Source organism: Hydrogenophaga taeniospiralis, assembly GCF_020510445.1.
GTDB lineage: Bacteria > Pseudomonadota > Gammaproteobacteria > Burkholderiales > Burkholderiaceae_C > Hydrogenophaga.
On record NZ_JAHBAG010000001.1, the window covers coordinates 3,182,751 to 3,240,421 of the forward strand.

Annotated in this window: 49 protein-coding genes (2 of these 49 cut by a window edge); 33 read left to right on the plus strand and 16 right to left on the minus strand. The window is 65.6% G+C overall.

Annotated elements, in window-relative coordinates:
* From bamA to KIH07_RS15310, 13 genes are all read left to right on the plus strand, one after another.
* On the plus strand, positions 1–2,209 hold the 3' portion of the coding sequence (gene bamA, locus KIH07_RS15250; protein ID WP_226492778.1) for an outer membrane protein assembly factor BamA. 92 nt of this gene lie to the left of the window's left edge; only the last 2,209 of its 2,301 coding nucleotides appear in the window; its start codon lies beyond the left edge, outside the window; the stop codon is at positions 2,207–2,209.
* A complete protein-coding gene (locus KIH07_RS15255) occupies positions 2,209–2,727 on the plus strand; it encodes an OmpH family outer membrane protein (RefSeq protein ID WP_413465747.1) in 519 nt (172 codons plus the stop codon). Before bamA ends, KIH07_RS15255 begins: the two co-directional genes overlap by 1 nt.
* 15 nt (positions 2,728–2,742) lie before the next feature.
* Positions 2,743–3,795, plus strand: coding sequence for a UDP-3-O-(3-hydroxymyristoyl)glucosamine N-acyltransferase (gene lpxD / locus KIH07_RS15260; protein ID WP_226492779.1), 1,053 nt, complete (start codon positions 2,743–2,745; stop codon positions 3,793–3,795).
* Positions 3,792–4,232, plus strand: a complete 441-nt coding sequence (gene fabZ / locus KIH07_RS15265) for a 3-hydroxyacyl-ACP dehydratase FabZ (RefSeq protein WP_068166067.1) — start codon at positions 3,792–3,794, stop codon at positions 4,230–4,232. The genes lpxD and fabZ overlap by 4 nt, the downstream gene beginning before the upstream one ends.
* 18 nt (positions 4,233–4,250) lie before the next feature.
* Positions 4,251–5,045 (plus strand): acyl-ACP--UDP-N-acetylglucosamine O-acyltransferase, encoded by a 795-nt coding sequence (gene lpxA, locus KIH07_RS15270; RefSeq protein ID WP_226492780.1) that lies wholly within the window; start codon positions 4,251–4,253, stop codon positions 5,043–5,045.
* Positions 5,046–5,076: 31 nt separating this feature from the next.
* Positions 5,077–6,219 carry a lipid-A-disaccharide synthase gene (gene lpxB / locus KIH07_RS15275; RefSeq protein WP_226492781.1) on the plus strand — a complete coding sequence of 381 codons (1,143 nt, stop codon included), beginning with the start codon at positions 5,077–5,079 and terminating at the stop codon, positions 6,217–6,219.
* Positions 6,191–6,853: a ribonuclease HII gene (gene rnhB, locus KIH07_RS15280; RefSeq protein WP_226492782.1), complete on the plus strand. Its 663-nt coding sequence runs from the start codon at positions 6,191–6,193 to the stop codon at positions 6,851–6,853. The genes lpxB and rnhB overlap by 29 nt, the downstream gene beginning before the upstream one ends.
* A complete protein-coding gene (locus KIH07_RS15285) occupies positions 6,850–7,617 on the plus strand; it encodes a TrmH family RNA methyltransferase (protein ID WP_226492783.1) in 768 nt (255 codons plus the stop codon). The genes rnhB and KIH07_RS15285 overlap by 4 nt, the downstream gene beginning before the upstream one ends.
* 250 nt (positions 7,618–7,867) lie before the next feature.
* Positions 7,868–9,028 carry a glutamine-hydrolyzing carbamoyl-phosphate synthase small subunit gene (gene carA, locus KIH07_RS15290; RefSeq protein WP_226492784.1) on the plus strand — a complete coding sequence of 387 codons (1,161 nt, stop codon included), beginning with the start codon at positions 7,868–7,870 and terminating at the stop codon, positions 9,026–9,028.
* Positions 9,029–9,058: 30 nt separating this feature from the next.
* Positions 9,059–9,421 carry a hypothetical protein gene (locus KIH07_RS15295; protein WP_226492785.1) on the plus strand — a complete coding sequence of 121 codons (363 nt, stop codon included), beginning with the start codon at positions 9,059–9,061 and terminating at the stop codon, positions 9,419–9,421.
* Positions 9,422–9,451: 30 nt separating this feature from the next.
* Positions 9,452–12,703, plus strand: coding sequence for a carbamoyl-phosphate synthase large subunit (gene carB, locus KIH07_RS15300; protein WP_226492786.1), 3,252 nt, complete (start codon positions 9,452–9,454; stop codon positions 12,701–12,703).
* Positions 12,704–12,768: 65 nt separating this feature from the next.
* Positions 12,769–13,743, plus strand: a complete 975-nt coding sequence (locus KIH07_RS15305) for a helix-turn-helix domain-containing protein (protein WP_226492787.1) — start codon at positions 12,769–12,771, stop codon at positions 13,741–13,743.
* Between the two features lie 126 nt (positions 13,744–13,869).
* Positions 13,870–14,598: an alpha/beta fold hydrolase gene (locus KIH07_RS15310; protein WP_226492788.1), complete on the plus strand. Its 729-nt coding sequence runs from the start codon at positions 13,870–13,872 to the stop codon at positions 14,596–14,598.
* A gap of 2 nt (positions 14,599–14,600) precedes the next feature.
* On the opposite strand, the gene KIH07_RS15315 is transcribed toward KIH07_RS15310, so the two are convergent.
* The gene (locus KIH07_RS15315; protein ID WP_226492789.1) at positions 14,601–15,308 is read right to left on the minus strand and encodes a carbonic anhydrase family protein; all 708 of its coding nucleotides are present in this window, start codon (positions 15,306–15,308) and stop codon (positions 14,601–14,603) included.
* Positions 15,309–15,502: 194 nt separating this feature from the next.
* On the opposite strand from KIH07_RS15315, the gene greA reads away from it, so the two are divergent.
* The gene (gene greA / locus KIH07_RS15320) at positions 15,503–15,979 is read left to right on the plus strand and encodes a transcription elongation factor GreA (protein WP_226492790.1); all 477 of its coding nucleotides are present in this window, start codon (positions 15,503–15,505) and stop codon (positions 15,977–15,979) included.
* Between the two features lie 10 nt (positions 15,980–15,989).
* Positions 15,990–16,448: a DUF4149 domain-containing protein gene (locus KIH07_RS15325; protein ID WP_226492791.1), complete on the plus strand. Its 459-nt coding sequence runs from the start codon at positions 15,990–15,992 to the stop codon at positions 16,446–16,448.
* Between the two features lie 104 nt (positions 16,449–16,552).
* Here KIH07_RS15325 and folD read toward each other — a convergent pair whose 3' ends face one another.
* The 3 genes from folD to KIH07_RS15340 form a co-directional block, all read right to left on the minus strand.
* Positions 16,553–17,401: a bifunctional methylenetetrahydrofolate dehydrogenase/methenyltetrahydrofolate cyclohydrolase FolD gene (gene folD, locus KIH07_RS15330; protein ID WP_226492792.1), complete on the minus strand. Its 849-nt coding sequence runs from the start codon at positions 17,399–17,401 to the stop codon at positions 16,553–16,555.
* Between the two features lie 74 nt (positions 17,402–17,475).
* Positions 17,476–18,102, minus strand: a complete 627-nt coding sequence (locus tag KIH07_RS15335) for a response regulator transcription factor (RefSeq protein WP_226492793.1) — start codon at positions 18,100–18,102, stop codon at positions 17,476–17,478.
* The gene (locus tag KIH07_RS15340; RefSeq protein WP_226492794.1) at positions 18,099–20,657 is read right to left on the minus strand and encodes a PAS domain-containing sensor histidine kinase; all 2,559 of its coding nucleotides are present in this window, start codon (positions 20,655–20,657) and stop codon (positions 18,099–18,101) included. The genes KIH07_RS15335 and KIH07_RS15340 overlap by 4 nt, the downstream gene beginning before the upstream one ends.
* Positions 20,658–20,875: 218 nt before the next feature.
* On the opposite strand from KIH07_RS15340, the gene aceE reads away from it, so the two are divergent.
* From aceE to lpdA, 3 genes are all read left to right on the plus strand, one after another.
* Entirely contained in the window at positions 20,876–23,590 is a 2,715-nt protein-coding gene (gene aceE, locus KIH07_RS15345) for a pyruvate dehydrogenase (acetyl-transferring), homodimeric type (protein ID WP_226492795.1), read from the plus strand.
* A 98-nt stretch (positions 23,591–23,688) separates the two neighbouring features.
* Positions 23,689–25,356, plus strand: coding sequence for a dihydrolipoyllysine-residue acetyltransferase (gene aceF, locus KIH07_RS15350; RefSeq protein WP_226492796.1), 1,668 nt, complete (start codon positions 23,689–23,691; stop codon positions 25,354–25,356).
* A 60-nt stretch (positions 25,357–25,416) separates the two neighbouring features.
* Entirely contained in the window at positions 25,417–27,249 is a 1,833-nt protein-coding gene (lpdA, locus tag KIH07_RS15355) for a dihydrolipoyl dehydrogenase (RefSeq protein WP_226492797.1), read from the plus strand.
* An 86-nt stretch (positions 27,250–27,335) separates the two neighbouring features.
* Here lpdA and KIH07_RS15360 read toward each other — a convergent pair whose 3' ends face one another.
* On the minus strand, positions 27,336–27,986 hold the full coding sequence (locus KIH07_RS15360; RefSeq protein ID WP_226492798.1) for a pyridoxamine 5'-phosphate oxidase family protein: 651 nt from the start codon (positions 27,984–27,986) through the stop codon (positions 27,336–27,338).
* Positions 27,987–28,087: 101 nt separating this feature from the next.
* Here KIH07_RS15360 and KIH07_RS15365 point away from each other — a divergent pair, with 101 nt between their 5' ends.
* Positions 28,088–29,548 carry a PLP-dependent aminotransferase family protein gene (locus tag KIH07_RS15365; protein WP_226492799.1) on the plus strand — a complete coding sequence of 487 codons (1,461 nt, stop codon included), beginning with the start codon at positions 28,088–28,090 and terminating at the stop codon, positions 29,546–29,548.
* A gap of 30 nt (positions 29,549–29,578) precedes the next feature.
* Here KIH07_RS15365 and KIH07_RS15370 read toward each other — a convergent pair whose 3' ends face one another.
* The 6 genes from KIH07_RS15370 to KIH07_RS15395 all read right to left on the minus strand — a co-directional run bounded on the left by KIH07_RS15370 (position 29,579) and on the right by KIH07_RS15395 (position 36,307).
* Positions 29,579–30,589, minus strand: coding sequence for a zinc-binding alcohol dehydrogenase family protein (locus tag KIH07_RS15370; protein ID WP_226492800.1), 1,011 nt, complete (start codon positions 30,587–30,589; stop codon positions 29,579–29,581).
* A gap of 95 nt (positions 30,590–30,684) precedes the next feature.
* A complete protein-coding gene (locus KIH07_RS15375) occupies positions 30,685–31,629 on the minus strand; it encodes an ABC transporter substrate-binding protein (protein WP_226492801.1) in 945 nt (314 codons plus the stop codon).
* 48 nt (positions 31,630–31,677) lie between these two features.
* Entirely contained in the window at positions 31,678–32,661 is a 984-nt protein-coding gene (locus tag KIH07_RS15380; RefSeq protein WP_226492802.1) for an ABC transporter permease, read from the minus strand.
* Positions 32,662–32,680: 19 nt separating this feature from the next.
* Positions 32,681–34,243 (minus strand): sugar ABC transporter ATP-binding protein, encoded by a 1,563-nt coding sequence (locus KIH07_RS15385; RefSeq protein ID WP_413465748.1) that lies wholly within the window; start codon positions 34,241–34,243, stop codon positions 32,681–32,683.
* Positions 34,244–34,476: 233 nt separating this feature from the next.
* Positions 34,477–35,187, minus strand: a complete 711-nt coding sequence (locus KIH07_RS15390; RefSeq protein WP_226492803.1) for a FadR/GntR family transcriptional regulator — start codon at positions 35,185–35,187, stop codon at positions 34,477–34,479.
* 151 nt (positions 35,188–35,338) lie between these two features.
* Positions 35,339–36,307, minus strand: a complete 969-nt coding sequence (locus KIH07_RS15395; RefSeq protein WP_226492804.1) for a LysR family transcriptional regulator — start codon at positions 36,305–36,307, stop codon at positions 35,339–35,341.
* Between the two features lie 154 nt (positions 36,308–36,461).
* Between KIH07_RS15395 and KIH07_RS15400 the strand changes: the two genes are divergently transcribed.
* The 6 genes from KIH07_RS15400 to KIH07_RS15425 all read left to right on the plus strand — a co-directional run bounded on the left by KIH07_RS15400 (position 36,462) and on the right by KIH07_RS15425 (position 44,336).
* Positions 36,462–37,475, plus strand: a complete 1,014-nt coding sequence (locus tag KIH07_RS15400; protein WP_226492805.1) for a TRAP transporter substrate-binding protein — start codon at positions 36,462–36,464, stop codon at positions 37,473–37,475.
* Between the two features lie 89 nt (positions 37,476–37,564).
* Positions 37,565–39,346 (plus strand): IlvD/Edd family dehydratase, encoded by a 1,782-nt coding sequence (locus KIH07_RS15405; protein ID WP_226492806.1) that lies wholly within the window; start codon positions 37,565–37,567, stop codon positions 39,344–39,346.
* A 67-nt stretch (positions 39,347–39,413) separates the two neighbouring features.
* Positions 39,414–40,640 (plus strand): fumarylacetoacetate hydrolase family protein, encoded by a 1,227-nt coding sequence (locus tag KIH07_RS15410; protein ID WP_226492807.1) that lies wholly within the window; start codon positions 39,414–39,416, stop codon positions 40,638–40,640.
* A 22-nt stretch (positions 40,641–40,662) separates the two neighbouring features.
* Positions 40,663–41,232: a TRAP transporter small permease gene (locus KIH07_RS15415; protein WP_226492808.1), complete on the plus strand. Its 570-nt coding sequence runs from the start codon at positions 40,663–40,665 to the stop codon at positions 41,230–41,232.
* Positions 41,229–42,509, plus strand: a complete 1,281-nt coding sequence (locus KIH07_RS15420; protein WP_226492809.1) for a TRAP transporter large permease subunit — start codon at positions 41,229–41,231, stop codon at positions 42,507–42,509. The genes KIH07_RS15415 and KIH07_RS15420 overlap by 4 nt, the downstream gene beginning before the upstream one ends.
* A gap of 450 nt (positions 42,510–42,959) precedes the next feature.
* Positions 42,960–44,336, plus strand: a complete 1,377-nt coding sequence (locus tag KIH07_RS15425) for a glycoside hydrolase family 43 protein (protein ID WP_226492810.1) — start codon at positions 42,960–42,962, stop codon at positions 44,334–44,336.
* Between the two features lie 105 nt (positions 44,337–44,441).
* On the opposite strand, the gene KIH07_RS15430 is transcribed toward KIH07_RS15425, so the two are convergent.
* On the minus strand, positions 44,442–45,482 hold the full coding sequence (locus KIH07_RS15430) for a zinc-dependent alcohol dehydrogenase family protein (protein WP_226492811.1): 1,041 nt from the start codon (positions 45,480–45,482) through the stop codon (positions 44,442–44,444).
* Positions 45,483–45,620: 138 nt separating this feature from the next.
* Between KIH07_RS15430 and KIH07_RS15435 the strand changes: the two genes are divergently transcribed.
* Together KIH07_RS15435 and KIH07_RS15440 are read left to right on the plus strand one after the other, a co-directional pair.
* On the plus strand, positions 45,621–46,100 hold the full coding sequence (locus tag KIH07_RS15435) for an Lrp/AsnC family transcriptional regulator (RefSeq protein ID WP_226492812.1): 480 nt from the start codon (positions 45,621–45,623) through the stop codon (positions 46,098–46,100).
* Between the two features lie 132 nt (positions 46,101–46,232).
* The gene (locus KIH07_RS15440; RefSeq protein ID WP_226492813.1) at positions 46,233–46,859 is read left to right on the plus strand and encodes a hypothetical protein; all 627 of its coding nucleotides are present in this window, start codon (positions 46,233–46,235) and stop codon (positions 46,857–46,859) included.
* 20 nt (positions 46,860–46,879) lie between these two features.
* Here KIH07_RS15440 and KIH07_RS25485 read toward each other — a convergent pair whose 3' ends face one another.
* Positions 46,880–47,866, minus strand: a complete 987-nt coding sequence (locus KIH07_RS25485; RefSeq protein ID WP_226492814.1) for a hypothetical protein — start codon at positions 47,864–47,866, stop codon at positions 46,880–46,882.
* Between the two features lie 225 nt (positions 47,867–48,091).
* Positions 48,092–50,041, minus strand: a complete 1,950-nt coding sequence (locus KIH07_RS15450; protein ID WP_226492815.1) for a sigma-54-dependent Fis family transcriptional regulator — start codon at positions 50,039–50,041, stop codon at positions 48,092–48,094.
* Positions 50,042–50,337: 296 nt separating this feature from the next.
* On the opposite strand from KIH07_RS15450, the gene KIH07_RS15455 reads away from it, so the two are divergent.
* Genes KIH07_RS15455 through KIH07_RS15470 form a run of 4 tightly spaced genes read left to right on the plus strand, consistent with a single transcriptional unit; the run spans position 50,338 to position 54,881 of the window.
* The gene (locus KIH07_RS15455; RefSeq protein ID WP_226492816.1) at positions 50,338–51,798 is read left to right on the plus strand and encodes a benzaldehyde dehydrogenase; all 1,461 of its coding nucleotides are present in this window, start codon (positions 50,338–50,340) and stop codon (positions 51,796–51,798) included.
* Positions 51,799–51,826: 28 nt separating this feature from the next.
* On the plus strand, positions 51,827–52,411 hold the full coding sequence (locus KIH07_RS15460) for a twin-arginine translocation signal domain-containing protein (RefSeq protein ID WP_226492817.1): 585 nt from the start codon (positions 51,827–51,829) through the stop codon (positions 52,409–52,411).
* A gap of 21 nt (positions 52,412–52,432) precedes the next feature.
* Complete coding sequence (locus tag KIH07_RS15465) at positions 52,433–53,992, plus strand: FAD-dependent oxidoreductase (RefSeq protein ID WP_226492818.1); 1,560 nt, start codon at positions 52,433–52,435, stop codon at positions 53,990–53,992.
* A gap of 22 nt (positions 53,993–54,014) precedes the next feature.
* A complete protein-coding gene (locus KIH07_RS15470; RefSeq protein WP_226492819.1) occupies positions 54,015–54,881 on the plus strand; it encodes an alpha/beta fold hydrolase in 867 nt (288 codons plus the stop codon).
* A 19-nt stretch (positions 54,882–54,900) separates the two neighbouring features.
* Here KIH07_RS15470 and KIH07_RS15475 read toward each other — a convergent pair whose 3' ends face one another.
* The gene (locus KIH07_RS15475; RefSeq protein WP_226492820.1) at positions 54,901–55,761 is read right to left on the minus strand and encodes a PA4780 family RIO1-like protein kinase; all 861 of its coding nucleotides are present in this window, start codon (positions 55,759–55,761) and stop codon (positions 54,901–54,903) included.
* 242 nt (positions 55,762–56,003) lie between these two features.
* On the opposite strand from KIH07_RS15475, the gene KIH07_RS15480 reads away from it, so the two are divergent.
* Positions 56,004–56,447, plus strand: coding sequence for a hypothetical protein (locus KIH07_RS15480; RefSeq protein ID WP_226492821.1), 444 nt, complete (start codon positions 56,004–56,006; stop codon positions 56,445–56,447).
* On the opposite strand, the gene KIH07_RS15485 is transcribed toward KIH07_RS15480, so the two are convergent.
* Positions 56,444–57,334, minus strand: a complete 891-nt coding sequence (locus KIH07_RS15485) for a LysR family transcriptional regulator (protein WP_226492822.1) — start codon at positions 57,332–57,334, stop codon at positions 56,444–56,446. The two genes, KIH07_RS15480 and KIH07_RS15485, sit on opposite strands and share 4 nt — an antisense overlap.
* Positions 57,335–57,444: 110 nt before the next feature.
* On the opposite strand from KIH07_RS15485, the gene KIH07_RS15490 reads away from it, so the two are divergent.
* Positions 57,445–57,671 carry the beginning of a glutathione S-transferase family protein gene (locus tag KIH07_RS15490; RefSeq protein WP_226492823.1) on the plus strand. It continues 406 nt past the right edge of the window, so 227 of the gene's 633 nt are visible here — the first part of the coding sequence; the start codon lies at positions 57,445–57,447; the stop codon falls past the right edge of the window.

A 57,671-nucleotide genomic window follows, 5' to 3' on the forward strand; every position in this document is an offset into this window, starting at 1 on the left:
CTTCACGGTGCGGGACATCCGGGTGGAAGGGCTCCAGCGTGTGGAGCCCGGCACGGTGTTCGCCTCGCTGCCGTTTCGCATCGGGGATCTCTACAACGACGAAAAAGGCTCGACCGCCATCCGTTCGTTGTTTGGCCTGGGCCTGTTCACCGATGTGCGTCTGCAGATCAACGGTGATGTGCTGGTGGTGATCGTCGAAGAGCGGCCCACCGTGGCCGACGTGAGCTTCTCGGGCATCAAGGAGTTCGATGCCGACGTGTTGAAGAAGTCGTTGCGGGATGTGGGGTTGACCGAGGGTCGACCGTTTGACAAGGCGCTGGCGGACCGCGCCGAGCAGGAGCTCAAGCGCCAGTACATCAACCGCAGCATGTACGCAGCGCAGGTGGTGACGACGGTCACGCCCATCGAGCGCAACCGTGTCAACCTGAACTTCAGCGTGGTCGAAGGCGATGTGGCCAAGATTCGCGAAATCCACATAGTGGGCAACCAGGCGTTTCCCGAATCCACCTTGCGCAACCTGTTTGACCTGGACACGGGTGGCTGGTTGAGCTGGTACACCAAGTCCGATCGCTATTCGCGTGCCAAGCTCAACGCCGACCTCGAGAGTCTGCGTTCGTACTACCTCACACGCGGCTACCTTGAGTTCCGCATCGATTCGACCCAGGTGGCGATCACCCCTGAAAAAGAGGCGATGTCGGTCACGATCAACATCACCGAGGGCAAGCGCTATGTGGTGTCCTCGGTGGCACTGGAAGGCGAGTACCTGGGCAAGGAAGAAGAGTTCAAGACGCTGGTGGCGATGCGTGCTGGCGAGGCCTACAACGCCGAGGACGTGACCCGCACGGTCAAGGCCTTCACCGACTACTTTGGCGCCTTTGGGTATGCCTTTGCCCAGGTCGAGGCCACGCCGGAGATCGACCGCGTCAACAACCGGGTCGCGTTTGTGCTGCGGGCCCAGCCGGCCCGGCGGGTCTATGTGCGTCGCATCAACGTCGAGGGCAACAACCGCACGCGCGATGAAGTCATCCGCCGCGAGTTCCGCCAACTGGAGTCGGCCTGGTACGACAGCGACCGCATCCGCCTGTCGCGCGACCGGGTGGACCGGCTGGGGTTCTTCACCGAAGTGGGGATTGATACCGAGCAGGTGCCGGGTTCTCCGGATCAGGTCGATCTGACCGTCTCTGTGGTCGAGAAACCCACCGGCAACCTGTCCATTGGCGCCGGTTATTCCCAGGCGGACAAGCTGTCCTTCATCGGCAGCATCAAGCAGGAAAACGTGTTTGGCAGCGGCAACTACCTGGGGCTGGACCTCAACACCAGCGAGTTCAACCGGCAGTTCGTGCTGAGCACGACCAATCCGTACTTCACGGCCGACGGCATCTCACGCAGCTTCGACCTGTATTACAAGACCACCCGTCCCTACGACGCGCAAGGCGGCGACTATGAAATCTCCACCCCGGGCGTCGGGGTGCGCTTTGGTGTTCCTTTCACCGAAACCGACACCGTGTTTTTCGGTGTCGGCGCCGAGCGTGTGACCGTGGAGGAGGGTGCCGAGCTGCCCGAGGCTTACCGGGACCAGGGTGGCACCTACCTGCCCGCCACGATTGGCTGGGCGCGGGATGGCCGTGACAGCGCGTTGGTGCCCAGCACCGGGCGGCTCCAGCGTTTCAACACCGAAATGGGGTTGGGCGGCGACAGGCGCTACGTCAAGCTGAGCTACCAGTTCCAGCAGTACATTCCGCTCACCAAACAATACACACTGGCGTTCAACACCGAACTCGGTGTCGGCAAGGGTCTGGGGGGCAAGCCTTACCCGGTGCTGCGCAACTTCTATGGTGGTGGTCTGGGCTCCGTGCGCGGTTTCGAGCAGGGCACATTGGGCCCCACTTCCGCCGTCATCGGTTCGACCACGGGAGAGACGGTCAACATCGGTGGTGCGAAGAACTTCGTGCTCAACGCCGAGTTCATTGCGCCCTTCCCGGGGGCGGGCAACGACCGCACCCTGCGGTGGTTTGGATTCTTCGATCTGGGCAACGTGTACGGTGAAGATCAGAAGGTCACCTTCTCCGATATGCGGGCTTCCGTCGGTGTCGGTGTGAGCTGGATTTCACCCATCGGTCCCCTGCGGTTCGCCTATTCCAACCCGGTTCGCAAGTTCTCAGGCGATAGAATCCAAAGATTCCAGTTTCAGATCGGAACCTCTTTTTGATGACGTCTTCTTTCTTTCGTTTCTTCAGCCGGGCGCTGGTGGTTGCGGTCGCGGGTCTGGTGGTGTCGACCGCCATGGCGCAGGACTTCCGCATCGGATTCGTGAACACCGAGCGCATCTTTCGCGAGGCCAATCAGGCCAAGGCCGCGCAGACCAAGCTTGAGCAGGAGTTTTCGCGGCGCGAGAAGGAACTGCAGAATCAGGCCAGCCAGCTCAAGGCGGCCTCCGAGAAGTTCGAGCGCGAAGCGCCCACGCTGCCCGAAGCCCAGCGTGTGACGCGCCAGCGCCAGCTCGTCAACCAGGATCAGGAGTTCCAGCGCAAGCAGCGCGAATTCCAGGAAGACCTCAACCTGCGCAAGAACGAAGAGCTGCAGCAGGTGCTGGAACGCGCGAACCGCGTCATCAAGCAGGTGGCCGAGGCGGAGAAATACGACCTGGTCATTCAGGAAGCGGTCTACATCAATCCCAAGCACGACATCACCGACAAGGTGCTCAGCGGCTTGAACAGCGCCAAGTAAGCGCAGGGCCCGGGCGTGTCGCGGCCACTGGGCTCCATTGTTGCCGCCTTGGGCGGCACGCTTGTCGGCTCACCCGACACCATGATTACCCGCCTGGCTCCGCTGGCCAGTGCGGCACCGGACGAGCTGGCTTTTGTGGCGCAAGCCCGCTATGCCCATCAGATCCGGACCACCCAGGCGGGTGCGCTGGTTGTCACGCCCGCCTTGCAGGACGCAGCTGCTGAGCGCGGCGCCTGCATCGTCACCGACGACCCTTACCTGTACTTCGCGCGGCTCACCCAATGGTGGCGCTCCGAGCATGAGCCTCTGCCCGAGCCCGCCATCGATCCGTTGTCGAGCATCCACCCCCTGGCCGTGATTGAACCGGATGTGGACATCGCCGCCTTCGCGGTCATTGGTGCAGGTGCCCGGGTCGCGCGTGGCGCGCGCATCGGTGCGCATGTGGTGTTGGGGCGCGACGCCGTGGTGGGGCCCGATACCACGCTGCATGCGCGCGTGACCGTGGGTGAGCGCTGCGTGATCGGTGCGCGCTGCACCGTGCACCCGGGGGTGGTGATCGGTGCCGACGGTTTCGGCTTTGCCCCGCACCAGGGGCAGTGGGTCAAGATCGAGCAATTGGGTGCGGTGCGCATTGGCAACGATGTCGAGATCGGAGCCAACACCTGCATCGACCGGGGTGCGCTTGACGACACCGTGATCGAAGACGGGGTCAAGCTCGACAACCTGATCCAGATTGGCCACAACGTGCACATCGGCGCCCACACCGCCATGGCCGGGTGTGTGGGGGTGGCCGGCAGCGCCACCATTGGTGCCCATTGCACCGTGGGTGGTGGTGCGGTGGTGCTGGGGCATCTGAGCCTGGCCGACGGGGTGAACATATCGGCCGCGACGGTGGTGACGCGTTCCATCCGCGAGCCAGGCCACTACACCGGTGTGTTCCCCATCGACGACAATGCGAGCTGGGAAAAGAATGCCGCTTCTCTCAAACAGCTCAACCGCCTGCGCGAACGGCTCAAAGCCGTCGAGCAGGCCATCGCACAAGCATCGAACAACACACCCAAACCATGATGGACATTCACCAGATTCTCAAGCAACTGCCCCACCGTTACCCGTTCCTGCTGGTGGACCGCGTGCTTGAACTCGACAAGGGAAAGAGCATCAAGGCGCTGAAGAACGTCACCATCAACGAACCCTTCTTCGTCGGCCATTTTCCCCACCGCCCGGTCATGCCGGGCGTGTTGATGCTGGAGGCCATGGCGCAAGCGGCGGCTCTGCTGGCTTTCGATACCGTGGGTGTGACACCCGATGACAAGACGGTGTATTACTTCGCCGGCATCGATGGCGCCCGCTTCAAGCGCCCGGTTGAACCCGGTGACCAACTGGTGATGGACGTGACGCTGGAGCGAATGAAGGCCGGCATCTTCAAATTCAAGGCCGTCACCCGGGTCGGCACCGAGATCGCCTGCGAGGCCGAGCTGATGTGCACCATGCGCACCATCGCCTGATTCGGCAGGAGGCGTCTCGTGTCCCATATCCATCCCACCGCCCTGGTGGACCCCGCCGCCGAGCTGGATGCGTCGGTCACCGTCGGCCCGTACACGGTGATTGGTCCGCACGTGAAAGTAGGCCCGGGCACCACGATCGGCGCGCACTGCGTGATCGAGGGTCACACCACCATCGGGCGCGACAACCGCATCTTCCAGTTCAACTCGCTGGGCGCGATCCCGCAGGACAAGAAGTACGCGGGTGAACCCTGCGAACTGGTCATCGGGGACCGCAACACCATCCGCGAGTTCTGCACCTTCAACATCGGCTCGCCCACAGGCGGGGCAGTGACCCGTATCGGCAACGACAACTGGATCATGGCCTACGTGCACCTGGCGCACGATTGCCTGGTGGGCGACCACACCATCTTCGCCAACAACTCGCAGCTCGCAGGCCATGTGGTGGTGGACGACTGGGTGATCCTCGGTGGGTTCACCGTGGTGCACCAGTTCGTGCGCATCGGCGCGCATGCCATGACGGCCATGTGCTCGCTGTTGTTCGCCGATCTGCCGCCGTTCGTGATGTGCCAGGGGCAACCCGCCGCCGCGCGCTCGATGAACTTCGAAGGCCTGCGCCGCCGGGGGTTTTCACCCGAGCGCATCGCGGCCGTGAAGGCCATGCACAAGGCGCTGTACCGGGACGACTTGAGGCTTGAGCAGTCCATGGAACGCATCGGTGGCCTGACGGACAAGACCCCCGAGGCCGCGCCCGACGTGGCGATGATGCTGGATTTCCTGCGGCAGGCATCGCCCCAGCGCGGCATCGTTCGCTGATGTGTCGCGCGCTGCGCGATGGAGCACTGAAATGACGCCTTCCAAGCGCTTTGCCCTGGTGGCGGGCGAGACGTCTGGCGATCTTCTGGCGGGTCTGCTGCTGGGTGGTGTCCGGCAGCGCTGGCCCGACCTGACGTCCTTCGGCATCGGCGGCCCCCGGATGGCCGAGCACGGCTTCGAGGCCTGGTGGCCGAGCGAGAAGCTGGCGGTGCGTGGCTATATCGAGGTGTTGCCGAAGATTCGGGAAATCCTGTCCATCCGCAAACAGTTGCGGGATCGACTGCTGTCCGGCGAGCGCCCGGACCTGTTCATCGGCGTCGATGCGCCCGATTTCAACTTCGACTTGGAGGTGGCGCTGAAGGCTGGCGGGATCAGGACCGTGCATTTCGTCTGCCCGTCGTTCTGGGCCTGGCGCCCGAAGAAGGTCCTGAAGCTGCGCCGGAGCGCTGACCACGTGCTGTGCCTGTTCCCGTTCGAGCCCGCCTTGCTCGCGCAGCACGGCATCGACTCCACCTACGTCGGCCACCCCTTGGCCCAGGTGATTCCACTGGAGCCGGACCGCCGGGCGGCGCGCAAACGCTTGGGCCTGTGCGACGACGATACGGTAGTGGCGATCCTGCCGGGCAGTCGGCAGTCGGAGGTGCAGTACATTGCGCGCCGCTTCTTTGACGCAGCCGTGCTCATGCAGCGCCAGCGGCCCGGGCTGCGTTTCGTTGTGCCGGCCCTGCCGGCGCTGCGGCCGCGCATCGACGGACTGGTACGCGCCAGCGGGCTGCAGGGCATGACGGTGCTGGACGGTCGTTCGCACGATGCGCTGGCGGCGTGCGACGCGACCTTGATCGCCAGCGGCACGGCCACGCTGGAGGCCGCGTTGTTCAAGCGGCCCATGGTGATCGCGTACAACATGAACTGGCTGTCGTGGCAGATCATGCAGCGCAAGCAATTGCAGCCCTGGGTGGGTCTGCCCAACATCTTGTGTGGCGAGTTTGTCGTGCCCGAACTGCTGCAGGATGCCGCCACGCCCCAGGCCCTGGCGCGCGGTGTGCTGGACTGGCTCGACGCGCCTGAGAGAATCACCACCTTGCAGCAGCGTTTCACCACGCTGCACCACACCCTGAAGCGCGACACCGCCCAACTCGCCACCGATGCGATCGAAAAAGTTCTTCAAAGCTGAGCAGGCCGCGCTGGTCTGGGATGTGCCTGGTCTGGTCGCGGGGGTGGACGAGGCCGGTCGCGGACCGTTGGCCGGGCCGGTGGTGGCCGCGGCCGTGATTCTGGACGACCTCAAACCGATCAAGGGGCTGGCCGATTCCAAACAGCTCACGGCCAAACGGCGCGAAAAGCTGTACGACGAAATTCGCGCCAAGGCCTTGTGTTGCAGCATCGCACATGCGACGGTGGAGGAGATCGATCGCCTCAACATCCTGCAGGCCACGATGCTGGCCATGCAGCGCGCGGTGCAGGGGCTGCGGCTCAAACCGACCAAGGTGCTGGTGGACGGCAACCGCCTGCCGGCGCTGGACGTGCTGGCCGAGGCCATCGTCTCGGGCGATGCGCTCGTGTCGGCTATCTCGGCGGCCTCCATTCTGGCCAAGGTTTCGCGCGATCGCATGCTGCTGGAGCTGCATGCCCTGCACCCCGAGTTTGGCTTTGACCGACACAAGGGCTATGGCACCGCGCAACACCTGCAGGCGTTGCAGATGCATGGGGCACTGGCGGCCCATCGCCGCTCGTTCGCGCCGGTGGCACGTGCGCTGGACGCCGCCGCCATCGTCGAGGCGTCTCGCGTTGCGGCGAAAACCCCATGAACACACCGCTTTCCGTCACCTCGCGCGACAACCCGCTGCTCAAGCGGCTGCGGCTGTTGGCGCAGGACAGCACGGCCTATCGAAAGCAGGGCCAGGTCTGGCTCGAGGGCGACCACCTGTGCCGGGCGCTGCTGGCGCGTGGGCACCGGCCGGCCACGGCGGTGTTCACTGAAAACTTCTGGCCCCAGGCACCGCACGACCTGCGCGACGCCGCCGACCACATCGTCACCGTGCCCGATGGGCTGATGGCAGGCATCAGCGGGCTTGAGTCCCCCTCTGGCGTGGGGTTTGTCTGGAATTTGCCCGAGACGGGTGGGCTGCGGGCGGACGGCGCCACCGTGGTGCTCGACCGCCTGCAGGATGCCGGCAACGTCGGCTCCATCCTGCGCAGCGCAGCAGCCATGGGGTTTGCTCAGGTGCTGGCGCTCAAAGGAACGGCGGCCTTGTGGTCACCCAAGGTGCTGCGTGCCGGCATGGGCGCGCACTTTGGGTTGCATCTGGTTGAAGGGCTGTCGGTGGACGACCTGGGCGCGTTGTCGGTGCCGCTGCTCGTCACCAGTTCCCACGAAGGCGATTTTCTGCACCAGGCCCGTCTGCCTTGGCCCTGTGCCTGGGTGTTGGGCCACGAAGGGCAGGGCGTGAATGCCGCATTGCAGGCCATGGCCTCGCAGTCGGTGCGCATCGCGCAGCCGGGCGGTGAAGAGTCGCTCAACGTGGCCGCCGCTGCCGCCATCTGCCTGCACGCCAGCGCGACCGGTCGCTGAGGGTTTTTTGCACCCGTTCCCGGGGCTGGGGCAGCTGAAACCGGCCGGCGGGAACAGGCCCTCAGGCTATAATTCCGGGGTTTACCCGCAATCGGCGCAACCCCTGCGTCCGCCCCGGCTTCCTGCCCAGGTTTACCGCCTCCACTCACCACGTTTTGGTCGCCCGAGACGCCGTGAAAAGCTGCGGATCCTCCCTGGTTGTGCCCCATGGCGGGCGCGGATGCACCCACAAAATCATCTGGAGAAAACCGTGCTTCCCGTCCATCCGAAAGCCCTTCTCGCGCTCGCCGACGGCACGGTCTTTACAGGCATTTCCATCGGCGCGACCGGCCAGACCACGGGCGAGGTGGTGTTCAACACCGCGCTCACCGGTTACCAGGAAATCCTCACCGATCCGAGCTACTGCCAGCAAATCGTCACGCTCACGTACCCGCACATCGGCAACACCGGTGTCAACCGTGAAGACGTGGAGGCCTCACGCGTCCATGCCGCTGGCCTGATCATCAAAGACCTGCCCCTCCTGGCGTCCAACTTCCGCAGTGAAGAGACGCTGTCGCACTACCTGCAGCGCGAAGGCACCGTGGCCATCGCCGACCTCGACACCCGCGCGCTCACGCGCCGCCTGCGCACCCATGGCGCGCAGAACGGCTGCATCCTTGCACTGGCCCCGGGCGAGTCCATCACCGACGAGCACCGCGCCCGCGCCCTGGCCGCTGCCCAGGCCGCGCCCAACATGGCCGGCCAGGACCTGGCCAAGGTGGTGTCGGCCCGGGAACCCTACGCCTGGACCCAGACCGAGTGGCAACTGGGTTTTGGTTACGGCGAGCAGATCGCGCCGCGTTTCCATGTGGTGGCCTACGACTTCGGGGTCAAGCACAACATCCTGCGCATGTTGAGTGCACGCGGTTGCAAGATCACCGTGGTGCCGGCGCAGACGCCCGCGTCCGACGTGTTCAAACTCAAACCCAGCGGCGTGTTCCTGTCCAACGGCCCGGGCGACCCGGAACCTTGCGACTACGCAATCGCCGCCACACGCGAAATCATCGACAGCGGCGTGCCCACCTTTGGCATCTGCCTGGGCCACCAGATCATGGCCTTGGCCAGTGGTGCCAAGACCTTCAAGATGAAGTTCGGCCACCACGGTGCCAACCACCCAGTGAAGGACCTGGACAGCGGTCGCGTGAGCATCACCAGTCAGAACCACGGCTTTGCGGTGGACGAGAAAGACCTGCCCGCCACCCTGCGCGCCACCCATGTGAGCCTGTTCGACGGCACACTGCAGGGACTGGCCCGCACCGACCGGCCCGCGTTCTGCTTCCAGGGCCACCCGGAGGCCTCGCCCGGCCCGCACGACATCGGCTACCTGTTCGATCGTTTCATCGAACTGATGCAGAAACACGCCGTTGCCTGACAGCGGCCGAGCCTCACCTGGAACGCCTTCATGAAACTCTTCAGTTTTCCGGTTTTCGCCATTGAAAAGGCGATCGCCAAGCGCATGCTCTCGCTGGAGTCGCCGCACCGCGACTGGTTCGCGCAGCGCTGGGCGCAAAAGCCGTACCGCAAGGCCTTCGTGGAAAACAAGGCCATGCCCCTGGTGACCCTGCTCGCCAAGGGCAAGACCTGGGACGACGAGACCTTCAATACTGAGATGGCCGCCTGGGACGCGTTGTTCTACCCGGCGGAGGTCGAGGTGCTGCGTCCCATGATCGAAGGCGACGGCCTGCTGCAGCTGATGCAGAAAAACGTGCCCGTCGAGCGCATCCAGGCGCTGCTGAACAAACTGGACACCCAGCGCCAGGGCTGAAGCCCGCGCAACAAGACACACAAGCGAACCATGCCCAAAAGAACAGACATCCAGACCGTCCTCATCATCGGCGCCGGCCCGATCATCATCGGCCAGGCCTGTGAGTTCGACTACTCCGGCGTGCAGGCCTGCAAGGCCCTGCGCGAAGAGGGCTACAAGGTCATCCTGATCAACAGCAACCCCGCCACGATCATGACCGACCCGGCCACGGCCGACGTCACCTACATCGAACCCATCACCTGGCAGACGGTGGAGAAGATCATCGCCAAGGAGCGCCCGCTCAACGGCGGCGGCTTCGCGATCCTGCCGACCATGGGCGGGCAGACGGCGCTGAACTGCGCGCTCGACCTCTGGCACCACGGCGTGCTCGCCAAGTACGACGTCGAGCTGATCGGCGCCACGCCCGAAGCGATCGACAAGGCCGAAGACCGCCTGAAATTCAAGGACGCCATGACCAAGATCGGTCTGGGTTCCGCGCGTTCGGGCATCGCCCACAGCATGGAAGAGGCCTGGGGCGTGCAGAAGACCGTGGGCTTCCCGGTCGTGATCCGCCCCAGCTTCACGCTCGGCGGCACCGGTGGCGGCATCGCCTACAACCCGGAAGAATTCGAGACCATCTGCAAGCGCGGCCTGGAAGCCTCGCCGACCAACGAGCTGCTGATCGAAGAATCGCTGCTCGGCTGGAAAGAGTACGAGATGGAAGTGGTGCGCGACAAAGCGGACAACTGCATCATCATCTGCTCGATCGAAAACCTGGACCCGATGGGCGTGCACACCGGTGACTCGATCACCGTGGCGCCCGCCCAGACGCTGACCGATAAGGAATACCAGATCCTGCGCAACGCCTCGCTGGCCGTGCTGCGCGAAATCGGTGTCGACACCGGTGGCTCCAACGTGCAGTTCTCCATCAACCCGGCCGACGGCCGCATGGTGGTGATCGAGATGAACCCGCGCGTGTCGCGCTCCTCCGCGCTGGCCTCCAAGGCCACAGGTTTCCCGATCGCCAAGGTCGCGGCCAAGCTGGCCGTGGGCTATACGCTGGACGAGCTGCGCAACGAAATCACCGGTGGCGCCACGCCGGCGTCGTTCGAGCCCTCGATCGACTACGTGGTCACCAAGATCCCGCGTTTCGCCTTCGAGAAGTTCCCGGCCGCTGACAGCCGCCTGACCACGCAGATGAAGAGCGTGGGTGAGGTCATGGCTATGGGCCGCACTTTCCAGGAGTCGTTCCAGAAGGCCCTGCGCGGCCTGGAAGTGGGCGTGGACGGCATGAACGAAAAGACCCAGGACCGCGAGATCCTGGAGCGGGAACTGGGCGAGCCCGGCCCCGAGCGCATCTGGTACGTGGGCGACGCCTTTGCCGCCGGCTGGACCATCGACGAAGTGCACCACTTCACCAAGATCGACAAGTGGTTCCTGGTGCAGATCGAAGAGATCGTGAAGATCGAACTCGCGCTGGAAAAGACCAGCCTCGACGCCATCGACGCCGAGACCTTGCGCGGCCTGAAGAAGAAGGGCTTCTCGGACCGCCGCCTCGCCAAGCTGCTCAAGACCACCGACGCCGCCGTGCGCGCGCGCCGCATCGCGCAGAACATCCGCCCGGTCTACAAGCGTGTGGACACCTGCGCGGCCGAGTTCGCCACCGACACCGCCTACCTGTACTCGACCTACGAGGGCCATGGCGACGGCGAGTGCGAAGCCGAGCCGACGACCAACAAGAAGATCATGGTGCTCGGCGGCGGCCCCAACCGCATCGGCCAGGGCATCGAGTTCGACTACTGCTGCGTGCACGCCGCGCTGGCGATGCGCGAAGACGGGTACGAGACCATCATGGTCAACTGCAACCCCGAAACCGTGTCCACCGACTACGACACCAGCGACCGCCTGTATTTCGAGCCGCTGACGCTGGAAGACGTGCTGGAGATCGTGGACAAGGAAAAGCCCACCGGCGTGATCGTGCAGTACGGCGGCCAGACGCCTTTGAAGCTGGCGCTCGGCCTGGAGGCCGCGGGCGTGCCCATCATCGGCACCAGCCCCGACATGATCGACGCGGCCGAAGACCGTGAGCGTTTCCAGAAGCTGCTGCACGAACTGAAGCTTCGCCAGCCGCCCAATGCCACGGCGCGCGCCGAACCCGAGGCGCTGGAAAAAGCCGCCGCCCTGGGCTATCCGCTGGTGGTGCGCCCTAGCTACGTGCTCGGTGGCCGCGCGATGGAAATCGTGCACGAGCAGCGCGACCTGGAGCGCTACATGCGCGAAGCGGTGAAGGTGAGCAACGATTCGCCGGTGCTGCTCGACCGTTTCCTGAACGACGCCATCGAGTGCGACGTGGACGCGATCCGCGACCACACCGGCCGCGTCTTCATCGGCGGCGTGATGGAACACATCGAGCAGGCCGGCGTGCACAGCGGCGACTCCGCCTGTTCGCTGCCGCCGTACTACCTGAAGCAAGCCACGGTGGACGAACTCAAGCGCCAGACCGCGGCGATGGCCGAAGGTTTGAACGTAATCGGCTTGATGAACGTGCAGTTTGCCATCCAGGAAGTGGACGGCCAGGACGTGATCTACGTGCTGGAGGTCAACCCGCGTGCCTCGCGCACGGTGCCCTTCGTCTCCAAGGCCACGGGTATCCAGTTGGCCAAGGTGGCGGCACGTTGCATGGCCGGCCAGTCGCTCGATGCCCAGGGTATCGGCGCCGAAGTCACCCCGCCGTACTTCAGCGTGAAAGAGGCTGTGTTCCCGTTCGTCAAGTTCCCCGGCGTGGACACCATTCTCGGCCCCGAGATGAAGTCCACCGGCGAGGTCATGGGCGTGGGCAAGACCTTTGGCGAAGCCTTCGTCAAGAGCCAGCTCGGCGCCGGCACCAAACTGCCGACCTCGGGTACGGTGTTCCTGACCGTGAAGAACAGCGACAAGCCCCGCGCCGTGGAGATCGCCCGCGAGCTGGTGGCCATGGGTTTTGAACTCGTGGCCACGCGCGGCACGGCAGCGGCCATTGCCGCAGCCGGTGTGCCGGTGCAGACGGTGAACAAGGTGACCGAGGGCCGCCCGCACATCGTCGACTCGATCAAGAACAATCAGATCGCGCTGGTCATCAACACGGTGGAAGAGCGCCGCAATGCCATCACCGACTCGCGCGCCATCCGCACCTCGGCCCTGCTGGCCCGTGTGACCACCTTCACGACCATCGCCGGCGCGGAAGCCGCCGTTGAGGGCATGAAGTACCTGGACAACCTGGGCGTGATTTCGGTGCAGGAGATGCACGCGCAGCTGGCGGCCTGAGCGCCATCTGCCGGAGAGGGACTTCCCCTCTTGAATGCCACGGGCATGGGCGCTAGATTGCGGCCATGCCCGTTGTTCTTTCCGCCGCCGAGCCCTGTGTCCGGGAATGGACCACCGCGCAAGCCAGACCCGCCGAGCGGCTGGACTATTGGGTCGGTGCGATCTGCGAGGCCTTTCTGGAGATGGACTGCAGCTCGCGCCAGGCGCCCGCTTTTGAAGGCCGCCTGACCAGCGTTGGCGTGGGGCCGGTGTCGTTCAACCAGGTGCAGGCGTCCACCCAGGATGTTTTCCGCACCCGCGCCGGCATCGCCCGCGGTGTGCAGCACCCGTTCTATCTGATCACCCAGCGTCTGACGCCCTGGCACGTGCGCCAGGGCGGGCATGGGGTGCAGCTGCGTCCGGGCGATGGCGTGCTGGTGGACTCGGCACAGCTCTACGAACTGCATTTCCCCGAGGCGGTGAACGGTTTGTCGATCCAGTTGCCGCGGGCCTGGGTGGGGCAGTGGCTGGCACGGGTGGACGACCCGGCGCCGCGGGTGGTCCACCGGGACCAAGGCTGGGGCCAGGCTTTGTCGGCCTTGTCGCTGCAGTTCGCCGCCGACCCGCTGTTGTCCGCGCGGTACCCGGCGGGACTGCTGTGCGACCAACTGGGTGCGATGCTGGCGGCTACGCTGGAGCCAGAACCTTCGAGGCCTGTGGCGCCCGCGCACGACTTGCAACAGCGGGCGCAGCGGCTGTTGCAGGATGTGCTGGATCAGCCGGGCCTCACCTCAGAGCGCGTGGCCGCGCTGCTGGGGGTTTCGGTGCGCAGCCTGCACCGGGCTTTTGCCGCCGGCTCCACCAGCTTCGCGCTCAGCCTTCGCCAACTGCGCCTGGAGCGTGCCGCGCAGCTGCTCGCCCAGCCACGCCTGGCCCACGTCACGGTGGCCGAACTGGGGCGGCGCTGCGGCTACGCCGACGCGTCCCATTTCGTGCGCGAGTTCCAGCGCCACCACCGGACCACGCCCGCGCGCTGGCGGCGCGAACGGCTGCCGCGTTGAGATTCTTCTGGCGCGCATGGGCCATGTTGGTGGCACGGTGGCGCCATTGCCAATCGCCTTCTCTGTTTACGCTCTTCGTCGGTGCTCCGGCCCTTGCCGGAGTCAGCAACCCGATGGAGACACACAATGGCAGATACCTATGTTCTGGTGCACGGCGCCTGGCACACCGGTGAACAATTGGAGCCCGTCGCGAGCCACTTGCGCGCGCGTGGGCATGTGGTGCATTGCCCCACGCTGGCGGGCAACCGGCCGGGCGACGACCGTTCCGTGCTGGGCTTGAGCGAAGCGGCACAGTCGCTGGTGGACTTCCTCGTGCAGCACGATCTGCGCGACGTGCGGCTGATGGGGCACAGCTACGGCGGCATGGTCATCAGCAAAGCCGTCGATGTGGTGCCGGAGCGCATCGCCCGGCTGGTCTACTGGAACGCGTTCGTGCCGCTCAGCGGTGAATGTCTCAACGACATGGCGCCGCCGCCGTACAAAGCGCTGTTCGATGCGGTCGCGGCAGGCAACGGCAACGCCGTGATGCTGCCGTACCCGATCTGGCGCGAGGCCTTCATCAACGACGCCGACGCCGCGCTGGCCCGAAGCGCCTACAACCAGCTCAACCCGCAGCCCTACCGCACCTTCACCGAGCCCGTGCGGCTGCAGACCGAGCTCGCCGCCAAGCCCCTGGGCAAAAGTTACCTGCTCTGCACCGAAGACACCGCCATGCCGCACAGCATGCCCTGGCATCCCCGGTTGTCCGAGCGGCTGGGGCTGTTTCGCCTGGTGGCCTGCCCGGGCAGCCACGAGTTGTGCTTCACCAACCCGGAGCTGCTGGCGCAGAAAATCGAGGAGGCCGGGCGCGACTGAGCTCAGGCGAACCAGGAAATCTGGCCGGTGGCCACGTCGTGCATGGCCGAGACGATCTTCACCTTGCCGTCCTTGACCTGCTGGGCAATCACATCGCTGCGGGTCAGGATCGCGGTCGCGGCGTCGCGCGCGTTCTGATCGGCCACCTTCTGCACCAGGGCCTTGTCCTTGGAGCTGGGGACACCCTGGTAGTTGAGCTTCTCCAGCGAGGGGCGGATGTTGGCGAGGGTGGCCGTGAGGTTGCCCAGCTTGACGTTGTCCACGGTGCCCTTGACCGCGCCGCAGTCCGAATGCCCGAGGATGACGATGAGTTTGGACCCTGCGGCTGCGGTCGCGTATTCGAGGCTGCCGATGATGTCCGTGTTCACGAAATTGCCCGCAACGCGTGCGGAAAAGATGTCGCCGATGCGCTGATCGAACACCAGCTCGGGCGGCACACGGCTGTCCATGCACCCGACGATGGCGGCGAACGGGGCCTGTCCCGTTGCCGTGTCCCTCACCTGTTTCAACAGGTCGCAGTTGACGGTCTTTCCCGTGACAAAGCGCGCGTTGCCATCCTTCAGGCGTTGCAGGGCGTCATCGGGGGACAGCCCGGCCTGTGTTTCCTTGGTGAAGACGGCGCAGCTCTGCTGGGCTTGCGCGGTGCCCGCGGTCGCGATGCCGGCCAGGGTGACGAGTTGTCCAATGGACTGGCGACGGTTCAACAACATGGTGGATCCTCCCGAAATATGAAATGGGACGTCACGATACTGGAAAATCCCGAAAACCGAAATCCTCTCGATGGGCTTGACCATGAAGGCATAATCAGGTCCTCCACACCGCCGACCGGCAACGCTCGGCGGTTTCCTTTTGTACCCCTGCAGACCCCCGTTGTTTGCGTGCTGAGATCTCCCGGAGCACTGTCATGGCCACCATTCCCATCACCAAGCGCGGCGCTGAAAAACTCAAGGACGAGTTGCAGCGTCTCAAGACCGTGGATCGCCCATCGGTGATCGGCGCCATCGCCGAAGCCCGCGCACAGGGTGACCTGAGCGAAAACGCCGAATACGACGCGGCCAAGGACCGCCAGGGTTTTATTGAAGGCCGCATCGCCGAAATCGAAGGCAAGCTTTCGGCCGCCCAGATCATTGACCCGGCCAGCGTGGACGCGGGTGGCCGGGTGGTGTTTGGCGCCACGGTGGAACTGGAAGACGAGGACAGCGGCGCGGCCATGACCTATCAGATCGTGGGTGAGGACGAGGCCGACCTGAAGCTGGGGCTGGTCAACATCAGCAGCCCGATCGCGCGTGCGCTGATCGGTAAGGAAGAGGGCGACGTGGCCGAGGTGCAGGCACCGGGCGGCACGCGGCGCTACGAAATCGTGACCGTGCGCTACGAGTGAAGGCCGCGTGATGCAGCGGTTGGCGGTGTTTGTGGCCGCTCTCTGGTGGGGCGGCCTCTCGGGCCTGAGTTTTGTCGCCGTGCCGACGCTGTTCGCCAGTCTGGGCAGCCCGGCGGTGGCTGGCCCGGTGGCCGCGAAACTGTTTTCCCTGCAATGCTGGGCCGGGCTTTTGCTGGGTCTGGCCTTGCTGCTGATCTTGCGCCGTCAGCGTTCAATGGGGCAGTTTCCGCTGGCGGGTGAAACCGTGGACCCGCAGCGCCTGGAGGCCATGCAGCGCGTGCTGACCACCATGGGGTTCGTGCTGGCGGCTATGCTGCTGGCGCTGTTGCAGGAATTCGGTGTGGCACAGAAGATCGTTTCTGCCCGCGCCACCGGCGGCAATCTGCGCCTGTGGCACAGCGTGGGCAGCGTGATGGTGCTGGGTCAGTGGTTGTGCGCCGGAGCGGTGCTCTGGCGCGTATCGAAGTAACCCCCGCGCCGCCTGCGGCGTCACCCCCAAGGGGGCGGCACTGACGGCCCGGCTAAGCCGGTTCCGCGGTGCCCTGGGCCCAGGTTCTCGCGCGTCGGCGAGGCTTACTTCAAGCGTTCAGCGGACTCTAAGGTGTTGACCATCAGCATGGTGATGGTCATGGGGCCGACGCCCCCGGGCACCGGGGTGATGTAGCCCGCCACTTCCTTGACACCCTCGAAGTCCACGTCGCCGCAGAGCTTGCCCTCGTCGTTGCGGTTCATGCCCACGTCGATCACCACGGCGCCGGGTTTGACCATGTCGGCGGTCAACACGTTGCGCTTGCCCACGGCGGCGACGATCACGTCGGCCTGCAGCGTCATGGCTTTCAGATCCTGCGTGCCGCTGTGGCAGATGGTGACGGTGGCATTTTTCTGCAGCAGCATCAGCGCCATGGGTTTGCCCACGATGTTGCTGCGGCCGATCACGACCGCGTGTTTGCCTTTGAGCTCGTAGCCGATCGATTCCAGCATCTTCATGCAGCCGTAGGGCGTGCAGGGCCAGAAGCCGGGCAGGCCGGTCATCAGCGCGCCGGCGCTGGCGATGTGGAAGCCATCGACGTCTTTGGTGGGTGAGATCGCTTCGATCACCTTCTGTGCGTCGATGTGCGCGGGCAGCGGCAATTGCACCAGGATGCCGTGGATGCTCGCATCGTGGTTGAGCGCGTCCACCCGGGCCAGCAGTTCGGCCTCGGACATGGTCGCGGGCCAGCGCTCCAGCACCGAGTGCATGCCCGTGTCTTCGCAGGCTTTGACCTTGTTGCGCACATAGACCTGCGAGGCCGGGTTCTCGCCCACCAGGATCACGGCCAGGCCAGGGGTGATGCCTTGGGTCTTGAGGGCCGCCACGCGCGCGCTGACGTCGGCGCGCAGTTGGCGGGAGAGGGCGTTGCCGTCGATCAGTTGGGCGGTCATGGTGGTGTGGGGACGGGGTTGAAAAACGGAAACGCCCGCCAGTATGGGCGGGCGTTGGGGAGTTGGTTGCCGGTTCAGGCTTTTGCGGGTGTTTGTCCCAGAGCGATCTTGAGCAGGTCGGCCACGGTGTTGGCGCCGAGCTTTTCCATGATGTTGGCGCGGTGCGCCTCCACCGTCTTGATGCTGATGCCCAGGTCGTCGGCGATCTGCTTGTTCAGGCGCCCGGCGACGATGCGTTCGAGCACCTGGGCTTCGCGGCTGGTCAGTTTGGAGAGCAGCGCATCGCGGCTGGCGGCCTGCTGGTAGGTGGCGAAGGCGTCCTTGGCGTGCTCCAGCATGCGTTCGACGAGCGCCACCAACTGGTCTTCCTTGAACGGCTTCTGGATGAAGTCCAGCGCACCGCGCTTCATGGACTCCACCGCCATGGGCACGTCGCCGTGGCCGGTGATGAAGACGATGGGCAGCGGCGACTGGCGCTCGATCAGGCGTTCCTGGAGCTCCATACCGGTCATGCCACCCATGCGGATGTCGGCGATCAGGCAGGCCACTTCGCGCGTGTCGTAGCGACTCAGGAAGGCTTCGGCGGATTCAAAGCAACGGACCCGGTAGTCTTTGCCTTCGAGCAGCCATTGCAGGGAGTCTCGGACGGCTTCGTCGTCATCGACCACGTAGACGATACCTTTTTTGGGGATCAAACTCATCTGGCTCTTTCAGTGTCCGTCAACGACTGCGTGGCGGGGCCGTCCACTGTGCCGTCTGTGCGCAGTCGCGAGACCACGGGAATCCAGAAGCTGAAGCAGCAGCCCACCACCTCTTCGCCATTGTAGATGTTCTGAACCTGCATCCTTCCGTGGTGCGACTCCACGATGCTGCGGCACAGCTTGAGGCCGATGCCCATGCCCTCGCTCTTGGTGCTGTAGAAGGCTTCGTAGATGCGTTCGATCATCTCGTCGGGCACGCCGTTGCCGGAGTCGCGCACCGAGAACTCAACCACGTCCTGGTCGTCTTGCCGGCGCGGACCCACGCGCAGCTCCACGTAGCGCTCGCCCGGCGGGCGACCCGCCTGCGCGATCGCCTCGCCGGCGTTCTTCAGCAGGTTGATGAGCACCTGTTCGATCAGGATCGGGTCCACCATCAGACTGGGCAGGCGCGCGGCCACGTAGGGCGAGAGCCGCACCTGCTGGCGGCGCAGTTCGATGTCGGCCAGCTCGATGGCGTTGCTCACCATCAGCGCCACGTCCGACGGCGTCGGGTTGGGTTCGCTGCGTTTCACGAAGGCGCGGATGCGCTGGATGATCTGGCCGGCGCGCTGTGCCTGGCGGGCGGTCTTCTCCAGCGCGCCCAGCAGTTCTTCCGGGCTGATGCGTTGTTCCTGCACGCGCGAGATCATGCCGTTGCAGTAGTTGCTGATGGCGGTCAGTGGCTGGTTGAGCTCGTGGGCCACGCTCGACGCCATCTCGCCCATGGTGATCAGGCGGCTCGCGGTCTGTGCGCGTTCGGCCTGGCGGGAAGCCTGCTCCTCCGCGTTGCGCCGTGGCGTGATGTCGCTGGCGATCACCATCTGCGCCAGCCGGCCGTCCACCCAGGTGAGGTAGCGCGTGCGCACCTCCAGCCAGCGGTCGAGCTCTTCCACGAACACCTCGGCGTTCTCGGAGCCGGCGTCGGTCAGTGTGTCGGTGGGCATGCCGGCAAAGGCATCCACCGCATCGCCATCGTCCGGATTGGGCGTGGGCTGGGTGCCGGCCAGATCCACCAGATGCCGGTGGCCCTGGCCGCGGGTGCCGAACCACAGGCGGTACATCTTGTTGGCGAACAGCATCTCGTCGCTGCCCAGCGGCGCCACCGACACGGCCGAGTCCAGGCTCTCCAGCACGGTGGTGAAGCGCTCATAGGATGCCGAGAGTTCCTCGCGGATGCGCTTGGGCTCGGTGATGTCGGTCATGGACGTCATCCAGCCGGTCTGGTGTCCTTTGGGGTCGATCAGCGGCGAGACGTACATGCGGGCGTCGAAGATGCTGCCGTCGCGCCGCTGCACGCGCACCTCGAAGCCCCCCGGCGTGGAGCGGCCATTGAGCTCGTCTTCCAGGCGCGCGGCCAGTTGGTCGTGGTCCTCGTCGGGCCAGTATGGGAAGGGGGCGGTGCGGCCCACCAGCTCGCTTTCGGTCCAGCCGGTCATGGAGCAGAACGCCGGGTTCACGTAGGTGATGCGGCCCTGAATGTCGAGCGCGCGCATGCCGGTGAGCATGGAGTTTTCCATCGCGCGCCGGAAGTTGGTCTCGGCCACCAATGCCTGCTGCGCCTGCACGCGCCGGCGCGTGTGGCGCCACGTGCCCAGCAGCATCCACACGGTGAGCGCGCTCAGGGCCCCGATGACCCAGAAGAAGCCGCTGCCCACGATGTCCTGCGAGGTCCGGTAACCCTGCGCCTTGAGGATCAGCCCGTTGCCCACGGGCGAGACGGGCGCCTCGTGTTCCAGCGCCTGGTTGGACCAGGGCAGCAGGCGCAGCACGGTGTTGGGGGCCTGCAGGCTGCCGGCGAGCACCCGCCCGCGGTCGTCCAGCAGCGCCACCGCGTAGCGCGCCATGATCTCGGGCGGCATGCCGAAACGCATCAGGCCGTCGATGGAGTATTCGCCCATGACCGTGCCGGCAAAACGCCCCTGTTCGCTCAGGGGCACCTGCAGCATCAGGGTGGCCGTGCGTGGGTCTTCCCCCAAAGGCCGGGAGTAGATGGGCTGACGCAGGTCGCGCGCCAGATCGAAGGAGCCATCGGTCTCGTTGGGCGCGAGTGTGCTGCCGGTCGGGCGGATCAGCGACGGCGGTGCACTGGGCGACGCATAGCCCGCCACCACGTTGCGGCGGGTATCGACCCAGCTGATCGCCAGCAGTTCGGGGAACTGGCTGATCAGGGACTCGACCTGGAACACGAACTCTTCGGTGGAGATCTCCTTGTTGTCCACTTCGCGCGCCAGACGCATCAGCTGTTCCTGGCGCTCCAGCAGGCGCAGGCGAAGGCGCTGCTGCGCGTATTCCACATCGCGTGTGACCGCCTCCTGCTCGCGCTCCAACTCCTCGTAGCGCAGGTAGGTGATGGCCACCGCGATCGCCGAGAGGAATAACAACACCGCCAGCAGGGGCGCAAGTGTGGCGAAGCGGTCCTGCCGTGAAGGCGGCAGGCGCCGCCACCAGCGCTTCCACCAGTTGGTGCTGGGTGTCCGGGGCGGGGGGCTGGGGGGATGGCTGGGCAGGGGAATCATGGGTCTTTGAGTCTACGTGAGAGCATGCCGTTGCCGGCGTGAACCGGATGCCAAGCGTCGATCAGGGACGGCGGAAAAACCGTTGGCATGGAAACAACTAATATTTCACATTGCAAGAAACGAAAGCACATATTGAAATTAAAAAGCTTCTGTGGAAAAATCCGTGACACTGCGGAATGCCCGCCTTAAGCTCGATTTCAAACCAACAGGAGACATACATGTCAGCGTCCGACGCTCCCAATGCCCGTGTTGCCGCCGATGCGGACAGCCAGGAAACCCGTGAATGGATGGAGGCGCTGGCCGCCGTGATCGAGCGGGAGGGCCCGGAGCGTGCGCACTTCCTGCTGGAACAGCTGCTGGAGGAAGCCCGCCAGCACAGCATCGACCTGCCGTTCTCGGCCAACACCGGCTACGTGAACACCATTGAAGCCAACGAAGAAGCGCGCTGCCCCGGCAACATCGAGATCGAAGAGCGCCTGCGTGCCTACATGCGCTGGAACGCGATGGCGATGGTGGTCAAGGCCAACCGCCACAACCCCGAAGACGGTGGTGATCTGGGCGGCCACATCGGTTCTTTCGCCTCGCTGGCCCACATGTTCGGCGCTGGCTTCAACCACTTCTGGCACGCCGAGAGCGAAAACCACGGCGGCGACTGCCTCTACATCCAGGGCCACGTGTCGCCCGGCGTGTACGCCCGCGCTTACCTGGAAGGCCGGCTGACCGAAGAACAGCTGCTGCACTTCCGCCAGGAGGTGGACGGCAAGGGGCTCTCCAGCTACCCGCACCCCAAGCTGATGCCCGAGTTCTGGCAGTTCCCCACGGTGTCCATGGGCCTGGGCCCGCTGATGGCGATCTACCAGGCGCGTTTCCTGAAGTACCTGCACGCCCGCGGCATCGCCAACACCGAGAACCGCAAGGTCTGGGTGTTCTGCGGCGACGGTGAGATGGACGAGGTTGAGTCGCTGGGCGCCATCAGCCTGGCTGCGCGCGAAAACCTCGACAACCTGATCTTCGTGGTGAACTGCAACCTGCAGCGCCTGGACGGCCCGGTGCGTGGCAACGGCAAGATCATCCAGGAGCTCGAAGGCGAGTTCCGCGGCTCGGGCTGGAACGTGATCAAACTGCTCTGGGGCTCCAACTGGGACCCGCTGCTGGCGCGCGACAAGGAAGGCGCCCTGCGCAAGATCATGATGGACACGGTCGACGGCGACTACCAGTCGTTCAAGGCCAACGACGGCGCCTACGTGCGCAAGCACTTCTTCGGCCGCGATCCCAGGACGCTGGAAATGGTGGCGCACCTGAGCGACGACGACATCTGGAACCTGAAGCGCGGCGGCCACGACCCGCAGAAGGTGTACGCCGCGTACCACAAGGCCGTCAACCACAAGGGCCAGCCCACCGTGCTGCTGATCAAGACCGTCAAGGGTTTTGGCATGGGCAAGTCGGGTGAGGGCAAGAACACGGTGCACCAGACCAAGAAGCTCACCGATGAAGACATCAAGATCTTCCGCGACCGCTTCAACCTGCCGATCCCCGACAGCGAACTCTCCAAGATCCCGTTCTACAAGCCGGCCGACGACACGCCGGAGATGAAGTACCTGCACGAGCGCCGCAAGGCCCTGGGCGGCTATCTGCCCAAGCGCCGCACCAAGGCCGACGAGAGCTTCACCGTGCCTTCCATCGAGACCTTCAAGGCCGTGATGGAACCCACCGCGGAAGGCCGTGAGATCAGCACCACGCAGGCCTACGTGCGCTTCCTGACCCAGTTGTTGCGCGACCAGGCCCTGGGCCCGCGCGTGGTGCCCATCCTGGTGGACGAGGCCCGTACCTTCGGCATGGAAGGCCTGTTCCGCCAGATCGGCATCTACAACCCCGCAGGCCAGCAGTACACCCCGGTCGACAAAGACCAGGTCATGTACTACAAGGAAGACAAGGCCGGCCAGATCCTGCAGGAAGGCATCAACGAAGCCGGCGGCATGAGCAGCTGGATCGCGGCGGCCACGAGCTACAGCACCAGCAACCGCATCATGGTGCCGTTCTATGTGTACTACTCCATGTTCGGCTTCCAGCGCATCGGCGACCTGGCCTGGGCAGCGGGCGACATGCAGGCGCGCGGCTTCCTGCTCGGCGGCACGTCCGGCCGCACCACGCTCAACGGTGAAGGCCTGCAGCACGAGGACGGCCACAGCCACATCCTGGCCGGTACCATCCCGAACTGCATCAGCTACGACCCGACCTTCGCGCATGAAGTCGGCGTGATCCTGCACCATGGCTTGAAGCGCATGGTGGAAAAGCAGGACAACGTCTTCTATTACCTGACCCTGCTGAACGAAAACTACGCCATGCCGGGCCTGACCGCCGGCACCGAAGACCAGATCATCAAGGGCATGTACCTGTGCAAGCCGGCCGCAGGCAAGATCACGGCCAAGACGCCGCAGGTGCAGTTGCTGGGTTCGGGGACCATCCTGCGCGAGTCGATCGCCGCTCAGGAACTGCTGGAGAAGGACTGGGGTGTGGCCGCCAACGTGTGGAGCTGCCCGAGTTTCAACGAACTGACCCGCGACGGCCAGGACGCCGAGCGCTGGAACCTGCTGCACCCGACCGAGCCGCAGCGCGTGCCCTTCGTGACGCAGCAGCTGGACAAGCACGCCGGCCCCGTGGTCGCGTCCACCGACTACATGAAAAACTACGCCGAGCAGATTCGGCCGTTCGTGCCCAAAGGCCGTTCGTACAAGGTGCTGGGCACCGACGGTTTTGGCCGCAGCGACTTCCGCAGCAAGCTGCGTGAGCACTTCGAGATCAACCGCCACTACATCGCCATCGCCGCACTGCGCTCGCTGGCCGATGAGGGCGCCATCCCGATGGCCAAGGTGGCTGAAGCCATTGCCAAGTACGGCATCAAGACCGAAAAAGTGAATCCCCTTTACGCGTAAGCGGAAAACGGGATGCACTTTTCAGCGAAGACTCATATCGCGAAGCGATGTGATGTCGTAGCTACAAGGTGTCTCCCACCCACATAAGCGAGACAAATATGGCACTGGTAGAAGTGAAGGTCCCGGACATCGGCGACTTCGACGAGGTGGCGGTCATTGAACTGCTGGTCAAACCCGGCGACACGGTCAAGGCCGAACAGTCGCTGATCACGGTCGAGTCCGACAAGGCCTCGATGGAAATCCCCTCCAGCACCGCTGGCGTGGTGAAGGAACTGCGCGTCGCCCTGGGCGACAAGGTGAAAGAAGGCTCGGTGGTGCTGGTGCTGGAAGCCGCTGGCGACGCCGCTGCCCCAGCGCCCGCCGCTGCGCCAGCTGTTGCGGCCCCCGCTCCGGCGGCGGCTCCTGCCGCAGCGCCGGCCGCTGCCGTTGCGGCGCCTGTGGCTGCACCCACGGCTTCCGGCCTGGTGGAAGTGCGCGTGCCCGACATCGGCGACTTCAAGGACGTCGCCGTCATCGAGGTGTTCGTCAAGCCCGGCGATGCCATCAAAGTCGAGCAGAGCCTGATCACGGTCGAGTCCGACAAGGCTTCGATGGAGATCCCGTCGTCCGCCGCGGGCGTGCTCAAGGAGCTCAAGGTCAAGGTCGGCGACAAGGTCAACATTGGCGACCTGCTGGCGATCCTGGAGGGCGCCGCGGGCGCAGCGGCTCCGGCACCTGTTGCCGCTGCCACACCCGCACCGGCACCGGCTCCGGCAGCTGTAGTGGCCGCACCCACTGCTGCTGCCAGCGTGGCCGCAGCACCCGCTCACAACCCGACGGCAGCGCCACTGGGCTTGCCGCACGCCTCGCCCTCGGTGCGCAAGTTCGCCCGCGAACTCGGTGTGCCGCTGGAAGAGGTGCAGGGCAAAGGCCCCAAGGGTCGCATCACACTGGACGACGTGCAGGGTTTCACCAAGTCCGTCATGGCCGGCGCGGTGCTGACCAAAGCACAGGCCGCCAAGGCCCCGGTGTCCACCGGCGGTGGCGGTTCCGAGCTGGGCCTGATCCCCTGGCCCAAGGTGGACTTCGCCAAGTTCGGCCCGATCGAGCGCAAGGAGATGGGCCGCATCAAGAAAATCAGCGGCGCCAACCTGCTGCGCAACGCGATCATGATTCCGGCCGTCACCAACCACGACGATGCCGACATCACCGACCTCGAAGCCTTCCGGATGTCCACCAACAAGGAGAACGAAAAAAGCGGCGTCAAGGTGACCATGCTCGCTTTCCTGATCAAGGCATCGGTTGCTGCGCTCAAGAAATTCCCCGAGTTCAACAGCTCGATCGACGGCGACGCGCTGGTCTACAAGCAGTATTGGCACATCGGTTTCGCGGCCGACACGCCCAACGGCCTGATGGTCCCGGTGATCAAGGACGCCGACAAAAAAGGCGTGCTGCAGATCAGCCAGGAAATGGGCGAGCTGGCCAAGAAGGCGCGCGACGGCAAACTGAGCCCGGCCGAAATGAGTGGCGCCACCTTCACCATCTCCAGCCTGGGTGGCATCGGTGGCCGGTACTTCACGCCCATTATCAACGCGCCCGAGGTCGCCATCCTCGGCGTCTGCAAGAGCCAGATGGAACCGGTGTGGGACGGCAAGGCCTTCCAGCCGCGCCTGATGCTGCCGCTGTCGCTGACCTGGGACCACCGCGTGATCGACGGCGCCGCTGCGGCCCGCTTCAACGCCTACCTCGGCCAGATCCTCGGCGACTTCCGTCGGGTGCTTCTCTAATGCCTTGCGGGTCAGACCACCGCGCAGCGGTGCTCTGACCCCAACTGAACAAGGAAACATATGGCACTGATCGATATTCAGGTTCCCGACATTGGCGACTTCGACGAAGTGGCCGTGATCGAGTTGCTGGTCAAACCCGGCGACACCGTCAAGGCCGAACAAAGCCTGATCACCGTGGAGTCCGACAAGGCCTCGATGGAGATTCCCTCGTCGCACGCCGGCGTGGTGAAAGAGCTCAAGGTCGCGCTGGGCGACAAGGTCAAACAAGGCTCGGTGGTGCTGGTGCTGGAAGGTGAGGGCGCTGCCAGCGCTCCAGTCGCACCAGTCGCAGCGCCCGCAGCTGCTGCGTCGGCACCTGCTTCTGCCCCTGCTGTCGCGCCGGTTGCGGCCGCCGCCAGCTTCGCTGGCAGCGCCGACCTCGAGTGCGACGTACTCGTGCTCGGCGCCGGCCCCGGTGGCTACTCGGCTGCCTTCCGCGCCGCCGACCTTGGCCTAAAGGTCGTGCTGGTCGAACGTTACGCCCAGCTGGGTGGCGTGTGCCTGAACGTGGGCTGCATCCCGTCGAAGGCGCTGCTGCACGTGGCCGCCGTGATGGACGAGGTGAGCCACATGGCCGATCTGGGCGTGGACTTTGGCACGCCCTCGGTCAATATTGACAAGCTGCGCGCCCACAAGGAAAAGGTCCTCGGCAAGCTCACCGGCGGCCTGACCGCGATGGCCAAGATGCGCAAGGTCACCACCGTGCGCGGCTATGGCGCCTTCGTCGGCCCCAACCACGTCGAAGTGGAAGAGACGACAGGCACCGGGCAGGAGAAGACCGGCAGCAAGAAGGTCGTGGCCTTCAAGAAGTGCGTTATCGCCGCTGGCTCGCAGGCGGTGCGCCTGCCCTTCATGCCCAACGACCCACGCGTGGTGGACAGCACCGGCGCGCTGGCCTTGAAGGAAGTGCCCAAACGCATGCTGATCCTGGGCGGCGGCATCATCGGCCTGGAAATGGGCACGGTGTACAGCACGCTGGGCGCGCGCCTGGACGTGGTGGAAATGCTCGACGGCCTCATGCAGGGCGCCGACCGCGACCTCGTCAAGATCTGGCAGAAGATGAACGCCAAGCGCTTCGACAACATCATGCTCAAGACCAAGACGGTGGGGGCCAAGGCCACGCCCGAAGGCATCGAGGTGACGTTCGCTGCGGCGGAAGAGGGCGGCACCGCCCCTGCGCCGCAGGTCTACGACCTGGTGCTGCAGGCCGTGGGGCGCACGCCCAACGGCAAGAAAATCGCCGCCGACAAGGCCGGCGTGGCGGTGACGGACCGCGGCTTCATCAACGTCGACATCCAGATGCGCACCAACGTGCCGCACATCTTCGCCATCGGCGACATCGTGGGCCAGCCCATGCTGGCGCACAAGGCGGTGCACGAGGCGCACGTGGCGGCTGAGGTCATTGCCGGTGAACTGCAGGGCAACAAGGAGCTGGCCGCGGCCGCCTTCAACGCCCGTGTGATTCCCAGCGTGGCCTACACCGACCCCGAGGTGGCCTGGGTGGGCCTCACTGAAGACCAGGCCAAGGCGCAGGGCATCAAGGTCAAGAAGGGCCTGTTCCCCTGGACCGCTTCAGGCCGTGCCATTGCCAACGGCCGCGACGAAGGCGTGACCAAGCTGCTGTTTGACGACAGCCCCGAAGCCCACGGCCACGGCAAGATCCTGGGCGGCGGCATGGTCGGCACGCACGCGGGCGACATGATCGGCGAGATCGCGCTGGCCATCGAGATGGGCGCTGACGCGGTGGACATCGGCAAGACCATCCACCCGCACCCCACGCTGGGCGAGAGCATCGGCATGGCGGCGGAGGTGGCGCACGGGTCTTGTACGGACCTGCCGCCGCAGAAGAAGTAAGCGGCCTCAGCGCTCAGAAAACAGAAGCCTCGGGCGGGAAACTGTCCGGGGCTTTTTGTCAAAAGCCCCCAACCTGGTTGCACCGCTTATACACCCCAGCCCCGCACATAGTCCGGTGCGGGCACCGTGCACAGCGGGTCGGCCACGGGTGCCCCGCGCTGCTGCACCAGCGGCAGCACGCCGGCCCAGGCCGCCACACCCATGTCTTCGGCATCGTCGTTGGGGCCGCCGGTGCGCACCTTGCAGGCGGCCTCGGCCAGGCTGATGCGCATCACCGTGGTGGCGGCAAACTCCTTGTCGTTGCCGCGGCGGGCATCGTGCTCGCGGCCCGGGGCCAGGTGGCGCATGAAGGTGTCGAGGGCGGTGCGCTTGTCGTCCACCTTTTCAAACGAGCCATAGACCATGGCCGAGCGGTAGTTCATCGAATGGTTGAACGCCGAACGCGCCAGCACCAGGCCGTCGATGTGCGTCACCGTCACACAAGCCTGCGTGCCTTTGGCCAGCAGCTTGATGAGGCGCCCGCCGTTGGAGCCATGGATGTAGAGGTGGTCGTCCTCGCGCCAGCAGGCGGTGGGAATGCAGTGTGTGCCTTTCTCGTCGGCAAAGGCCACGTGGCACACATAGGCCGTGTCCAGAATGGCGTGCAGCGTGGGGGCGTCGTAGTGCGCGTTTTCGGCAATGCGGCGCACGCGGGTGCGGTCGGAGGGGACGGTGGGCTTGGAGGCGGGAGTGGTCATGGCAGCGCAAATGAAGGAAGGGCTGCACTGTAGAGTGCTTGTGGTTCCAAATTAAGATCCAGGCTTGCACTATTTTTTGGTGCCACGAACCAAAGCCCGCTGTGGACTACCAACTGCTGTTCTCCCGCTACACCGCCACCCCGGCCCACGCGCGCTGGTCGCGTCAGCGCCAGTTGCACGAATGCCTGCGCAGCGCCATCCGCGCGGGTACGTTGGGCAGCGGTGTGCGCCTGCCCGCCACGCGCACGCTGGCGCAAGAGCTGGGGGTGTCGCGCAACACCGTGCTCTACGCCTACGACCAGCTCGCCACCGAAGGCTTTGTGCTGCCCGACCGGCGTGGCACCGTGGTGGCGCAGGCCGCCGCACTGGCCGCCGTGCCTCTGGCGCACACCACCGCGCCACTGCGCGTGGGCCTGTCCAAACGCGCCCTGACCGTGCCCACCCGCGACGCGCCCGAGAGCCCAGCCGCCTTTGCCCCCGGTGTGCCCGCGCTCAAAGAGTTTCCGGTCACGCTGTGGCGCCGCTTGCTGGACCGCGCCTGGCGCGGCCTGCGCACCGCACAGCTCAACTACGCCGAGCCGACCGGCGAACTGGCGCTGCGCGAGGCGATTGCCAGCCACCTGCGGGTGGCACGCGGTGCGCTGCTGGACGCCAGCCAGGTCATCATCACCGACGGCACACAGAGCAGCCTGGACCTGTGCGCCCGCGCCTTTGCCGATGCGGGCGACAAGGTGTGGATCGAAAGCCCGGGCTACCAGGGCGCGCTGGCCGCCTTCAAGGCCGCGCAGCTCAAACCCATGGGCGTGGTGGTGGACAGCGAAGGCATCGCACCCACCGCGGCCGACTGGCAGCGCCACCCACCCAAGCTGATCTACGTCACGCCCTCAAACCAGTACCCCACGGGCAGCGTGCTGAGCCTGGAGCGGCGCATGAACCTCATTGCGCAGGCGCGCAGTGCAGCCGCGCTCATCATTGAAGACGACTACGACAGCGAGTTCCGCCACGACGGGCCACCGCTCTCCTGCATGCAGGGTCTAGCGCCCGATGCGCCCGTGCTTTACCTAGGCACTTTCAGCAAGACCATGTTCCCCGCGCTGCGCATGGGCTTTGTGGTGGTGCCCGCGGCGCTGGTGACGCCGCTCAGCGCCATGCTGGCGCGCACCACGCCACGTGGACGCGCAGCTGACCAGTTGGCGCTGGCCGAGTTCATGCACAGCGGGCAGTTCAGCCTGCACCTGCGGCGCATGCGCCGGCTGTACCGCCAGCGTCGTGATGCCCTGGTGACAGCGCTGGGGCAACAGCTGGGCGATGTGGCCGATGTGTACGGCGGCTCCGCCGGCATGCACCTGGCGCTGCGCCTGCGCAACCCGCGTGCGGACGATGCCGCCATGAGCCGCGCGCTGCAGGCCCAGGGCATCGTGGCCCCGGCGCTCAGCGAGCAGGCCATGGGCCAGCGCGTGCAGCCCTGGCGTGGTTTCTTGCTGGGTTATGCGCAGGTGCCGGTGGAGCAGATGCCGGGGCTGGTGAAGCAACTGACCACCGCCGTGCGCCGCTTTGGCTAGAGATGCCGCCCTCTTGCCTCTGGGCCCCGGTCAGCATTCGATCAGCGCCTTGACCACCCCCTGCGCCGGGTCCATCAGCGTGGCAAACGCCGTGGGTACGTCGGCCAGTGGCATGCGGTGGGTGTTGAGGGCCGCGGTCGGTACCTGGCCGGCGCGCATGGCGCTCAACACGGTCTCAAAATCTTCCATGGTGGCATTGCGGCTGCCCAGCAGCGTGGCCTCGCGTTTGTGAAACTCGGGGTCTGAGAACGTGATGTTGTCCCGCACCACAGACACCAGGACGTACTTGCCGCCGTGCGCGATGAACTGGAAGCCGCGTTCCATGGCGCGCACGTTGCCGGTGGCGTCAAACACCACGTCGTAGAAGTCGCCGCCTGTCAGCGCGCGCAGTTCCTCCAGATCGTTCGGTCCAATCAGCACGCCGGCGTGGGCACCCAGGTGCTGCTGGCAAAACGCCACCCGCTCGGGCCGGGTGTCCAGCGCCGTCACCTGGCCGCCGCGCAGGCGCGCAAACAGCAGGGCTGCCATGCCAATCGGGCCGGTACCTGCCACCAGCACGCGCTGGCCGGGTAGCACTTCGGCGCGGCGCACCGCGTGGGCACCAATGGCCAGAAATTCCACCATGGCGGCCTGGTCCAGCGACACGCCCTCGGCCTTGCGCACAAACGGCGCGGGTACGTTGAGGTACTCGGTGAAGGCGCCGTCCCGGTGCACACCCAGCACCTGGATGTTGACGCAGCAATTGGTCTTGCCCTGCCGGCAGGCCATGCACTCGCCACAAGAGAGGTAGGGCATGACAAACACCTCGTCACCCGTGGCCAGTTCGCTGCCCTCGGGCGCCTCTGCCACGGTGCCCGAGATCTCGTGGCCCATGACGCGCGGGTAGGCCAGGTAGGGCTGGTTGCCGGTGAAGATGTGCAGGTCCGTGCCGCACACACCCACACGCCGCACGCGCAGCAGCACCTCATGGCCCTGGCGGGTCGGGCGGGGGTTCTCCTGGGCGCGCAGCACGCCGGGGCTTTCGCAGATCACGGTCAGCATACGTGTCCTTTGGGTTCAAGTCGATCAGGCCAGGAGACGCCATCCCCCGGCGCGCGGCGCCGGAGGTGTGCTTCAGGAGAAGAGGTGGGCGCGCGTCAGTAGAGGACGTTCTTGGCGGCGGGGCTGTCGATGTTTTTCTTGTTCACCATCAACACACCGGTGTCGCGGAAGGCGGGAACCTTCTTGCCTTCCACCAGTTCCATCACGGTCTTCACGCCCAGGTTGCCCATCTCGTACGCGCTTTGCACGGCAATGGCTTCGATGGTGCCGTCCTTCACAAAGCCCTGCAGGTCGGCGTTGCCGTCAAAACCGACGGCCACCACTTTGCCGGCCTTGCCAGCCTGGGCCAGGGCACGGCCCATGCCGATGGCGGTGGGTTCGTTGGCGCCGAAGATGCCCTTCAGATCGGGATGGGCGGCCAGCACGTCGGTGGTCTGGTTCAACGCCGTGCCCATCTGCGAGTTGGAATAGAAGGGGCCGACGATCTGCAGCTTGGAGTGCTTCTTGATGTAGTCGGTGAAGCCGCCCACGCGGCCGATTTCCGAACCCGAGCCTGCGGTGTAGGACATGATGGCGATCTTGCCGGTGGTGCCAATCTTGTCGATCAGGGTCTTGGCCGACATCTCGCCAGCGGCCTTGTTGTCCGTGGCCAGGAACGACTGGTAGTAGGCCTTGCCGGCGTCGGAGGCGGCGGAGTCGATCAGCACGACGGGGATCTTGGCTTCCCAGGCTTTTTTCATGGCGGGGATCAGCGCATCCGGGTCGGAAGGGGCCAGCACGATGCCGGCCACTTTTCTGTTTACGGCGTTTTCCACCAGGGCGACCTGGCCGGCCAGATCGGTGTCGGAGGCCGCGCCCTGGAAGGTCGCGGTGTAGCCTTTCGCTTTGCTCGCGGCATCGTTCGAGCCCTTCTTCACGTTTTGCCAGAAGTCGGAGTTGGTCGTTTTCACGATCACGGCGATCTCCTTGTCGGCCGCCATGGCCAGAGACGACGCGGCCACCAGGGTGGACGCAATCAGGGTGCTCAGCAGTTGTCTCATGTCATTCCTCTTTGTGGATGTCGTCCCGGTAAGCCCTGCCGGTAGGGATCACTTGCGATGGCGCATCTGGTCGATCCACACCGTGAGCAGGATGACCAGGCCAATCAGGATCTGTTGCGTGAAGGCCGAGACGCCGGCCATGTTCAAACCGTTGCGCAGGATGCCGATCACGAAGGCGCCGATCACGGTGCCCGAGATCGTGCCGACGCCCCCGGTGAGCGAGGTGCCGCCAATCACGGCGGCCGCAATCGCGTCGAGTTCGTACATCAGCCCTTCGCTGGGCTGGGCGGTGACCAGGCGCGACATCAGCACGCAGCCGGTCAGGCCCGCCAGCAGGCCGGACAACACATAGGCGAACAGCGTCACGCGCTGCACGTTCACGCCCGAGAGGCGGGCGGCTTCCATGTTGGAGCCCACGGCATACAGGTGTCGGCCCAGCGTGGCGCGGTTGAGCAAAATGGACACCGCCACCGCCAGCACCACCATCAGCAGCACGGGGTAGGGAATACCGACAAACACCACGTCGGGAAAACCGTCGGCGCCGATGTTCACCACGCGCCACAGCGAACCGTTGCCCAGTTCGGCAAAGCTGTCGCCCAGGCCGCCAATGGCCTTGGCATCGGTGATCTGCAGGGCCACCCCGCGCGCGACCAGCATCATGCCCAGCGTGGCAATGAAGGGCGGCAGCTTGAGCACGGTCACGCACAGGCCGTTGATCAGGCCACACAAGGCGCCCACCAGCAGTCCGGCCAGCATGGCCAGTGGCACGGGCGCACCGGCCTTGACGGCCAGGGCGGCCACTACGCCCGCCAGCGCCAGGATGGCGCCCACCGAGAGGTCGATGCCACCGGTGATGATCACGCAGGTGGCGGCAATGCCCAGGTAGGCGATGGAGGTCACCTGCAGGGCCACGGTCATGCCGTTGCCCACCGTGAAGAAGGCGTCGCTCGTGAAGGAAAAGATCACGATCAGGCCCAACAGGCTGGCGAGCGCGGCGAATTTCTGGAGCAGGTCTTTCTGTCGTTCGGTCATGGGGTGGTCCGGGGGCGTTTCAGACGGGGCAGGGGATGCTGCGGCCCGAGGCGAAGTGCATGACTTCCTCCTGGCTGGTCTCACGGGTGTTCAGCACGGTGACCAGTCGCCCTTCGTGGAACACCACCACGCGGTCGGTCATGCCCATGATTTCGGGCAGCTCCGAGCTGATCATCACCACGCCGATGCCCTGACCGGCAAGCTCGTCCAGCAACTGGTAAATGGCGTACTTGGCGCCCACGTCGATGCCGCGCGTGGGTTCGTCGAAGAACAGCACCCGTGATTCGCGGAACAGCCACTTGCTGATCACCAGCTTCTGCTGGTTGCCGCCGGAGAGCAGACGCACGATCTGGCTGTTGCTGGGGGTGCGTATGTCCAGGGCCTTGATGTAGCGCGCGGCGGCGGCCTGCTCCTGGTCAAAGCGGATCATGCCCGCCAGGTTGGACACCGCCTCCATGTTGGCCAGCGTGATGTTCTGCGCCACCGTCATCTTCAGCGCCAGACCATCGTGCTTGCGGTCTTCCGACAGATAGGCCAGGCCTTGGCGCACCGCGTCGCGTGGGGAACGGATGGCCAGCCGTTGTTTGCCCAGCATCACCCGACCCGCGTCGATCGGGTCGGCGCCAAAAATCGCGCGCGCCACCTCGGTGCGGCCCGCGCCCATGAGGCCCGCAAAACCCAGAATCTCACCACGCCGCAGCTCGAAGTTCACGTCGTGGAACACGCCCTGGCGCGTCAGGCCCTGCACGCGCAGCAGAATGTCCGCTGTGGGCACCGAGCTGCGTTTGGGGAACACATCGTCCAGCGAGCGCCCCACCATCTTGGCCACGATCTGCTCCACGCTGGTGTCGGCAAAGCGGTCGGTGCTCACGTAGCGGCCGTCGCGCAGCACGGTCACGCGGTCCACGATCTGCGCCAACTCGTCGAGCCGGTGCGAGATGTAGACGATGCCCACGCCCGCGCGCTTGAGCTCGTGGATGATGGCAAACAGTTTTTCCGTCTCCGACTCGGTCAGCGACGAGGTGGGCTCGTCCATGATCAGCACCTGCGCGTTGAGCGACAGCGCTTTGGCGATCTCCACCATCTGCTGCTGCGCCACCGACAGGGTTTTGACCAGCGCATCCGGTGCAATGTGCAGGCCCAGCCGGTCCAGGCAGTGCTGGGCGTTGCGCCGCAGCGCCGCGCGGTCGATCAGCCAGCCTTTGCGCGGCTCGCGGGCCAGGAAGATGTTTTCAGCCACCGACAGGTGGGGCACCAGGTTCAGTTCCTGGTGGATGATGGCAATGCCCACCGCCTCGGAGTCGGTGGTGGAGCGGAACTGGCAGGCCTCGCCCCGGTAGTGCAGGGCGCCCGCGTCGGGCTGGTACTGGCCGCTGATGACCTTCATCAGCGTGGATTTGCCCGCACCGTTCTCGCCGCACACCGCATGCACTTCGCCGCGCCGCACTTCCAGGCTCACACCGTCCAGTGCCAGCACCCCGGGGAAGCGTTTGGTGATGCCCTCCAAGCGCAACAGCACGGCAGCGGTAGCGGCTGGGCTGGGCGCCTCGGCATGGACGGGATCGGGCGCGGATGGCGGCAATGCAAACTCCTGTAGGGCAGTCAAAAGCACCGAAACAGCGGAGGTTTGCGCCACGGCAAATTGGTAAGGCTGCCTGACGCGATCGGGTAATTTGGCCTTACCAATGTGGGTGGATGTATCGGTATTTACCCGGCATCTTGGTTGGTAACGGGTAAAAATGGCGCAAAAAAAACCTGTGCAAGTGCACAGGCCTGACCACGCGAGCCGTGGTGCGGCGGTTGGCGTTCAGGGGGTCAAGACCATTCGCGGCGGTTGTTTTCGACCCAGCGCTGTTCCGAGGCCAGCAGGTGCATGCGCAGGGCGGTTTGCGCGGCCAGTACGTCGCGGTTTTCCAGGGCCCGCAGGATGGCTTCGTGTTCTTGCAGTGCGGCGGCCCAGGTCTGGCCCGATTCGGAATGGGCGCTGAGCCGTGCGGCAATCGGGCTGTGGCGCTCGTCGAACAACTCGCCCACCAGGCGCTCCAGCACGGCATTGCCGGTCATCGCGGCCAGAGCCTGGTGGAACTGGCGGTCGAACGGCAGTGGAGAACGGTTTTGCGCGATGGCGGCCAGCATGTCGTCCAGAATCTGGCGCAACGCCTGCAGTGCCTCCGGCGTGGCCTTGCCACAGGCCATCATCACCACCGTGCCTTCTATGGCTGCGCGGGCCTGCATCAGTTCGATAGGGCTTTCGCCCATGGTGGCCAGGGCCTGCGGCTTGCGCTGGGCCTGGTTGCACGCATACACGCCAGCGCCCATGCGCACTTCCACGCTGCCCTCGATCTCCAGCGCAATCAGGGCTTCGCGCACCGAGGGGCGCGATACACCCAGTTGCTGGGCCAGGTCTCGCTCGGGTGGCAGGCGCATGCCGGCGGTGTAATTGCCCTTGTCGATGTAGGCGCGTATCTGGTCGGCAATTTGTTGGTACAGCCGACGGTTGTCAACCTGTTTGAGTGGGTCCAGCATGGGTTCTCCGCGTGGGCTGCAGTTTATGCGACGGCAAGGCGAGGCCCAGGGTGGGGTGGCCCATGTGGTCAGGCCAATTTATGCTCCACTGTACTGGCCTTACCAGTTTATGCAATGGGGGCGCTGACGCACCCGTCCGTTGGCGTTCTCATCACACCACGTCAGGTGCCAGGTTCGCCGTCTCGCGCAGCACCGTGATGAACGCCTGTGCGGACGGCGTGAGTGGCTCTCCCAGCCGCGAGATGAGGCCGTAGTCGGGCATGCGGTCCGGCCAGCTCACCGGGATGCGTGCCAGCAGGCCTCTGTTCACGTATTTTTCGACCAGGGCGGCGGGTTGCAGGGACATCATGTTGGTGGTGTTCATCAGCTCCAGCGCAAACAGGAAGGAGGGCGTTTCCACCACCCCTGCGGTGAGCGCCAGCCCGGCACCGCCAAAAAGGTCGTCCGACACTTTGCGCACCGCGGTGGAGGGCGGGTACAGAATCCAGGGCCAGTGGGCGAGTTCGGTCAGCGTCAGGTCCGTCGCGCCGCGCAGGGGGTGGCGCAGACCACCCACCACACACAGCGGTTCGTCAGACAGGCGCTCGTAGTGAAACTGGCTGCGCTGCTCCTCGTCGGTGAAACGCCCGATCATCAGGTCGATCTTGCGCTCGGCCAGCCACAAGATGAGTTGATCGCTGCTCTGCTCCAGGATCTTGAGCACCAGCAACGGCCGCAGGCGCTGGACTTCCACCACGGAGGCCAGCAGCAGATGGGCGGCGGAGCCGGTGATCGCGCCAATGGTCAGATGGCCGTGCCCGCCTTGCTTGAGGGCGTTGAACTCATCGACAAACCTGCGCTGACCGTCGAGTGCGGTGCTGGCATAGCGCAAGGTGAACAGCCCCAGTTCGTTGGGCCGCATGCCGCGTGGCAGGCGGTCGAACAGGCGTGCCTCCAGGATCTCTTCGATGTCCATCAGGATCTTGGTGGCCGCAGGCTGCGTCACATGCATCTGCTCGGCCGTGAGCCGCAGGTTGCGGGTGCGCCCCAGAATGTCCAGAAACTGCAGATGCCGGAACCGCAGCCGCGCACACGCCTGTGCCAGCGACAAGGGTTTGCCCGGAAATTCGTCTGGACTCATAAGCGTTTGGAATGGATCGTAGCAAAAGATTCAGTGGACCCGCACCGGTGCCATCCCTAACCTCTGGCCTGCGTCAAGACGTTTCCACCAAGGAATTGCAGGGCGCCGACGGCCTCTCCCGTCGCGAAACAACCATTCCATCGGAGACAAAAGCATGAAGTTCAAAACCCTCGCCGTGGTCGCCACCGTGCTGGCCGCCCTGGCCGCACCCGTGTCTGCACAAATCAAGGAACACACGTTCAAGGTCGGCATCGGCCTGAGCGACGACCACCCGCAGGCCCAGGCCGTGCGGCACTTTGCCGAAAAGCTCGCGGCCAAGAGCGGCGGCAAGATGAACGCCAAGCTGTTTGCCAGCGGCACGCTGGGCAACGACGTGAGCATGACCTCGGCCCTGCGCGGCGGGACGCTGGAGATGACCGTTCCGGACTCTTCCACGCTGATGTCGCTGATCAAACCGTTTGGCGCGCTCAACCTGCCGCTCACCTTCAACAACGAGCTGGAAGCCGACGCCGTGCTGGACGGCCCATTTGGCCAGAAGCTGCTGGCCATGCTGCCGGACAAGGGCCTCATCGGGCTGGGCTTCTGGGAAAACGGCTTTCGCCATGTGACCAACTCGCGCCGTCCCATCAACAAGGCCGACGACCTGGCGGGGCTGAAGCTGCGCGTGATCCAGAGCCCCTTGTTCCTGGACACCTTCAACGCCCTGGGCACCAACGCCACGCCCATGCCGTTCACCGAGCTGTACACCGCCATGGAACAAGCCGCCGTGGACGGGCAGGAAAACCCGCCTGCCACCATCCTGGCCAGCAAGTTCTTTGAGGTGCAGAAGCACCTGGTGCTGTCGCGCCACATGTACAGCGCCTGGGTGCTGCTGATGTCCAAAAAGACCTGGGATGGCCTGTCGCCCCAGGAGCAGAAGATCGTGCAGGAGGCCGCGCGCGAAGCCACGCTGTTCGAGCGCAAGACCATCCGCGCCTTCAGCGAAACCGCCCTGAGCGAGTTGAAGAAGGCGGGCATGCAGATCACCGAGATGCCCGCTGCCGAGCAGGCCAAGCTGCGCGCCAAGCTGCAACCTGTGTTGACCAAGTACGGACGCGAGTTTGGCGAAGAGACGACCAGCGAGCTGATGGGCGAGCTGGCCAAGGCGCGCGGCACCGCCGCCAAGTAGGCCGCCTTCGCCACCCACCTGCCACGCGCGCGGCCCGATGCCGCGCGCAGGCAGCCTCCGTCTTCCCGCTCTGCGCCACTGGTAGCCCCATGCAAAAGACACCCCGTCGCCCCTTTCGTTCACGCGATTGGTTTGCCGACCCTGCGCGCTCGGACATGACCGCGCTGTACCTGGAACGGTTCATGAACCACGGGCTCACGCCCGAAGAACTGCGCTCGGGCCGGCCCATCATCGGCATTGCGCAGACGGGCAGCGACCTGTCGCCCTGCAACCGCATCCACCTGGATTTGGCGCGCCGTGTGCGCGACGGCATCCGCGATGCGGGGGGCATTCCGATGGAGTTTCCGGTCCATCCCATTTTTGAGAATTGCCGCCGCCCCACGGCGGCGCTGGACCGCAATCTGGCCTACCTGGGCCTGGTCGAGATCCTGTACGGCTACCCCATCGACGCGGTGGTGCTGACCACCGGTTGCGACAAGACCACACCGGCCGGGATCATGGCGGCGTCCACCGTGGACATTCCGGCCATCGTGCTGTCGGGTGGGCCCATGCTGGACGGCTGGCACGATGGCGAGCTGGTGGGCTCGGGCACCGTGATCTGGCGCAGCCGCCGCCAGCTCGCAGCGGGCGAGATCGACGAGGAAGAATTCCTGCAGCGCGCCTGCAGCAGCGCGCCCTCGGCGGGTCACTGCAACACCATGGGCACGGCCTCCACCATGAACGCCGTGGCCGAGGCGCTGGGACTGTCGCTGCCCGGCTGCGCCGCCATTCCGGCGCCTTACCGCGAGCGCGGCCAGATGGCCTACGAGAGCGGTCGCCGCATCGTCGAGATGGCCTACGAAGACCTGCGCCCCTCGCGCATCCTGACGCGCGAGAGCTTTCTGAATGCGCTGTCGGTGGTCAGTGTGGCCGGGGGCTCCAGCAACGCGCAGGTGCACATCATGGCCATGGCACGCCATGCAGACGTGGTGCTGGAGGCCAAAGACTGGACCGAACATGCCTACGACCTGCCGTTGCTGCTGAACATGCAGCCCGCGGGCAAGTTTCTTGGAGAGCGGTTCTTTCGCGCCGGTGGTGTGCCCGCGCTGATGTGGGAGTTGCAGCAGGCGGGCCGCCTGCACAACGACTGCGCCAGCGTGACCGGAAAGACCATCGGCGAGAACCTGCAAGGCCGCGAAACACGCGACCGCGAAGTGATTCGCCCGTTCAGCCATCCGCTGATGGAGAAGGCCGGTTTTCTGGTGCTCAGCGGCAACCTGTTCGACTTCGGCATCATGAAGACCTCGGTGATCTCCGAAGCGTTTCGCGCACGCTACCTGAGCCACCCTGGGCAAGAGGGCGTTTTCGAAGCCCGCGCCGTGGTGTTTGAGGGTGCGGACGACTACCACGCACGCATCAACGACCCGGCGCTGAACATCGACGAAGGCTGCATTCTGGTGATGCGCGGCGCGGGACCGATTGGCTGGCCCGGCTCTGCCGAAGTGGTCAACATGCAACCGCCCGACGCGCTGATCCGCCGTGGCATCAGCACCCTGCCCACCCTGGGCGACGGGCGCCAGTCGGGCACGGCAGACAGTCCGTCCATTCTCAACGCGTCGCCGGAGAGCGCGGTGGGCGGAGGCTTAAGCTGGCTGATGAACGGTGACACGATCCGCATCGACCTGAACACCGGCCGCTGCGATGCGCTGGTGGCGCCGGAAGACATCGAGCGCCGCCGGCGCGAGCTGCCAGCGCCGCCCATTCCCCAAAGCCATTCCCCCTGGGAAGCCCTGTACCGCGAAAAAACCGGGCAGTTGGCCGACGGCGCGACGCTGGACTTTGCGCTGGCGTACCGGCGCATCTCGGAAAAGACCCCACGCCACAACCACTGAACCTGGCGAAATGGCCCACCGCACACAGCAGCGTGTGGGTGGCGACCTGAACCCTTGAAGGACTCGTATGAACGACATGACAGCGGCCACTTTGACCGGTGCGGACGACCACGCCCAAGCGCTTGCCCGGGTTTTGCCTGCCGACGGCCTGCAAGGCACCCTGGTGGGCCGCGTGTGGGCGCACGGCGCCATTCCTGGCCCGGCCGTGGTGGCGCTGCGGCCCGAGGGGGTGTTTGACCTGAGCGAAAGCTATCCGACCATGAGCACGCTGCTCGACACCGCCCAGCCCGCCCAGGCCGTGCACGACACCCCTGGGCGGCGCCTGTGCGGTGTGGATGAGCTGGTCCAGAACAGCCTGCCCGGCCAGCGCACCGCCGAAGCCCCCTGGCTGTTGGCACCTTGCGACCTGCAGGTGGTGAAGGCCGCTGGCGTCACCTTTGCGGCCAGCCTGATCGAACGCGTGATTGAAGAGCAGGCACGGGGCGATGCCGGCCGCGCGCAAGGGCTACGCAGCCAGGTGCTCGGTCTGATCGGCGAGAACCTGGCTGACATCCGGCCCGGGTCGCCAGAAGCCATGGCCCTGAAGACCTTGCTGCAAGAAAAGGGGCTGTGGTCCCAGTACCTGGAGGTGGGCATTGGCCCCGACGCCGAGGTGTTCACCAAGGCGCCCGTGCTCGCCTCGGTCGGCTGCGGCGAGGACATCGGCATCCGCGCCGACTCGGCCTGGAACAACCCCGAGCCCGAGGTGGTGCTGGCGGTGAACAGCCGGGGCGACATCGTGGGTGCCACGCTGGGCAACGACGTGAACCTGCGCGACATCGAAGGCCGCAGCGCGCTGCTGCTGGGCAAGGCCAAGGACAACAACGCATCGTGCGCACTGGGCCCCTTCATCCGCCTGTTCGATGCCGGCTTTGGCATGGACCAGGTGCGCAATGAAACCGTGCACCTGCACGTGGCGGGTGTGGACGGCTATGAGCTGCGCGGCATCAACACCATGGCCAGCATCAGCCGTGACCCTACGGACCTGGTGGCGCAGACGCTGGCAGCGCATCAGTACCCCGACGGGTTCATGCTGTTTCTGGGCACCTTGTTCGCGCCCATCGAAGACCGCGACCAGCCCGGTAGCGGCTTTACCCACAAGCTGGGGGATGTCGTCACCATCCAGAGCGCCTGGCTGGGCGGCTTGCACAACCGCGTGACACACTGCGAAACAGCGGCGCCTTGGCGCTTTGGTTTGCGCGCCTTCATCGGCAATCTGACGCAGCGCGGGCTGCTGCAGGGCACGGCACTCTGAAGCAAAAAAGAGGAGACGCCCCATGCTGACCGTCCTCATAGACCGTTGCGCCCGGTGGATCCATGTGCTGATTGCCCTGGCACTGGCCGCGATGCTGCTGCTGGTGTTTGGCAACGTGGTGCTGCGCTACGCTTTCAACTCCGGCATTTCCGTGAGCGAGGAGTTGTCGCGCTGGCTCTTCGTGTGGATCACTTTCCTGGGCGCGATCATCGCGGTCAAGGAGCATGGCCACCTGGGCACCGACATCCTGCTCACCAAGCTGCCCCCCATCGGTCGGCGCATCTGCCTGGTGGCCAGCCATGGGCTGATGCTGTTTTGCACCTGGCTGCTGTTCAGTGGTGCGCTGGCACAGGCCCGCATCAACTGGGATGTGGAAGCACCCGTCACCGGGGCCTCCGTCGCCATCTTCTATGCCTCCGGGGTGGTGTTTGCCGTGGCGTCGGGGCTGCTGCTGCTGTTGGACCTCTGGCGCCTGTTGTCCGGGCAGGTGCCCGACGATCAGCTGGTGCAGGCCATCGGGTCCGAAGAGCTGGTTATTACCCCCGATTTCCGCCTTGATCGCACCACCGGCCCCGGGAAAGACATGTCATGACTGTTTTCATCTTCCTCGGCTCGCTGCTGGCAGCCATGGCCATTGGTGTGCCCATCGCCTACGCGCTGCTGGCGTCTGGCGTCGCACTGATGTGGCACCTGGACCTGTTTGACGCCCAGATCCTGGCGCAGAACGTCATCAACGGCGCGGATTCGTTTCCGCTGCTGGCGGTGCCCTTCTTCATGCTGGCGGGCGAGATCATGAACGTGGGTGGTTTGTCTCAGCGCATTGTCAAGCTGGCGCTCACGCTGGTCGGGCACCGGCGCGGTGGCCTGGGGTTTGTGGCCATCCTGGCGGCCTGCATGCTCGCGGCACTGTCGGGCTCTGCCGTGGCCGACACCGCGGCGCTGGCCGCGCTGCTGCTGCCCATGATGGTGAAGACCGGCCACGACAAGGCCCGTGCCGGGGGGCTGATTGCGTCGGCCGGCATCATCGCACCCGTCATTCCTCCGTCCATTGGCTTCGTGGTGTTTGGCGTGGCGGCCAATGTGTCGATCAGCAAACTCTTTCTGGCAGGCATCGTGCCGGGACTGCTGATGGGTGTGTCCATTGCGGTGGCGTGGTACTGGGTGTCACAGCGCGAGCGCATCACGCCACCCCCCAAGGCCTCTGCCGCAGAGAAGCTGCGGGCGCTCAAGGAATCCACCTGGGCGCTGTTTCTGCCGGTGATCGTGATCGTGGGGCTCAAGATGGGTGTGTTCACCCCTACGGAGGCGGCGGCCGTGGCCGCGGTCTACGCGCTGCTGGTGGCCACGCTGGTCTACCGCGAACTGCACTGGCGCCAGTTGACGGCCGTATTTGTCAGCGCGGCCAAAACCACCGCCGTGATCATGTTTCTGGTGGCAGCCGCCATGGTCAGCGCCTGGCTGATCACGGTGGCCGAGATTCCCCGCCAACTGATCGAGCTGCTGCGTCCCTTCATGGACCACCCCATGCTGTTGATGATGGCCATCATGCTGCTGGTGATCGCCGTCGGTACCGCCATGGACATGACGCCCACCATCCTGATCCTGGCCCCCATGCTGATGCCGGTCATCAAGGCCGCGGGCATCGACCCAGTCTACTTCGGCGTGCTGTTCATCATGAACAACGCCATCGGCCTGATCACGCCACCGGTGGGCACGGTGCTGAACGTGGTGGCCGGGGTGGGAAAGATGCGCATGGACGAGGTCACCCGAGGCGTGCTCCCCTTCATGGCGGCCCAATTTGCCATGATGTTCCTGATGGTGCTGTTCCCCTCCATCGTGCTGGTGCCCATGCGGTGGTTCACGGGGTAGTGCGCCTGGACCTGTGCCCCATGGCGCAGGCCAGGCAGCCTGCAGAACACCATGCCTTGAAAGAGCTGGCTCTTAAAGCTCGGTAGTTTTCCCGAGTCCATCATCGCCAGCATGGCGCCGTACCGGTCTCACTGAGTTGAAGTGGGCGGGGGTATTCCCGGATGCCCGATCTGTTATCGCAATACGGAAAAAAACGATTGGCGCATATACCGGTGCCTCTTTAGCATCGCCGTCGCCAACTCGCCGAGATGAGCGAGAAGCAACGAGCCCGTCAAATCGTGAGTCCGTCCGTTAAACGATGCTGCACTTGCGATAGCGGGAATTGGGCAAGCCTTTCAAAACGACCGCCTGCCAATGAGGTGCGAACAAAAAGAGGCTGCCTTCCACGGAGACAGGAAATCACTTGTGAAAACTTTTTTCAAATCGATTCGGTCGGCTGTTGCCGCAACCATGCTCGCCGCTGCTTTCGGCGGCGCGCAGGCGCAGTCGGCGGGTTACCTGCTGGTTCATTTCACCGGGGAATCCGCGCAAGGTGAGCAAACCTACATGTCCGTCAGCACCGACGGCATGTATTGGACGGACCTGAACAACAGCCAGCCCGTCCTCATGTCGACCGTGGGCGAGAAGGGCGTGCGTGACCACACCATCGTGCGCTCACCCGATGGTTCCAAGTACTGGATCCTCGCCACCGATCTGCGCATCGCCAGCGGCAAGGGCTGGGACGCCGCCCAGCACCGCGCCAGCACCAAGCTGGTCATCTGGGAATCCACGGACCTCGTGCATTGGTCTGAACCGCGCCTGGTCGACGTCGCCGGCGCCATCCCGAACGCGGGTTGCGCCTGGGCGCCCGAAGCCATCTGGGACCCGGCATCGAACGCCTACATCGTGTACTGGGCGACCATTTCGCCGCTCAACGGCGTCGACAAAGCACGCATCTACTACGCGAAGACGACCGACTTCCGCACCTTCACCGCTCCGCAGATGTACATCGACCGGCCCGGAACGCAAGGCATCATCGACACGCAGATCCTTGAGGTCGCCAACAGCGTCGGCGGCTACAAGTACGTGCGGGCCTCGGGCGACGGCCAGATCACCGTCGAAGGCAGCCAGTCGGTGCTGGGAGGGTGGACGACCATCGGCGATCTGTCTCAGATCGGCCTGACGGGCAGCATGGTGGAAGGGCCCATCCTTTTCCAGTTCAACAACGAGAACAAGTGGGGCATGTGGGTTGACCAGTACGCTGCGGGCAAGGGTTATCTGCCGCTGACCTCGATCAACATGGGCAGCGCGCAGAACTGGCAGAAAGTGCCGTCGGGCTCGTACAACCTGGGCTCGAGTCGCAAGCGGCACGGCGGCATCCTGAACCTGAGCGCCGCAGAGTTGAGCCGCTTGAACGCACAGTGGGGAGGAAGCACCCCCATCAACCGAATCCAGTCCTCCAACTTTCCGGACCGGTACGTGCGGCATTCCTCGTTCGCGGTGCGCATCGATCCGAACGTCTCGCCGTTGGATGATTCGAAGTTCCGGATGGTGAAGGGCCTGGCGAACAACTCGGGCTACGTGTCCTTCGCCTCGGTGAACTTCCCCGGCTACTACTTGCGGCACAAGAACTTCGTCTTCGAACTGGCGCCCTATGACGGCTCGCCGCAGTTCGCGACCGACGCGACGTTCAAGGAGGTGCCGGGCTTGGCCGATGCGGGTGCCAGTTCCTTCCAGGCGTACAGCCACCCGACGCACCACATCCGCCACTACAGCTACGTGCTGCGCCTGGATCCCATCAAGACCCAGACCGACCGCAGTGATGCCACTTTTGACATCACCAACTGACGCAGGCGCGAGCAGGCCATATAGCGGCCTGCTCGCGTGGATGGCTTCGGCAGATTCGGGGTCGGGCGCAGCGTGCTTGACGCCGTCCCTTGAAAGCGATGCCTCTTAAAACTCGGTCACGACGGTGGCGCCGGCCACCGCGAAGCTGTCCATGTTCATCAGCGCATCGATGGATTGCGCGAGGCTGATCCTTTCGCCGATGAGCTTTTCGGGAGACAGCTTTCCCGAATCCATCATCGCCAGCATGGCGCCGTAGCGGTGGGCCTGCATCCCGTGGCTGCCGAGGATTTCCAGTTCGTGGGCAATCACCCGGCTCATGGGAACGGCTGGCGTGGTGTGTTCGCCCAGCATGAGGCCGACCTGAACATGTTTGCCCCGCTTCCTCAGGTTGCTGATGGAATTGAAACAGGTGGTGGGGTGACCCAGCGCGTCCAGCGACACATGCGCGCCGCCCTGGGTGATCTCGCGCACGGCCTCCGCAACGTTGGCCACCTGCGTGGCGTTCACCGTGGCCACCGCGCCCAGTGAGCGTGCCAGGCTGAGTTTGTCGTCCGCAATGTCGATCGCCACGACGTTGGCGCCAACGGCGTTGGCAATCATGATGGCCGACAGGCCCACCCCGCCGCAGCCGTGCACCGCCACCCACTGCCCGGCCGAGGTCTTGCCCTGGTCAACCACGGCACGAAACGAGGTGGCAAACCGGCACCCGAGACTGGCCGCCGTGGCGAAATCGAGCGTTGGCGGAAGGGCCACCAGATTGATGTCCGCCTGGTGGATGGCCACGTACTCGGCAAACGAACCCCAGTGCGTGAAGCCGGGCTGAAACTGGTGGTCACATACCTGGTGGTGCCCGGCGTGGCATTCGGGGCAATGCCCGCACGCTGCCACAAACGGCACCGTGACGCGGTCGCCGACCTTCCACTTCTGCACTTGCTGCCCCACCGCTTCCACGACGCCCGAGAACTCGTGGCCGGGAACGTGGGGGAGCTGGATGTCGGGATCGTGGCCCACCCAGCCGTGCCAGTCGCTGCGGCACACCCCCGTGGCCATGACCTTGATGACCACGCCATGAGGCTCGGGCGTGGGGTCTGGAACCTGGGCCAGCCGGGGCGGGGCGCCAAAGGTCTCGTAGAGGACTGCTTTCATAAAAATCCATCTGGTTGAATGATTTCACCAGTTTATGGATTTCGCGTGATGGTAGCTTCCGTTTTTTCGCGTGCTTGTGGTCGATTTCGATAAACTCCTTCGCAGCCTGCGGTAGGCCGCTGAAGGAATCTTTCAAACATGGACGCACTGGACAAAACCGACCTCGCCATGCTGGCCAGGCTGCAACAGGACGGCCGGCTGGCCAACACCAAGCTGGCCGAGGAACTGGCGCTGAGCGAAGCCTCGTGTTGGCGGCGGCAAAAGCGCCTGGAAGAGCTGGGGATCATCGAGGGCTACCAGGCCAACTTGAACCGCCGAAAGCTGGGCATCGGCGTCATGGCTTTCGTGCAGATCGTCTGCACCCAGCATGGTGAAGAGGTCACGGCCCACTTTGAAAGAATCATCCGGGCCTGCCCCTACGTCGTGGACTGCCACAACATCACCGGTGAGGCGGATTTTTTGCTGAAAGTCGTGGCCAAGGATCTGGACGACTACAGCCGGTTCGTGGACAGGGTCCTGCGGCAGTTGCCGGGCGTGTTGAGCATCCGATCGAACATCTCATTGCGCGAAATGAAGGTGTCGAATCGGTTGCCGGTGCTGGATCTGCTTGGCAACTGACCGGGTGGTTGCGCGCACGGCCCTGTTACATTTCTTCGGCAATCTGGATGCATCAGGCGCTTACAGAAGATGTGAACAAGATTTATGCGCGCCCTGCGCCATCCGCCCGGAGGGGCTTGGAGGAAAAGAGAGATGACCCGTTGGATCGCTGCGCTCGTGTGCGCTGCAGGCCTGCTTGCGCCCGCCGGGGTGCTGCACGCCAAAGAATCCCCCACCGTTTTTGGCAAGCAGCTGGTGCAAGTGCATGAGCTGCCGGCCGAGGCGCTGGCCCGGTTTGCTCGCCATGATGTGGAACTGAAGGCCAAAGGCAAGAAGCCCAGCTTCATGGAGAGCGGCAGCGTGGACTGGGCTGGTCCGCCGCTCGCGCTGCCCACGTCGGGCAACCCGTACCGGCTGGTGGTGCGGGTGGCCGGCTCGGTGCCTGCTGGCGGTGATAGTGCCAGCGTGTGGATGGCCGGTTGGAGTGAAGACGGTGCCGTTCGCGGTGCGGCGGTCACCGGCACCAGCAGTGCCGGTCACACGGCGGGGGATCGCGTGACGCTGACCGGCGCTTCTGGCCCACTGTCCTTCAAAGAGGACCGCAATCTGCAGCCGGTGCTGATGTTCCTGGGCTCCAACAACCAGCAGATCGACTCCGTGCGCCTGGAGGTGTGGTCCGGCATTGGCAAGGCCAGCTTCACGGAGCGCTTGTGGGCCTGGTTGCCGTTGCTGACGGGGCTGGTCTTCCTTGGCGTCTTCTTCTGGTTTCGACGCAACTGACAGCTCACCCCCGAGGCGGATCAGTGGAACGGGAACAGTTGGCCCGGTTTCCACGCGGCCGCCCAGTCGCGGGCCTTCAACACGTCGGCAGCGGGCATCGTTTCTGCCAGCTTCTTGGCTTTGTACTCGGCCCAATGGGGAGATCTGTCGCTGGGAGCGAATACGGGCACGCGGGGCTCCGCGTTCCATGCCTGGTGGGCCAGTTCCAGCAGCATGAGGCCGGCCACCGGCTCGGCCGGCATCCCAGGCGCGCCGTTGCCGTACAACAGGCCCAGGGCAAATAGCGCGTAGGCATTGCCTTGCCGCGCGGCGACGCGGTAGAGGTTTGCAGCCTCTCCAATGTTGCGTGGCGTGTCCCGGCCCATTTCGTGCGCCAGCCCCAGGTGGACATAGGCAAGCAGCGAGCCTTCGCGCGCGGCCAGCCGCATCCAGTGCTCCGCCTTGGGCGCATCGGTGGGCGCGTGCCCATAGCCGCGGTAGGCAACGCCCAGCGCCATCATTGCGTCGGGATGCCCCTCGGCAGCACGCCGCTCCAGCAGCGCCAGGCCCTCGGCGGGCTTGGCCATGCGCAAGTGGTGCTCGGCCAGCTCGATGTCTGCCTGGATGGCCAGTTCGTCGGCGGCTTTGGCCACAGCGGCTTGCCGTGCCGCCACTTCGGGCGCGGCAGCCTGCTGGGCGGCGCGCGCGGCACGCTGCTGCCAGGTCCACCACCCTGTCCCGGCCAGCGCTGCGGCCAGCAGCAGCCAGGGCAGTCGCGAGGGCCGGGTCTGCCTGCGTTGCGCCTGCGCGGACGCCTCGGCCCGTAGCGCCGCCCGTTCCCTCGTGGCCGTGGGCAGCGCGACCTTGTCGTAGGCGATGCCGCAACGTGGGCATTGCCAAGCCGGCGTGCTGTCGTCCGTGCGCCGGCGGTAGCTGCACTTGGGGCAAGTGCGCCCGCCCGTGGCCGTGGTAGGCATGGCAGCGGACGTGGGGGACAGCGACAGGGCGACGGGCTGGGTGTTTTTCACGGTGCGGATCTCCTCGGCCGTGAGTGTATGTGCGGCTCCGGGCCCCCCATGTCCCAGACCCAGACCCGGACCCACGCCCGCTCCGACGACGGGAACCTACGTGTGCGTGACGGGAAGACGATGGTCGACGTGGTACCACACAGCACAGTCCCGTTCGGTTGCGGTCACTCGAGGCAGCATGGCGGCCCAGCCGATGCTGACGCCAGGGGCGTTCGTGGAGCCGGTCTACCCGCGCGGATCGCCGCAGACAGCCAACTCCGGGTCTGACTTGAGCCGGCGGTACAGCGTGGCGCGCCCCATGCCCAGCAAGGCGGCTGCCGCGGTGACGTTGCCCCGGGTCTGTTGCAAGGCGGTCGCGATGGCCTTGCGCTGGGCGTCGTGGATCGACGGTCCGGCTGTGGTGCCGGAAGGTTGCGGGGGGGATGGCGTTGTTGGGGATGCTGCCGCCGCAGGCAACGCCTGCCCAAAGTCGTCCAGCGTCAGGGGGCGCAGCAGTTCGGCCACCGCGAAAGCCAGCGTCAGCGCGTGCCGCAACTGGCGCACGTTGCCGGGCCAGGGGTGCTGGCGCAGCTGGACGCGCAGCGGAGCGCTCAGGCGGGATGCGTCGGCGCCGATCTGGTGGCACAGGCTGTCCACGATGGCGTCGAAATCGTCGCGCTCGCGCAGCGGGGGCACCGCCAGCACGAAGCCGCTGATGCGGTAGACCAGGTCTTCGCGAAAGCGCCCCTCGGCCACCAGGGCCTGCAGGTTGCGGTGCGTGGCGCAGACCACCCGCACGTCCACTGCGCGCGGCTGCGTGGCGCCCACGGGCAACACCTCGCCTCGGTCCAGCACCCGCAGCAGGGCCACCTGCAGCGGCAGGGGCATGTCGCCGATCTCGTCCAGGAACACCGTGCCGCCCCGCGCCGCTTCGAACTTGCCGATGCTGCCGCCGCGCACGGCGCCGGTGAAGGCGCCTTCCACGTGGCCGAACAGCTCGGACGCAATCAGCTCGGGCGTGAGCGCGCCGCAGTTGATGGCCAGAAACGGCGCCTGCGCACGCTGGCTGGCCTGGTGCAGGGCTCGGGCGGCCACCTCTTTGCCGGCACCGGTTTCGCCCGTCACCAGCACGGGCAGACCCGCTTCGAGGGCGCGCAGCGCCACGGGGTGCTCCGGCGCCAGCGGGGTGGTGGCCCCGGTGGGGGTGACGGTGAGGGGGGCGGTGCGGGGCGCGCTGGCGGGAACCGCCGGGCTGACCGACGCCCGGGCCGCTGGGCGCTGGGGCAGGGAGACGCCTTGCAGGCGCACCCCACCGTGCATTTGCAGGGGAAGCCTGCCGGCGGGCTGGCGGCTGGCCCTGGAGGCCCAGGCGTCAAAGCGCCCTTCGAACAGGTCTTCAAAGGTGCAGCCTTCGCGGAGCACCGGCATGTCGAACAGGTGGCGGGCGGCGCCGTTGGCGGCCAGCAGCACGCCGTCGCGGTCAAAGGCGAGGGCGGCGCCCTGGGTGTCGGGCAGCTCGATTCTCATGAAGACGGGCAGGGCGTCGAACAGCCGCTGCTCGATCTGCTGGGCGCACTGGTGGGTGAGCCCCATCACGCCGGTCACCAGCTGCGGCGCGTCGCGGGTCACGTCCACCGTGCCCATCAGGCGCCCGCGCGGGTCGAACACCGGCGCAGCGCAGCAATGAAAGATCTGGTTGTTGGCGAAGTAGTGCTCGGGGCCCAGCACGCGCACCGTGCGTTGTTCGGCCAGCGCCACGGCCATGGCGCTGGTGCCGATGGCCGCTTCCGACACATCGACCCCGGGGCGAAACGCCTGGCGCATGGGTTGGCAGTGGCGGTCCAGCGCGCCGGCCACCGCCAGCACCTGGCCCACGGTGTCGGTCAGCAGCACGGCATAGCCCACGTCGGACACGCGCCCGGCCAACACGTCGAGCTCGGGGCGGGCGGCCTGCAGCAGCCGGTGTTCCCGCTCCAGCAGGGCGCTCAGGTGGCTGCGCTCCACCGGGTCGAACACCACATGTTCCTGGGGCGCGCGGCCAGACTGCCGGCAACGCTCCCACGACCGCAGCAGGGGCTGCTCCAGCAGCCCGACGGGCAGCTGGCCCTCGTTGAAATAGTGCTGGCGGGCTTCCCAGATGCGCTCGGGCCGGTAGTCGATGCGCGGACTCGGCAGGACTGGGGTGCGGTGGTTCATGGGCGGCAGCGGGGTGGGTTTGATGCACTTTAGTTCATGCTGCTGGCGGCCTCATGCGGGTTTACCCGGCGTTGAGACGGTTCGTCCCGGGCTGAGACGAAACAGGCGTCTCGATGAGACGTTTTCGCCGGTGGCAGAGGGTGAGAAAGCGCGATGGGCAGCCGCCAAGGGGCACAAAACCCCGGACAAACCCGCAGAAAGGGGGCTCGCATGCACTGGATTGCCGTTTTGGCACACCGCTTGCAGAAACGCCACCGGTGACCCACCACGAACACATACCGATACGGAGACAACCCATGAGCGTCAGCAGCCCCGCAATTTGGTCAGGCAAGATTTTCAGCAACGGATGGACAGACGCCGCTGGCGGCGTGCAGGCCGTGCGGGAACCGGCCACCGGCCAGTCCCTGGAACGAACCGGCATCGCCAATCCGGCCGACGTGAACCGCGCCGCCGCCGGCGCCAAGGCCGCCCGCGCCGCCTGGGCTGCCACGCCCTTCGACCAGCGCGCGGCGGTGATGCGCGAGGCCGCGCGTTTGCTGAAAGAGCGCGCCGCCGACATCAACACCTGGAACATCCGCGAATGCGGCTCCATCGGCCCCAAGGCCGAATGGGAACTGCACGCTACCTACGAGCAGATGCTGATGGCCGCCGCCCTGCCCATGCAGGCCAACGGACAGCTGTTCCCCTCGTCCATGCCCGGGCGCACCAACCTCTGGCGCCGTGTGCCCATGGGCACGGTGGGGGTGATCGCTCCGTGGAACTTCCCGCTGCTGCTGGCCATGCGCTCGGTGGCGCCGGCGCTGGCACTGGGCAATGCCGTGCTGCTCAAGCCCGACGCCCAGACGGCGGTGACTGGCGGCCACCTGATTGCCCAGGTGTTTGCCGACGCGGGCCTGCCCGACGGCGTGCTGCACGTCTTGCCGGGCGGCCCCGAAACGGGGGACGCCGTGGTGCGCCACCCAGACGTGACCATGATTTCCTTCACCGGCTCGACGGCGGTGGGCAAGAGCATCGGCGCCACCTGTGGCGGGCTGCTGAAAAAGGTGGCGCTGGAGCTGGGTGGCAACAACGCCCTCATCGTGCTGGACGACGCCAACCTGGACGCCGCCGCCTCCAACGGCGCCTGGGGTGCCTTTTTGCACCAGGGGCAGATCTGCATGCAGGCCGGGCGGCACCTGGTGCAGCGCAAAGTGGCCGAGGCCTATGCCGAGAAGCTGGTCCAGCGGGCGAAGGCGCTCTACGTGGGCGACCCACACGCCGGCCCCGCGCACCTGGGCCCGATCATCAACGCCAAACAGTGCAACCGCGTGCAGGACATCGTGGACCGGAGTGTGGCCCAGGGCGCCCGGCTGCTGACCGGCGGCACGCACGAGGGCCTGTTCTTCCAGCCCACGGTGTTGTCGGGCGTGACCGCCGACATGCCTGCGTTCGCCGACGAGATCTTTGGCCCCGTGGCCCCCATCACGGTGTTCGACACCGAGGACGAGGCGGTCGAGCTGGTCAACGCCTCGCCCTACGGGCTGGCGGCGGCCATCCACAGCGCCAACGTGTCGCGCGCCATGGCCGTGGCCAACCGGCTGCACACCGGAATGATCCACGTCAACGACCAGACCGTGAACAACGAATTCCACGTGCCCTTTGGTGGCATGGGCGCCTCGGGCAACGGCGGGCGCTTTGGCGGCCCGGCCAACCTGGACGAGTTCACCCAGACCCAGTGGGTCAGCGTGATGGAGCAACCCATCGTCTACCCCTTCTGACCCCACGGACGCCAAGAGGACACACACCATGCATCTGGACACCCCATCCCCTTTAAACCAGGCCCTGCAGATCGTCGGGCGCCTGTCGCGCCGCGACTTCATGGCCTTTGCCGGTGCCGCCGTGGGCGTGGTCGCCGGTGGCGCCGCGTCGGTGGCGCAGGCCCAGGCCCCGGCGCTCAAGAGCATCAATCCCGCCGAGGCCGCCATCTTCCGCCGCGTGGCCGAGGTGGTGCTGCCGGTGGGCGGCAGCGCGCTGGCGCCCTGGACCCCCGAGGTGCTGCTGGGCACGCTGGACGCGGCCCTGCTGGGCACCATGGCGCCCCACGTGCTGGCGGGCCTCAAGGGCGGGCTGCAGTATTTCAACGAAGGCCCGGTGGCGCAGCACGGCAAGCGCTTCACGGCGCTGGACGACGCCACCGCCACCGCCTTTCTGGACGCCTGGGGCAACGCCAAAGAGGTGCCGCACCGCGCGCTGGCCTCGGGCCTGAAGAAGCTGGTGCAGCTGTCGTACTGGGCCAACCCCGCGTCCTGGGCGCCGCTCGAATACGACGGCCCGATGTCCCAACGCAACGGTCTGAAGTCCCTCGGCAACGCCCCGCTGCCCACGCGCTGAGCCCCCCACATCGGAGACAACATGAAAAATCACGCGATCAAAGTTGAAAAGCAAGGCCTCAAGGTCACCCAGGCTGCGGACATCAAAGACAGCCAGATCCACCTGAAGGCCGACGCCGTGGTGGTGGGCTCGGGAGCGGGCGGCGCCATTGCCGCCTACGAGCTGGCCAAGGCGGGCAAGAAAGTGGTGGTGTTGGAGGCGGGCCCGTACATCACCTCCGACAAGTTCCCCGAAATGCTGGCCGTGGCCATGGGAACGCTCTACCAGGACCACGGCGGGCAGACCAATTCGGCGGGCGACATTTCGGTGCTGCAGGGCGCTTGCGTGGGCGGCTCCACCGTGGTCAACGCCGCGCTGTGCTTTCGCACGCCCGACTACTACCTCAAGCTGTGGGCCAAGGAATTCGGCCTGACCAACCTCACCCCGGCGGTGATGACGCCCATCTTTGAAAAGGTGGAGCGCAACCTGCACATCAAGACCGTGGGGCCGCAGGAAACCAGCCCCGGCGCGCTGCTGATCGGCCAGGGCATGGACAAGCTGGGCTACCCCCAGGGCAAGGCCCGGCGCAACATCAAAGACTGCGCCATGACCGGTTTTTGCTTCAGCGGCTGCACCACCGACCGCAAGCAGTCCATGCTGGTGACCTACCTGCCATGGGCGGTGGCGCATGGGGCCGTCATCCACTCGGACACCCGCGTCACCGAGGTGCTGGCCAAAGAGGGCAAGGCGGTGGGCGTCAAGGGCGAGATCATCGACCCGGCCACGGGCCGCAAGAAGGCGGACATCCAGGTCGATGCGCCCATCGTGGTCATGGCCGCCGGCCCCATCCAGACGCCGCTGCTGCTGCTCAAGAGCGGGCTGGCCAACAGCAGCGGGCAGGTGGGCAAGAACTTCGCGTGCCACCCGTCCATGTCGGTCACCGCCGAGTTTCCGCACGAGGTGCGCGATTTCCACGGCGCCACCCACTCGCTGTACATGGACCAGAACACCCTGCCCGACAAAGGCGGCTACATCCTGCTCAACGCCATTCAGGAACCGGTGGAAGCCAGCTTCCAGGCCGAGCCGGGCACGGGCAAGCCTTATGTGGCCTACATGTCGGGCTACAAGAACACCATCCGCCTGATCAGCCTCATTCACGACCAGAACGTGGGCCAGGTGAGCTGGAAGGATGGCCAGAAAGACATCAGCTACTTCGTGGACGATCAGGACTTCGAGGCCATGAAGAAGGGGCTGATCGCCACGGCCAAGATCCTGTTCGCCTCGGGCGCTAAGCGGCTGTACCTGCCCACCACCCACATCTCCAGCATCGACCGCGTGGAAGACGTTGAAAAGGTCATCGGCGGCCTGAAGAACGAGCCCGCCCGCTACAAGTACACCTCGTTCCACCCGCAGGGCACCTGCCGCATGGGCCGCGACCCGAAGAAGACCGTCGTCAATCCCCATGGCGAGACGCACGACGTAAAAAACCTCTACGTGGTCGACGCCAGCCTGCTGCCCACCTCCATCGGCTACAACCCGTCGGAAACCGTGTACGCGCTGGCGCACTACGTGTGCGACCAGATGCTCAAGGCCAGAGCATGAGCGCCGCACGGAGGGCAGGGCAGTGAACCGGCCCGATGACCAGTTCACCACCGTAGCGGGTCACCAAGTCCGGTACTGGCAGGTGGGCCGGGAAGGGCCCGCGGTGGTGTGCCTCCACGGCATCGGCTGCTCGGTTCTGGAGTGGGAACACAGCATCCACGCCCTGGCCACGCGGCACCGGGTGTACGCGCTGGACCTGCTGGGTTGCGGGCTCACGGCCAAGCCCGCCGATGCGAGCTACGACGTGGCGACCCTGGCCCGGTTCACGCTGGGGTTCATGGACGCCATGGGGCTGGATCGGGCTTCGCTGGTGGGCAACTCGCTCGGCGCTCGGGTGGCCATGGAGTGTGCTGCGATGGCCCCAGAGCGGGTGCCATCGCTGGTGCTCTCGGCTCCCGCAACCATGGCCAACCCGACCCTGTTCGATTTCCGGCTGGCCTCGCTGCCGGGGCTGGGTGAGCTGCTCACCCGGCCCACCGCGTGGGGCACCGCCCGGCTGTGGCGAACGGCGGTGGCCGACCCGGCGTGCATCACGCCAGAGATGGTGCGGGAGAAAGTGGCGCTGGCCCGGCAACCGGGTGCCCAAGAGGCGTTCCTGAAAACCTTGCGGGGCTTGATCCACCTGGGCGGCTTTCGCCCATCGGTGATGGACGACGCCCATGCCAAGGCCCGCCGCATCCAGGCGCCCACCTGCGTGGTCTGGGGCCGGCAGGACCGGTTTCTGCCTGTGGCCCACCTCGACACCCTGATGCGGCTGGTGCCCCACGCGAAGCCGGTGGTGCTGGCGTCCTGTGGGCATGCGCCCATGGTGGAGCGGCCGGCGGATTTCAGCCGGATCGCGCTGGACTTCCTGGCCGGCGCGGGCGCGCAGCAGAACCATCCGGGTTGACGTGCCGGCGGCCCGCCGGCTACGCCTCGGACTGCATGCGCAACCGGTGCGCCTGCTCCTCGGCCTGTGCGTCGCCAATCTCACGCAGCACGCCGCCCAGGTCCACCGCGCCTTGTGGGCGCGCAAAGTGGCCCGTCAGCGCCACGTCGGTGCCGAGCATGCCGCGCTGGTACAGGTCCCAGATCTCGGGGCCGTGGGCGGTGGCCAGCAGCTCGGGTGCGAACTGGCCGAAGAAGTCGCGCAGGTTGGCCACGTCGCGCAGCAGCATGCGCTGGGCGTGGTTGTTGCCCGCGGCGTCCACCGCCTGCGGCAGGTCGATGATCACCGGGCAATCCGCGCCGTCCACGTGGCCGAGCAGGATGTTGAATTCCGACAGGTCACCGTGCACAACGCCCGCGCCCAGCATGCGCACCACCTCCACCAGCAGCGCGGCGTGGTGGGTGCGCGCGGCCTCGGGCGTGAAGCTCAGGTCGTTCAAGCGCGGGGCGGCGTCGCCCTGGGCGTCGGTCACCAGCTCCATCAACAGCACGCCGTCGTGAAAGTTGTGGGGCTGCGGCACCCGCACGCCGGCAGCGGCCAGGCGGTACAGGGCGTCCACCTCGGCGCTTTGCCAGGCGGCTTCCTGCGCCTGGCGGCCGAACTTCGTGCCCTTGGCCATGGCGCGGGCCTGGCGTGAGTTCTTGACGCGGCGGTTCTCGGTGTAATCCACCGCCTGGCGAAAGCTGCGCTGCGTGGCTTCCTTGTAGATCTTGGCGCAGCGCGTCTCGTCACCGCAGCGCACCACGTACACCATGGCCTCCTTGCCGCTCATGAGCTGACGCACCACGGTGTCGATCAGGCCTTCTTCGATCAGCGACTGGAGTCTGGGGGGTGCTTTCATCCACGCATTTTGCGCCCGGGGCCGGCGGGCCCTGAACGGTCCGGGCCTTTTGTTTATTCGACCCCCTTGTTTTTAATGAATTCGGGGTGGGTTGCGGGATTCCGATGAATACCATTGGATTAGCTGAAAAAAGTTTGTCCATTCACTCAATTTGTCACGGGTCGTGCCGATAGTTTGTTTGTGTTGAAGATAAGAAGAAGCGCTCGGGATTGGCACATTGATCAAATTGAAAGGGTAATAGCATGAAACACGCCAAATGGGGTTTGTCACTGGTGGCCTTGATGGGTCTGGCCGCTTGCTCTACACCCGTGACGAATCCGGCCGTTGCCGATGGATTCGACGCCAGCATCACCCGGTTCTCACATTCCGACGTGAATGAGGCCGCGAGCGCCTATGTGGCCTTGTACAAGAAGACCATCGAAAAAAGCGTTTCCCAGCGGAAGTACCAGGAAGACCTGGCCTACAAGCACCTGAGCGCCGAGGCCTGTTTCGACAGCCGTGCCAACCGCTTGCTGAACAAGCCGGTTTCACACAAAGAGAAGGAAGAATTGATTCTTTCCTATGTGTCGCGCGAAGAACTGCAGCAATACAAAACCCTGTCCAAGGGCTATTTCAATCGAATCAATGCGCTCGAATTGCTGACCTGCGATACGGCCGGTCTCAAGTTGGCGTCCAACAGTTTCTAGAGCCGCATGCCGCTGAACTCGCTCTTCATCCAGTCGACGAAGCAGCGCGTTCGGGCCGGCAGCAGCCGCGCGTTCGGGTACACCACGTTCACCGGGTTCGGCGGCGGCTCGTAGGCCTCCAGCACGGTGCGCAAGCGACCCTGCGCCACCAGCGGCATCACCTGGTAGGACAGGAACATGCCGTAGCCCATGCCGGCCGCGCAGGATTCAATGGCCGGCGCGATGTGGTTGAAGGCCAGGCGGCTTTGCACCGGCACGCTCAGCGGCTTGCCGCGTTCATGAAATTCCCAGTGCGCCGGCGCGTCGACACGGCCGTGCACGCACCAGGCACCGTTCAGGTCGCGCGGGTGGCGCGGCAGGCCCTGCGCCAGCAGGAAGTCCGGGCTGGCCACCACCACGCGCCGCACCGAGCCCAACGCTTGCGCCACCAGCGAAGAATCTTCCAGCGCACCGATGCGGATGCCGACGTCGATGCCTTCTTCCAGCAGGTTCACCATGCGGTCGTTCAGCAACACGGTGCAGCGCACCCGGTCGTGGTGGCGCATGAAACGCACGATCGCAGGCGCCACGTACATGTGGCCGAACAGCACCGGCGCCGCCACGGTGAGCAAGCCTGACGGGTCGACCGCCGCGGCCGAGAGCGCGAGGTCGGCGGCGTCTGCCGCGGCCAGCACCTCGCGCGCGCCGACCAGGTAGCGCCGGCCTTCCTCCGTCAGCGAAATGCGCCGCGTCGTGCGGTGGAACAGCCGCACGCCCAGATGCGCCTCCAGGGCGGCCAGGGAGCGCACCACGGCCGGCAGGGAGCTGGCCAGCCCCTGGGCCGCGCGGGTCAGGCTGCCTTCGTCGGCGATGCGCACGAAGGTGGCCATGGCTTTGAGTTTGTCCATGCGGTATTGATCCGGTTATTGCAGCAGTCAAATCCGATTTATGCCATTGATCCGGCAATCGGATTAAAACAAACTGCGACCGTCCCTTTCACAACCCTTCGGAGAAACCCATGAATGCCCCCGCCCAGCCCATCAAGTTCTACCGCTTCAGCACCTCGGGCCACAGCCACCGCGCCGAGCTGTTCCTGAGCCTGCTCGGCCTGCCGGTCGAACCCCACGACGTGGACCTGCTCGGTGGTGAGCAGAAGTCGTCCGCCTTCCTGGCGATGAACGCCTTCGGCCAGGTGCCAGTGATCCAGGACGGCGACGTGACCGTGCCCGATTCCAACGCCATCCT

Coding starts and splice junctions, on each gene's coding strand:
- KIH07_RS15360 (WP_226492798.1), bottom strand. CDS start 27,986: ATGACCACTCCCGCCTCCAAGCCCACCGTCCCCTCCGACCGCACCCGC.
- KIH07_RS15405 (WP_226492806.1), top strand. CDS start 37,565: ATGCAAAAGACACCCCGTCGCCCCTTTCGTTCACGCGATTGGTTTGCC.
- KIH07_RS15305 (WP_226492787.1), top strand. CDS start 12,769: ATGCCCGTTGTTCTTTCCGCCGCCGAGCCCTGTGTCCGGGAATGGACC.
- rnhB (WP_226492782.1), top strand. CDS start 6,191: ATGCGATCGAAAAAGTTCTTCAAAGCTGAGCAGGCCGCGCTGGTCTGG.
- greA (WP_226492790.1), top strand. CDS start 15,503: ATGGCCACCATTCCCATCACCAAGCGCGGCGCTGAAAAACTCAAGGAC.
- KIH07_RS15395 (WP_226492804.1), bottom strand. CDS start 36,307: ATGAGTCCAGACGAATTTCCGGGCAAACCCTTGTCGCTGGCACAGGCG.
- aceE (WP_226492795.1), top strand. CDS start 20,876: ATGTCAGCGTCCGACGCTCCCAATGCCCGTGTTGCCGCCGATGCGGAC.
- aceF (WP_226492796.1), top strand. CDS start 23,689: ATGGCACTGGTAGAAGTGAAGGTCCCGGACATCGGCGACTTCGACGAG.
- KIH07_RS15335 (WP_226492793.1), bottom strand. CDS start 18,102: ATGAGTTTGATCCCCAAAAAAGGTATCGTCTACGTGGTCGATGACGAC.
- KIH07_RS15340 (WP_226492794.1), bottom strand. CDS start 20,657: ATGATTCCCCTGCCCAGCCATCCCCCCAGCCCCCCGCCCCGGACACCC.
- KIH07_RS15415 (WP_226492808.1), top strand. CDS start 40,663: ATGCTGACCGTCCTCATAGACCGTTGCGCCCGGTGGATCCATGTGCTG.
- carB (WP_226492786.1), top strand. CDS start 9,452: ATGCCCAAAAGAACAGACATCCAGACCGTCCTCATCATCGGCGCCGGC.
- KIH07_RS15485 (WP_226492822.1), bottom strand. CDS start 57,334: ATGGACAAACTCAAAGCCATGGCCACCTTCGTGCGCATCGCCGACGAA.
- KIH07_RS15480 (WP_226492821.1), top strand. CDS start 56,004: ATGAAACACGCCAAATGGGGTTTGTCACTGGTGGCCTTGATGGGTCTG.
- KIH07_RS15255 (WP_413465747.1), top strand. CDS start 2,209: ATGACGTCTTCTTTCTTTCGTTTCTTCAGCCGGGCGCTGGTGGTTGCG.
- fabZ (WP_068166067.1), top strand. CDS start 3,792: ATGATGGACATTCACCAGATTCTCAAGCAACTGCCCCACCGTTACCCG.
- KIH07_RS15370 (WP_226492800.1), bottom strand. CDS start 30,589: ATGCTGACCGTGATCTGCGAAAGCCCCGGCGTGCTGCGCGCCCAGGAG.
- KIH07_RS15455 (WP_226492816.1), top strand. CDS start 50,338: ATGAGCGTCAGCAGCCCCGCAATTTGGTCAGGCAAGATTTTCAGCAAC.
- KIH07_RS15475 (WP_226492820.1), bottom strand. CDS start 55,761: ATGAAAGCACCCCCCAGACTCCAGTCGCTGATCGAAGAAGGCCTGATC.
- KIH07_RS15315 (WP_226492789.1), bottom strand. CDS start 15,308: ATGTTGTTGAACCGTCGCCAGTCCATTGGACAACTCGTCACCCTGGCC.
- KIH07_RS15390 (WP_226492803.1), bottom strand. CDS start 35,187: ATGCTGGACCCACTCAAACAGGTTGACAACCGTCGGCTGTACCAACAA.
- KIH07_RS15310 (WP_226492788.1), top strand. CDS start 13,870: ATGGCAGATACCTATGTTCTGGTGCACGGCGCCTGGCACACCGGTGAA.
- KIH07_RS15460 (WP_226492817.1), top strand. CDS start 51,827: ATGCATCTGGACACCCCATCCCCTTTAAACCAGGCCCTGCAGATCGTC.
- KIH07_RS15325 (WP_226492791.1), top strand. CDS start 15,990: ATGCAGCGGTTGGCGGTGTTTGTGGCCGCTCTCTGGTGGGGCGGCCTC.
- KIH07_RS15435 (WP_226492812.1), top strand. CDS start 45,621: ATGGACGCACTGGACAAAACCGACCTCGCCATGCTGGCCAGGCTGCAA.
- KIH07_RS15425 (WP_226492810.1), top strand. CDS start 42,960: ATGCTCGCCGCTGCTTTCGGCGGCGCGCAGGCGCAGTCGGCGGGTTAC.
- KIH07_RS15400 (WP_226492805.1), top strand. CDS start 36,462: ATGAAGTTCAAAACCCTCGCCGTGGTCGCCACCGTGCTGGCCGCCCTG.
- KIH07_RS15465 (WP_226492818.1), top strand. CDS start 52,433: ATGAAAAATCACGCGATCAAAGTTGAAAAGCAAGGCCTCAAGGTCACC.
- lpdA (WP_226492797.1), top strand. CDS start 25,417: ATGGCACTGATCGATATTCAGGTTCCCGACATTGGCGACTTCGACGAA.
- KIH07_RS15410 (WP_226492807.1), top strand. CDS start 39,414: ATGAACGACATGACAGCGGCCACTTTGACCGGTGCGGACGACCACGCC.
- KIH07_RS15295 (WP_226492785.1), top strand. CDS start 9,059: ATGAAACTCTTCAGTTTTCCGGTTTTCGCCATTGAAAAGGCGATCGCC.
- folD (WP_226492792.1), bottom strand. CDS start 17,401: ATGACCGCCCAACTGATCGACGGCAACGCCCTCTCCCGCCAACTGCGC.
- KIH07_RS15440 (WP_226492813.1), top strand. CDS start 46,233: ATGACCCGTTGGATCGCTGCGCTCGTGTGCGCTGCAGGCCTGCTTGCG.
- KIH07_RS15380 (WP_226492802.1), bottom strand. CDS start 32,661: ATGACCGAACGACAGAAAGACCTGCTCCAGAAATTCGCCGCGCTCGCC.
- KIH07_RS15420 (WP_226492809.1), top strand. CDS start 41,229: ATGACTGTTTTCATCTTCCTCGGCTCGCTGCTGGCAGCCATGGCCATT.
- lpxB (WP_226492781.1), top strand. CDS start 5,077: ATGACGCCTTCCAAGCGCTTTGCCCTGGTGGCGGGCGAGACGTCTGGC.
- KIH07_RS15430 (WP_226492811.1), bottom strand. CDS start 45,482: ATGAAAGCAGTCCTCTACGAGACCTTTGGCGCCCCGCCCCGGCTGGCC.
- KIH07_RS15450 (WP_226492815.1), bottom strand. CDS start 50,041: ATGAACCACCGCACCCCAGTCCTGCCGAGTCCGCGCATCGACTACCGG.
- KIH07_RS15375 (WP_226492801.1), bottom strand. CDS start 31,629: ATGAGACAACTGCTGAGCACCCTGATTGCGTCCACCCTGGTGGCCGCG.
- KIH07_RS15285 (WP_226492783.1), top strand. CDS start 6,850: ATGAACACACCGCTTTCCGTCACCTCGCGCGACAACCCGCTGCTCAAG.